General features: G+C 71.6%; 51 protein-coding genes and 1 pseudogene. 20 read left to right on the forward strand and 32 right to left on the reverse strand.

The features are described from left to right. From AB0N02_RS33090 to fdhF, 3 genes are all read left to right on the forward strand, one after another. A partial coding sequence (locus AB0N02_RS33090; RefSeq protein ID WP_363954440.1) for a GAF domain-containing sensor histidine kinase occupies positions 1-1,325 on the forward strand: 1,325 nt, incomplete at its 5' end. Between the two features lie 332 nt (positions 1,326-1,657). Further along, complete coding sequence (locus AB0N02_RS33095) at positions 1,658-3,334, forward strand: NAD(P)H-dependent oxidoreductase subunit E (RefSeq protein ID WP_363954443.1); 1,677 nt, start codon at positions 1,658-1,660, stop codon at positions 3,332-3,334. After that, positions 3,331-6,018, forward strand: coding sequence for a formate dehydrogenase subunit alpha (gene fdhF, locus AB0N02_RS33100; RefSeq protein WP_363954445.1), 2,688 nt, complete (start codon positions 3,331-3,333; stop codon positions 6,016-6,018). The genes AB0N02_RS33095 and fdhF overlap by 4 nt, the downstream gene beginning before the upstream one ends. Before the next feature lie 144 nt (positions 6,019-6,162). On the opposite strand, the gene AB0N02_RS33105 is transcribed toward fdhF, so the two are convergent. Continuing rightward, entirely contained in the window at positions 6,163-8,817 is a 2,655-nt protein-coding gene (locus AB0N02_RS33105) for a GNAT family N-acetyltransferase (protein ID WP_363954447.1), read from the reverse strand. A 271-nt stretch (positions 8,818-9,088) separates the two neighbouring features. Between AB0N02_RS33105 and mgtA (AB0N02_RS33110) the strand changes: the two genes are divergently transcribed. Continuing rightward, positions 9,089-11,845, forward strand: coding sequence for a magnesium-translocating P-type ATPase (gene mgtA / locus AB0N02_RS33110; protein WP_363954449.1), 2,757 nt, complete (start codon positions 9,089-9,091; stop codon positions 11,843-11,845). Between the two features lie 154 nt (positions 11,846-11,999). On the opposite strand, the gene AB0N02_RS33115 is transcribed toward mgtA (AB0N02_RS33110), so the two are convergent. Both AB0N02_RS33115 and AB0N02_RS33120 read right to left on the reverse strand, forming a co-directional pair. Next, entirely contained in the window at positions 12,000-14,132 is a 2,133-nt protein-coding gene (locus AB0N02_RS33115; RefSeq protein ID WP_363954451.1) for a glycoside hydrolase family 65 protein, read from the reverse strand. Further along, on the reverse strand, positions 14,107-14,865 hold the full coding sequence (locus AB0N02_RS33120) for a beta-phosphoglucomutase family hydrolase (protein WP_363954453.1): 759 nt from the start codon (positions 14,863-14,865) through the stop codon (positions 14,107-14,109). The genes AB0N02_RS33115 and AB0N02_RS33120 overlap by 26 nt, the downstream gene beginning before the upstream one ends. Before the next feature lie 189 nt (positions 14,866-15,054). On the opposite strand from AB0N02_RS33120, the gene AB0N02_RS33125 reads away from it, so the two are divergent. Next, complete coding sequence (locus AB0N02_RS33125; protein WP_363954455.1) at positions 15,055-15,900, forward strand: universal stress protein; 846 nt, start codon at positions 15,055-15,057, stop codon at positions 15,898-15,900. A 57-nt stretch (positions 15,901-15,957) separates the two neighbouring features. Here AB0N02_RS33125 and AB0N02_RS33130 read toward each other — a convergent pair whose 3' ends face one another. Further along, positions 15,958-16,632, reverse strand: coding sequence for a pyridoxamine 5'-phosphate oxidase family protein (locus tag AB0N02_RS33130; RefSeq protein WP_363954457.1), 675 nt, complete (start codon positions 16,630-16,632; stop codon positions 15,958-15,960). 322 nt (positions 16,633-16,954) lie between these two features. Here AB0N02_RS33130 and AB0N02_RS33135 point away from each other — a divergent pair, with 322 nt between their 5' ends. From AB0N02_RS33135 to AB0N02_RS33150, 4 genes are all read left to right on the forward strand, one after another. Continuing rightward, positions 16,955-17,851, forward strand: a complete 897-nt coding sequence (locus AB0N02_RS33135; RefSeq protein ID WP_363954459.1) for a universal stress protein — start codon at positions 16,955-16,957, stop codon at positions 17,849-17,851. Between the two features lie 85 nt (positions 17,852-17,936). Beyond that, positions 17,937-20,255 (forward strand): heavy metal translocating P-type ATPase, encoded by a 2,319-nt coding sequence (locus tag AB0N02_RS33140; RefSeq protein WP_363954461.1) that lies wholly within the window; start codon positions 17,937-17,939, stop codon positions 20,253-20,255. A 251-nt stretch (positions 20,256-20,506) separates the two neighbouring features. After that, positions 20,507-21,376, forward strand: coding sequence for a universal stress protein (locus AB0N02_RS33145; protein WP_363954463.1), 870 nt, complete (start codon positions 20,507-20,509; stop codon positions 21,374-21,376). 629 nt (positions 21,377-22,005) lie between these two features. Next, positions 22,006-22,437, forward strand: a complete 432-nt coding sequence (locus AB0N02_RS33150) for an Hsp20/alpha crystallin family protein (RefSeq protein WP_363954464.1) — start codon at positions 22,006-22,008, stop codon at positions 22,435-22,437. A 93-nt stretch (positions 22,438-22,530) separates the two neighbouring features. Here AB0N02_RS33150 and AB0N02_RS33155 read toward each other — a convergent pair whose 3' ends face one another. From AB0N02_RS33155 to AB0N02_RS33200, 10 genes are all read right to left on the reverse strand, one after another. Then, positions 22,531-23,175, reverse strand: a complete 645-nt coding sequence (locus AB0N02_RS33155) for a V-type ATP synthase subunit D (protein WP_363954465.1) — start codon at positions 23,173-23,175, stop codon at positions 22,531-22,533. Next, positions 23,172-24,545, reverse strand: coding sequence for a V-type ATP synthase subunit B (locus tag AB0N02_RS33160; RefSeq protein WP_363954467.1), 1,374 nt, complete (start codon positions 24,543-24,545; stop codon positions 23,172-23,174). The genes AB0N02_RS33155 and AB0N02_RS33160 overlap by 4 nt, the downstream gene beginning before the upstream one ends. Beyond that, positions 24,542-26,218, reverse strand: coding sequence for a V-type ATP synthase subunit A (locus AB0N02_RS33165; RefSeq protein ID WP_363954469.1), 1,677 nt, complete (start codon positions 26,216-26,218; stop codon positions 24,542-24,544). Before AB0N02_RS33165 ends, AB0N02_RS33160 begins: the two co-directional genes overlap by 4 nt. After that, entirely contained in the window at positions 26,206-26,718 is a 513-nt protein-coding gene (locus AB0N02_RS33170; protein ID WP_363954471.1) for a V-type ATP synthase subunit E, read from the reverse strand. The genes AB0N02_RS33165 and AB0N02_RS33170 overlap by 13 nt, the downstream gene beginning before the upstream one ends. Then, positions 26,715-26,927, reverse strand: coding sequence for a V-type ATP synthase subunit F (locus tag AB0N02_RS33175; RefSeq protein WP_363954473.1), 213 nt, complete (start codon positions 26,925-26,927; stop codon positions 26,715-26,717). Before AB0N02_RS33175 ends, AB0N02_RS33170 begins: the two co-directional genes overlap by 4 nt. A gap of 6 nt (positions 26,928-26,933) precedes the next feature. Next, on the reverse strand, positions 26,934-27,275 hold the full coding sequence (locus AB0N02_RS33180; RefSeq protein ID WP_363954475.1) for an ATP synthase subunit C: 342 nt from the start codon (positions 27,273-27,275) through the stop codon (positions 26,934-26,936). Next, positions 27,191-28,528 carry a V-type ATPase 116kDa subunit family protein gene (locus AB0N02_RS33185; RefSeq protein WP_363954477.1) on the reverse strand — a complete coding sequence of 446 codons (1,338 nt, stop codon included), beginning with the start codon at positions 28,526-28,528 and terminating at the stop codon, positions 27,191-27,193. Before AB0N02_RS33185 ends, AB0N02_RS33180 begins: the two co-directional genes overlap by 85 nt. Continuing rightward, positions 28,515-29,465 (reverse strand): hypothetical protein, encoded by a 951-nt coding sequence (locus tag AB0N02_RS33190; protein ID WP_363954479.1) that lies wholly within the window; start codon positions 29,463-29,465, stop codon positions 28,515-28,517. Before AB0N02_RS33190 ends, AB0N02_RS33185 begins: the two co-directional genes overlap by 14 nt. Next, complete coding sequence (locus AB0N02_RS33195) at positions 29,462-29,896, reverse strand: hypothetical protein (RefSeq protein ID WP_363954481.1); 435 nt, start codon at positions 29,894-29,896, stop codon at positions 29,462-29,464. The genes AB0N02_RS33190 and AB0N02_RS33195 overlap by 4 nt, the downstream gene beginning before the upstream one ends. Before the next feature lie 860 nt (positions 29,897-30,756). After that, positions 30,757-31,284 carry a hypothetical protein gene (locus AB0N02_RS33200; protein WP_363954483.1) on the reverse strand — a complete coding sequence of 176 codons (528 nt, stop codon included), beginning with the start codon at positions 31,282-31,284 and terminating at the stop codon, positions 30,757-30,759. Between the two features lie 270 nt (positions 31,285-31,554). On the opposite strand from AB0N02_RS33200, the gene AB0N02_RS33205 reads away from it, so the two are divergent. Continuing rightward, positions 31,555-32,121 carry a hypothetical protein gene (locus tag AB0N02_RS33205; RefSeq protein ID WP_363954485.1) on the forward strand — a complete coding sequence of 189 codons (567 nt, stop codon included), beginning with the start codon at positions 31,555-31,557 and terminating at the stop codon, positions 32,119-32,121. Between the two features lie 157 nt (positions 32,122-32,278). Here AB0N02_RS33205 and AB0N02_RS33210 read toward each other — a convergent pair whose 3' ends face one another. From AB0N02_RS33210 to AB0N02_RS33230, 5 genes are all read right to left on the reverse strand, one after another. Next, complete coding sequence (locus AB0N02_RS33210; protein WP_363954487.1) at positions 32,279-32,410, reverse strand: hypothetical protein; 132 nt, start codon at positions 32,408-32,410, stop codon at positions 32,279-32,281. Positions 32,411-32,646: 236 nt separating this feature from the next. Then, a complete protein-coding gene (gene mgtA, locus AB0N02_RS33215; RefSeq protein WP_363954489.1) occupies positions 32,647-35,139 on the reverse strand; it encodes a magnesium-translocating P-type ATPase in 2,493 nt (830 codons plus the stop codon). 13 nt (positions 35,140-35,152) lie between these two features. Further along, positions 35,153-35,503, reverse strand: coding sequence for a metalloregulator ArsR/SmtB family transcription factor (locus AB0N02_RS33220; protein ID WP_363954491.1), 351 nt, complete (start codon positions 35,501-35,503; stop codon positions 35,153-35,155). A gap of 196 nt (positions 35,504-35,699) precedes the next feature. Continuing rightward, on the reverse strand, positions 35,700-35,987 hold the full coding sequence (tatA, locus tag AB0N02_RS33225) for a Sec-independent protein translocase subunit TatA (protein ID WP_363954493.1): 288 nt from the start codon (positions 35,985-35,987) through the stop codon (positions 35,700-35,702). A 70-nt stretch (positions 35,988-36,057) separates the two neighbouring features. Beyond that, positions 36,058-37,428 (reverse strand): LCP family protein, encoded by a 1,371-nt coding sequence (locus tag AB0N02_RS33230; RefSeq protein ID WP_363954495.1) that lies wholly within the window; start codon positions 37,426-37,428, stop codon positions 36,058-36,060. Positions 37,429-37,881: 453 nt separating this feature from the next. On the opposite strand from AB0N02_RS33230, the gene AB0N02_RS33235 reads away from it, so the two are divergent. The 4 genes from AB0N02_RS33235 (at position 37,882) to AB0N02_RS33250 (ending at position 42,856) form a co-directional block, all read left to right on the forward strand. Next, the gene (locus AB0N02_RS33235) at positions 37,882-38,739 is read left to right on the forward strand and encodes an ion transporter (protein ID WP_363954497.1); all 858 of its coding nucleotides are present in this window, start codon (positions 37,882-37,884) and stop codon (positions 38,737-38,739) included. A gap of 350 nt (positions 38,740-39,089) precedes the next feature. After that, on the forward strand, positions 39,090-40,961 hold the full coding sequence (locus AB0N02_RS33240; protein ID WP_363954499.1) for a potassium transporter TrkA: 1,872 nt from the start codon (positions 39,090-39,092) through the stop codon (positions 40,959-40,961). A gap of 152 nt (positions 40,962-41,113) precedes the next feature. After that, complete coding sequence (locus AB0N02_RS33245) at positions 41,114-42,256, forward strand: FAD-dependent oxidoreductase (RefSeq protein WP_363954501.1); 1,143 nt, start codon at positions 41,114-41,116, stop codon at positions 42,254-42,256. Between the two features lie 102 nt (positions 42,257-42,358). Continuing rightward, positions 42,359-42,856 (forward strand): GNAT family N-acetyltransferase, encoded by a 498-nt coding sequence (locus tag AB0N02_RS33250; protein WP_363954503.1) that lies wholly within the window; start codon positions 42,359-42,361, stop codon positions 42,854-42,856. A 180-nt stretch (positions 42,857-43,036) separates the two neighbouring features. On the opposite strand, the gene AB0N02_RS33255 is transcribed toward AB0N02_RS33250, so the two are convergent. Both AB0N02_RS33255 and AB0N02_RS33260 read right to left on the reverse strand, forming a co-directional pair. Beyond that, a complete protein-coding gene (locus AB0N02_RS33255) occupies positions 43,037-43,588 on the reverse strand; it encodes a snapalysin family zinc-dependent metalloprotease (RefSeq protein ID WP_363954505.1) in 552 nt (183 codons plus the stop codon). Positions 43,589-43,670: 82 nt separating this feature from the next. Beyond that, entirely contained in the window at positions 43,671-44,792 is a 1,122-nt protein-coding gene (locus AB0N02_RS33260) for a S1 family peptidase (protein WP_363954507.1), read from the reverse strand. Positions 44,793-45,539: 747 nt separating this feature from the next. Between AB0N02_RS33260 and AB0N02_RS33265 the strand changes: the two genes are divergently transcribed. Beyond that, the gene (locus AB0N02_RS33265) at positions 45,540-45,710 is read left to right on the forward strand and encodes a hypothetical protein (RefSeq protein ID WP_363954509.1); all 171 of its coding nucleotides are present in this window, start codon (positions 45,540-45,542) and stop codon (positions 45,708-45,710) included. Positions 45,711-45,840: 130 nt separating this feature from the next. Here AB0N02_RS33265 and AB0N02_RS33270 read toward each other — a convergent pair whose 3' ends face one another. Beyond that, on the reverse strand, positions 45,841-46,290 hold the full coding sequence (locus tag AB0N02_RS33270) for a hypothetical protein (RefSeq protein WP_363954511.1): 450 nt from the start codon (positions 46,288-46,290) through the stop codon (positions 45,841-45,843). 186 nt (positions 46,291-46,476) lie between these two features. Between AB0N02_RS33270 and AB0N02_RS33275 the strand changes: the two are divergent. Beyond that, positions 46,477-46,719: pseudogene (locus tag AB0N02_RS33275) on the forward strand (LLM class flavin-dependent oxidoreductase); the annotation flags it as partial. Positions 46,720-46,724: 5 nt separating this feature from the next. Here the strand turns inward: AB0N02_RS33275 and AB0N02_RS33280 are convergent. The 4 genes from AB0N02_RS33280 to AB0N02_RS33295 all read right to left on the reverse strand — a co-directional run bounded on the left by AB0N02_RS33280 (position 46,725) and on the right by AB0N02_RS33295 (position 50,175). Beyond that, a complete protein-coding gene (locus tag AB0N02_RS33280) occupies positions 46,725-47,033 on the reverse strand; it encodes a hypothetical protein (RefSeq protein ID WP_363954740.1) in 309 nt (102 codons plus the stop codon). Positions 47,034-47,121: 88 nt separating this feature from the next. Further along, positions 47,122-48,465 (reverse strand): NADP-specific glutamate dehydrogenase, encoded by a 1,344-nt coding sequence (gene gdhA / locus AB0N02_RS33285; RefSeq protein WP_363954513.1) that lies wholly within the window; start codon positions 48,463-48,465, stop codon positions 47,122-47,124. A 217-nt stretch (positions 48,466-48,682) separates the two neighbouring features. Further along, positions 48,683-49,075 carry a hypothetical protein gene (locus AB0N02_RS33290; RefSeq protein WP_363954515.1) on the reverse strand — a complete coding sequence of 131 codons (393 nt, stop codon included), beginning with the start codon at positions 49,073-49,075 and terminating at the stop codon, positions 48,683-48,685. Positions 49,076-49,233: 158 nt separating this feature from the next. Next, entirely contained in the window at positions 49,234-50,175 is a 942-nt protein-coding gene (locus AB0N02_RS33295) for an NADPH:quinone oxidoreductase family protein (protein WP_363954517.1), read from the reverse strand. A gap of 129 nt (positions 50,176-50,304) precedes the next feature. Here AB0N02_RS33295 and AB0N02_RS33300 point away from each other — a divergent pair, with 129 nt between their 5' ends. Further along, positions 50,305-51,192 (forward strand): LysR family transcriptional regulator, encoded by an 888-nt coding sequence (locus AB0N02_RS33300; protein ID WP_363954519.1) that lies wholly within the window; start codon positions 50,305-50,307, stop codon positions 51,190-51,192. Positions 51,193-51,195: 3 nt separating this feature from the next. On the opposite strand, the gene AB0N02_RS33305 is transcribed toward AB0N02_RS33300, so the two are convergent. Beyond that, positions 51,196-51,921: a DUF3152 domain-containing protein gene (locus tag AB0N02_RS33305; protein ID WP_363954521.1), complete on the reverse strand. Its 726-nt coding sequence runs from the start codon at positions 51,919-51,921 to the stop codon at positions 51,196-51,198. Positions 51,922-52,549: 628 nt separating this feature from the next. Between AB0N02_RS33305 and AB0N02_RS33310 the strand changes: the two genes are divergently transcribed. Continuing rightward, positions 52,550-52,987, forward strand: coding sequence for a lanthionine synthetase LanC family protein (locus AB0N02_RS33310; protein ID WP_363954523.1), 438 nt, complete (start codon positions 52,550-52,552; stop codon positions 52,985-52,987). On the opposite strand, the gene AB0N02_RS33315 is transcribed toward AB0N02_RS33310, so the two are convergent. The 4 genes from AB0N02_RS33315 to AB0N02_RS33330 all read right to left on the reverse strand — a co-directional run bounded on the left by AB0N02_RS33315 (position 52,984) and on the right by AB0N02_RS33330 (position 55,450). Then, on the reverse strand, positions 52,984-53,427 hold the full coding sequence (locus AB0N02_RS33315) for a type II toxin-antitoxin system PemK/MazF family toxin (RefSeq protein WP_363954525.1): 444 nt from the start codon (positions 53,425-53,427) through the stop codon (positions 52,984-52,986). The genes AB0N02_RS33310 and AB0N02_RS33315 overlap by 4 nt on opposite strands. 43 nt (positions 53,428-53,470) lie before the next feature. Further along, entirely contained in the window at positions 53,471-54,691 is a 1,221-nt protein-coding gene (locus AB0N02_RS33320; RefSeq protein WP_363954527.1) for an exonuclease domain-containing protein, read from the reverse strand. Between the two features lie 170 nt (positions 54,692-54,861). After that, positions 54,862-55,062 carry a DUF5302 domain-containing protein gene (locus AB0N02_RS33325; protein WP_363954528.1) on the reverse strand — a complete coding sequence of 67 codons (201 nt, stop codon included), beginning with the start codon at positions 55,060-55,062 and terminating at the stop codon, positions 54,862-54,864. Between the two features lie 205 nt (positions 55,063-55,267). Further along, positions 55,268-55,450, reverse strand: coding sequence for a hypothetical protein (locus tag AB0N02_RS33330; protein ID WP_363954530.1), 183 nt, complete (start codon positions 55,448-55,450; stop codon positions 55,268-55,270). A gap of 91 nt (positions 55,451-55,541) precedes the next feature. Here AB0N02_RS33330 and AB0N02_RS33335 point away from each other — a divergent pair, with 91 nt between their 5' ends. Further along, complete coding sequence (locus AB0N02_RS33335; protein ID WP_363954532.1) at positions 55,542-55,979, forward strand: MarR family transcriptional regulator; 438 nt, start codon at positions 55,542-55,544, stop codon at positions 55,977-55,979. 22 nt (positions 55,980-56,001) lie between these two features. Continuing rightward, positions 56,002-56,226 (forward strand): HGxxPAAW family protein, encoded by a 225-nt coding sequence (locus tag AB0N02_RS33340; protein ID WP_363954534.1) that lies wholly within the window; start codon positions 56,002-56,004, stop codon positions 56,224-56,226. A gap of 12 nt (positions 56,227-56,238) precedes the next feature. Here AB0N02_RS33340 and AB0N02_RS33345 read toward each other — a convergent pair whose 3' ends face one another. Then, positions 56,239-56,583, reverse strand: a complete 345-nt coding sequence (locus AB0N02_RS33345) for an anti-sigma factor antagonist (protein WP_363954536.1) — start codon at positions 56,581-56,583, stop codon at positions 56,239-56,241. Between the last annotated feature and the right edge of the window lie 112 nt (positions 56,584-56,695).

The following is a 56,695-nucleotide window of genomic DNA, read 5'->3' on the forward strand; positions in this document are numbered from 1 at the left end:
GCCACCCCCCGATGGGGTCGTTCCTGGGCGTGCCGATCCGGGTCCGCGACGAGGTGTTCGGCAACCTCTACCTCACCGAGAAACGCGGCGGCGGCGGCACGTTCGACGAGGAGGACGAGGCGATCGTCACCGCGCTGGCCACCGCCGCGGGCGTCGCGGTCGAGAACGCCCGGCTGTACGAGGACACCCGGCGCAGGGAGATGTGGCTGCAGGCCTCCTCCGAGATCACCACCAGCCTGCTGTCGGGGGCCGAGCTGTCGGAGGTGCTCACCCTGATGGCGCGGCGGGCACGGCAGATGACAGGCGCCGACGTCGTGGCGGTGCTGATGCCCGACGATGCCCGCAAGATCCTGCAGGTGATCATCTCTGACGGGCTGGCGGCCGACCAGGTGGCACACGCCGAGGCGGAGATCTCCGGCTCGCTGGCCGGACGAGCCTTCAGCAGCGGTGAGCCGCTGATGGTCACCACCCCGGCCGAGGCCGGCGTACCGGTGACCATCGCCGGGTACGCCTCGTTGGGGCCGGTGGCCGCGGTGCCCATCGGGGCGGCGGGGACTGTGCGCGGTGTGCTGTCGCTGGGCAAACGCTCCGGCCGCATCCCGTTCAGCCAGGCGGAGCTGCACACCCTGCACTCCTTCGCCGGGCAGGCCGCCATCGCGCTGGAGCTGGCCGAGACCCGGATGGACGCCGAACGCCTCGGTCTGCTGGAGGACCGTGACCGGATCGCCCGTGACCTGCACGACGTGGTGATCCAGCGGCTGTTCGCCGTGGCGATGACGCTGATGAGCACCGTACGGCTGGTGGATCGCCCCGAGGCCTCCTCACGGCTGCAGAACGCGATCGACGAGCTCGACGGCACCATCCGGCAGATCCGCTCGACCATCTTCGCGTTGCAGACCCCCCAGCAGGACCGGGAGTCCGGTCTGCGCGCGCAGATCGTGGGGCTGGTCGAGGGGGCTCGCGGTCATCTGGGTTTCATGCCGGGCCTGGAGATGGAGGGCCGGCTGGACAGCGAGGTACCGGCCGAGGCCGGCGAGCACCTGCTGGCCGTGCTGCGGGAGGCCCTGTCCAACGTGGTACGGCACGCCAGGGCCTCCAAGGCCGAGGTGCGCGCCGAGGCGGCCGGTGGACGGCTCACGCTGGTGGTGACCGACAACGGGGTGGGACTGCCCGCCGACGGCAGGCGCAGCGGGCTGCGCAACCTCCAGGAACGGGCCGAACGACTGGGCGGCTCCTTCACACTCGACACACCGCCGCAGGGGGGCACTCAGCTGGTCTGGAGCGTCCCGCTCGCCCATCCCCGATCGGCGTCGCCCGCGCCGTGACCGCCGAAGTGCGGCCTGGAGGGACCTGCGTCCACGGAGATCTCGGAGATCCCGGAGATCCCGGTGAGAGCGGCGGATCGTGGACGGCGGGGCTGCGGGTGCCGGCCGAGAGCGGGCTGCTCGTCCGCGGGCACCTGCCGGACCTCTGGTGAAGGGGGCGCCCGGCGGCGTTCCGGTACGGAGACGATCAGGTCGTCGACGACCGGGCGTGCCCGGGTCCGATGCGCGCGTCCGGGCCGGGCAGACGGGCCGGGCAGACAGGGGCGAAGGTCCCTCCCGCGCCGGGCCCATAGCCCCTGAGAGAGGAGGCGTGAGGGAACCATGCTGGTCCTATGGGGACTTTTAGCCGCTTTGATGCTTTTCGTGCACTCGGGTGCCGAAGAGGACGTCACGGTGCCCGGCTGCTGGAGGCTCTGGCCGAAACCACCGCGGGTTCACCGGACGGTCCGCAGGCGTGGGCGCCCCAGGTGGCCGAGCGCCTTGGTCTACCGGCGGCCGCCGGGCTGGGGCCGGCCACCTTCTACGCCGACCTGGCCGCCCCGCACGGCCGTCGCCACGTACGGGTCTGCGCCGCGGCGGCCTGTTTCGCCGCCCGCGCGGGCCGTCATCTCACCGAGGTCGAGAACGCCCTGGGCGTCAGGGCCGGCGACGTCGACCGGGAAGCGGGCGTCTCGCTGCAGGCGGTCCGCTGTCTGGGCTTCTGCTACGCGAGCCCTGGGTGCCTGGACGGTGACACACCGTGCACCGGCCCCACCCTCGTCGATCAGCTGGCCGGGCGGCTGCCGTCGGTGGCTCCCGAGATCCCGGCCCATGACGCCACCGGTGATCCGGTCGTGCTCGCCGGGATCGTCGCCGGTGAGGAGTCCTGGAAGGTGTGGCCCGAGACCGTGGCCGCAGGAACCCCGGGGCGGATTCAGGCCGAGGTGGCGGCCTCCGGCCTGCGAGGGCGGGGCGGTGCCGGGTTCCCGGTGGCCGCCAAGTGGGGCGCCGCGGGCGGATCGCCGGACACGGTGCTCGTCGCCAACGGCGACGAGGGCGATCCGGGTTCCTACGCCGACCGGTTGCTGATGGAGGCCGATCCGGCACGGGTGCTGGAGGGCCTGGCGCTGGCCTGCCTGGCCTGCGGAGCCCGCCGCGCCGTGGTGCTGGTGCGCTCGGAGTATCCGCGGGCACTCGCCCGGATGCGGGCGGCGGTGCAGGACGCCTACGCCGACGGCCATCTGGGCCGGGCGGTCCACGGTGGTGACGTGCACCTGGACATCGAGGTCGTCGAGGGCGCCGGATCGTATGTGGCGGGGGAGGAGACCGCGCTGATCGCCGGTCTGGAAGGTGGTCGCGGCTGCGCGCGGCCCCGGCCGCCCTATCCCACGCGGCAGGGCCTGTGGGACGCCCCGACCGTGGTCAACAACGTCGAGACGCTGGCCGCCGTGCCGTGGATCGTACGGCGCGGCGGAGACGCCTACGCCCGCCGCGGCACCCCTGCCGAAGCCGGGACGAAACTGGTCTGTCTGTCGGAGCGCTTCGCCCGGCCGGGGTGCTACGAGGTCGAGCTGGGCACTCCGGTGATCCGTATCGTCACCGAGTCGGGCGGCGGCCTGCGCGAGGGAGCCGAACTGGGGGCCTTGCAGGTGGGCGGCCCGCTGGGCGGCTTCCTGCCCCCCGACGGACTGGACGTGCCGCTGACCGAGGCCGACCTGGCCCGCCGCGGCGCGGCGCTCGGGCACGCCGGGCTCGTCGCCTTCGACCGGCGGGTGACGGCGAGGGAGGTGCTGCGGCACGTGTGGGAGTTCGCCGCCTCGGAAAGCTGCGGAGCCTGCTCTCCGTGCCGGGTGGGATCGCGCCGGGGGCTGGAGATCGCCGCGGCGGGCGCGCCGCCCGGTGAGGAGTACGCGCGGCTGCTGCGGGTGATGGGTCAGGGCAGCCTGTGCGCCTTCGGCCGGCGGGTGCCGGCCGCGGTGCGCAGTCTCGCCCGCGCCTACGGGGACGAGCTCGGGGGGTGGGACCGGTGAGAGTCGACGTCGACGGCGTGATCGTCCACCTGGCCGAGGGCGCTTCGCTGCTGGAGGCGGCCCGTCTGGCCGGGGCCGAGCTGCCCACACTGTGCCACGACGACCGCCTGACCCCGGCGGGCTCCTGCCGTACCTGCCTGGTGAGATCCGGCGGGAACGTGGTGGCCGCGTGCGTCACCCCGGCCGCCGACGGCACCGTGGTCGAGGTCGCCGCCGACGAGCTGAGAGCACTGCGCCGCGATGCCGTGGAGCTGATCGTCTCGGCTCTGCCGCCCCGGGCCCTGGACGGCGGCGCGGAGGGCGGCGAGCTGGCCCGTGTCTGCCACGAGCTGGGGATCACGCCGGACGGCGCCCGGGGGCGGGGCGGGCGGGGCCGTGACGACTCCCACCCCTACGTTCATCTGGACCGGGACCTGTGCATCGCCTGCGGCCGGTGCGTGCGCATGTGCGCCGAGGTCCAGGGCACCTTCGCCCTCACCCTGACCGGCCGGGGCGCCGACACGGTGGTCGCGCCCGGCACGGGCGGACCGTGGGCCGATTCCGACTGTGTCTCCTGCGGCGGCTGCGTCGACACCTGCCCCACCGGGGCGCTCACCGAGCCCGGCCTGCCGGCGGGCGGCAGGGCGAGGATCTCGGGACGGACCCGCACCACGTGCGGCTACTGCGGCGTCGGCTGCTCCCTGGAGGTGCTCACCCACGACGGCGAGGTCGCCGCGATCCTGCCGGACCACGACGGCCCGGTCAACCAGGGGCACGCCTGCGTCAAGGGACGTTTCGCGCACGGCTTTCTTCACTCACCCGAACGGCTCACCCGGCCGCTGCTGCGCCGCGACGGCCGCCTGGAGCCGGTGAGCTGGTCCGAGGCCCTCGGCCACGTCGCCCGCGGCCTGCGCGCGGCCCTCGCCGAGGGCGGCCCCGACGCGGTGGCGGCGATCTCCTCGGCCAGAGCCACCAACGAGGAGAACTACCTGATCCAGAAGTTCATGCGGGTCGCCGTCGGCACCAACAACGTCGACAACTGCTCCCGCCTCTGCCACGCCCCCTCGGCGGCCGGACTGACCGCCGCCTTCGGCCTGTCCGGCGGCACCGACTCCTTCGACGACGTGGAGAGGGCCGACTGCCTGCTGCTGGTGGGCGCCAATCCGGTCGAGGCGCACCCCGTGGTCGGCGCGAGGCTGCTGCAGCGGGTTCTGCGCGGTGCGAGCCTGATCGTCGCCGACCCCAGAGCCGTCGGGCTGGCCCTTCACGCCGACGTGCACCTGCGGCCCCGCCCCGGTTCCAACGTCGCCCTGTTCAACGGCCTGGCGCACGTACTGCTCGCCGAAGGCCTGATCGACGACGACTTCCTGCGCCGCCGCGCCGCCGGGCTTCCGGAGCTCGCCACGCTGCTGGCCGGCTACCCGCCGGACCGGGTGTCCGTCCTCACCGGTGTTCCGGCCGAGGACCTGCTGGCGGCCGCTCGTCTCTACGGGCGCTCCGAGCGACCGGCGATCGTCTACGGGCTGGGCGTCACCGAGCACCTGCACGGCACCGACGGGGTCCGTGCCCTGACCAACCTGGCGATCCTGCGCGGCGCGGTCGGCACGGGACGCGGCTTCGGGGTCAACCCGCTGCGCGGCCAGAACAACGTCCAGGGCGCCTCCGACATGGGCGCGCTGCCCGACCTGCTGCCCGGCTACGCCAAGGTGGCCGACCCCGCCGCCCGGGCCAGGGCCGCCGACGTCTGGGGAACGCCGCTCCCGGACCGGCCCGGGATGCGCATCCCGGAGATGTTCGCCGCCGCACGCGCCGGAACGCTGCGGGCCCTGTGGATCGTCGGCGAGGACGTCTGCGTCACCGACCCCGACGCCACCCGGGTCGCCGAGGCCTTGGAGGCGTGCCCGATGGTCGTCTGCCAGGAGCTGTTCCTGTCCGAGACGGCCCGCCGCGCCGACGTCGTGCTGCCGGCCGCGGCCTGGCTGGAGAAGGACGGCACCTTCGTCAACTTCGACCGCCGCTTCCAGCGGGTCCGCCCCGCCCTGGACCCTCCGGGGGAGGCCAGGACCGACTTCGCGATCGTCCACGCCCTCGCCTCGGCCCTCGGCGTGGATCTCGGCTGCCGGACACCGGCCGAGACCCTGGCCGAGTGCGGCCGGGTGGCGCCGCTGTTCGCCGGAATCTCCCACGAACGCCTCGACCGTGAAGGAGCCGTCCCCTGGCCCTGCCCGGACCCCGGACGGCCGGGAGAGGCGAGTCTCTACCGGGAGCGGTTCGCCACCCCCGACGGCCTGGCCCACCTGGCCGCCTGCCCCTATCTCCCGCCGGGGGAGACACCGGACGACCGTTACCCCCTCATCCTGGTCACCGGACGGCGCTGGGCGCACTACAACTCCGGGAACATGACCCGCCGCACGGCCAACCTCGGGCTGGAGGCGGCCGACCGGCTCGATCTTCATCCCGCCGACGCCGCCCGGTACGGCCTCGGCGAGGGTGATCCGGTCACGGTGCGCAGCCGTCACGGCCGTGCCACGCTGATCACTCATCTCAGCGACGATGTGGCGCCCGGCCAGGTCTTCTGCGCCTTCCACTTCCCCGCCGCCGGGGTCAACACCCTCACCTCCGGCCACGCCGACACCGTGACGTCGTGCCCGGAGTACAAGGTCACCGCGGTACGGCTGATCCCGGGATGGGATGAAGCGATGTGAACAGGACGGACGCCGCGGCGCCGGGGGACGAAGGACGGCCTGCCGCGACAGGGTGAACGTTCCCTCCCGCTCGGAACGACCTCCTCCGGGGAGGGCGGGCGAGGCACGGTCCGGCGGATCCGGGGGCGGGGCGGGCCTGGTCGTTCATCGCAGTCTCCTGCGGAACGGCGACGGCGGCGGGGCGCTGGGAGCGAGCCGTATCCGCACGTCCACGGCCACCGCGCCGGACGCGGTGACGATCACGGGGTTCAGGTCGAGTTCGGCGACCTGGGGAAGGTCGTCCAGCAGCCGTCCCACACCGACGATCTGCTCCCGCAGCGCGGCGACGTCGACGGCGGGGCGTCCCCGGTAGCCGGTCAGCAGCGGCGCGCAGCGCAGTTCGGCGATCATCGCGGCGGGGTCCCGCTCGTCGAGCGGAGGCACCCGGAAGGAGCGGTCGGCCATGAGTTCGGCGGCGACGCCGCCCATGCCGACCATGAGCAGGGGGCCGAAGGTCTCGTGTGCGACGCCACCGATGATCATCTCGACGCCCGCCTCGGCCATCGGCTGGACGATCGCACCGGTCATGGCCGGTCCGATCGCACCGGCCATCTCCCGGTAGGCGCGCCGTACCTCCTGAACCGTCCCGAGGCCGAGGCGGACCCCGCCGACGTCGCTCTTGTGCACCAGACCGGGGCCGCTCGCCTTGAGCGCGACCGGGAACCCGATCGTCTCGGCGGCGGCCGCCGCGCCGCCGGGGCCGTCGGCCTGGACCGAGTCGATGACGCGGACGCCGTAACAGCCGAGCAGGCGGGCCGCTGTGGCGTGGTCGAGCCAGCGGCCGCCGGGATGACACGCCAGGTCCGCCTCCACGAGGCCGCGTGCGGCGACGGTGCCGGCCGTCCGCGGGTCGGCGGGCGGGGACTGCGGCACGCTTCGCCACGACGCGTACTCCACCGCGTGGTGTAGCGCCTGCACGGCCTGCTCGGGAAAGGCGTAGCAGGGCACGCGCCCGTCCAGCAGGCCGTCGTGTCCCGCGATGCACGCGAGCACGGGCTTGACCGCCGTCGCGGTCGCCGCGGTGATGGCGTGGCGGGTTCTGGCCAGCCCCGAGCCGAACGGCGGGGTGTAGACGACCAGGACGCTGTCGATCTCCGGGTCGGCCAGGACGGTCTCGACGGCGAAGGCCAGATCCCGCGCGGTGCCGTCGGCGGTGAGGTCGACGGGGTTGGCCACGGCGGCCGAGGCGGGCAGCCGGGAGCGCAGACGGCCGCGGGTGACCGGGGACAGCTCGGGAACCAGCAGGCCGTACCGCTCGCAGGCGTCGGCGGCCAGCGCCTGAGGCCCGCCGGAGTTGCCGACGACGGCCACCCGGCCGCCGCTCGGCAGCGGCTGGGCCGTCAGCAGGCGCGCGGTGTCGAGCATGTCCTGGACGCTGTCGACGCGGATGACCCCCGACGACTTCAGCAGGGCGTCCACGGCGACGTCCGGGGTGGCGGCGGCCGCAGTGTGGGAGCGGACCGCCCGCTCTCCCGAGCCGCCGCGACCGCTCTTGATCGCGATGATCGGTTTGCGTCCGCTCACCCGCCGCGCGATGCGGCCGAACCGGCGGGGATTGCCGAACGACTCCAGATACAGGGCGATGACGTCGGTCGCGGGATCGTCCTCCCAGTACTCCAGCAGGTCGTTGCCGCTGACGTCGGCCTTGTTCCCGACCGAGGCGAAACCCGACAGGCCGACCCCCAGGTCGTTGGCGCGGTCGATCAGCGCGACCGCGACGGCGCCGGACTGCGACATCAGCGCCAATCGGCCGGGGGCGGGCGGATGGGGCAGGAAGCTGGCGTTGAGGCGGGCTCCGGTGTCGGCGACGCCGAGACAGTTGGGGCCGACCAGGCGCATGCCGGAGTCGCGGCAGATCCTCAGCAGCTCGCTCTCGGCGGCGGCCTGTCCGGCCTCGGCGAACCCCGCCGTGACGACGACGAGGGTGCGCACGCCGTGCTCGGCGCAGTCACGGGCGACCTCCGGCACGACGTGGGCCGGAGTCGCGACCACCGCCAGGTCGACCGGGCCCGGCACATCCTTCACGCTCGCGTGGACGGGCAGGCCGAGAAGGGTGTCGGCGTGTGGATTGACCGGATAGACGGGGCCGGGGAAGCCCGCGTCGAGGACATTGCGCAGGATCCGGTGCCCGATTCCGCCGGGGGCGCGGCCCGCGCCGACCACCGCGACCGCCCGCGGGCGGAACAGCCTGGTCAGACAGGCGGAGGCCGCCTGGTGAGCGCGTTCCTCGATCCGCCTCAGCATGCCCGGCGTCGGCCGCGGGTCCATCCGGATCTCCACCGTTCCGTCGACGAACGCCCGCCTGGTGGCCAGTCCGAGATCGTCCAGCACCCGGAGCATGGGACGGTTCTCGGCCAGTACGTCGGCGACCAGTTCGCGCACGCCCTCGTCGGCGGCGTTCAGCGCCAGGTGCTCGATCAGCAGGGTGCCCAGGCCGCGGTGGTGCATCTCGTCGCCGATCAGGATCGCGATCTCGGCGTCGCCGGTCTCGCCGGGGATGTACTCCGCGACCGCCACCAACTCGCCGCGCACCACGGCCACCAGGGCGCGGCCCAGGTGGTCCGGTTCGGTGACGCGGTCCATGTAGACGTGGGCGCCGGCCCTTCCTCCGGTGAAGAACCGCAGGTAGGTCGAGCGTTCGGAGGATCTGTCGACCAGTTCGTGCAGGGCCGCCCTGTCGCCGGGGCGCAGCGGCCGGATACGGGCGATGCTGCCCTCACGCAGCAGGACGTCACACTCGTCGGGAACGGTTCGCCTCATACCGGCAGCCTCGGTCACCGCCCCGTCGTTCCATAGGGCCGAAGTGCCCTGGCGGGCAGGGACGGTCGTCTCTAACTCCCCGGCCACGGCGGAAGCCCCGCCCGTCCCGCGGAGTGGGCGGTGCCCTCGGGTGTTCCCCGGCCGTCCCGCAGCCCGCCCCGCCGGCACTGGATCCGCCGTCCGGCCCGCGCCTCGACGTGGAAGCGGGCCGAAAGTCCCGGCGGACGGTGTCTTTCGGCCGGGGTCCGCCGGCGCCGCCGATGGTCTGCTGATGAGTATGTGGGCTCCAGGAGGCGATGGCGGAGGGCGGCCGGTCCTGCCGGTGGCGGCCGGTCCGCGTGAGACCGGCGCGGCGGACGGGAACGGCGCGGACGTCACGGGGCTGGCCGCCGGTGAGGCGGCCGCGCTGCCCGCCGTACAGGTGCTGGGGCGGCTGGGGGGCACCGAGGCGGGCCTGTCCGCAGCCGAGGCCGCGCGGCGGCTGACGGTCTGCGGGCCGAACGCGGTGCGCGCACACCACGCCCGCGCGCTGCGGGTGCTGGGCGGGCAGCTGCGCAACGCCGTGCTGATCCTGCTGGCGGTGACCGCGGTCGTCTCGTTCTTCCTCGGAGACAGGACCGACGCCGTCATCATCGGGGTGATCCTGGCGGTCAGTGTGGGGCTGGGATTCGTCAACGAGTACCGGGCCGAGCGCGCCGCCCAGGCACTGCACTCCCAGGTCCGCCACTCCGCCGTGGCGCTGCGTGACGGCCTGCCCGCCGAGGTCGACGTCACCGCGCTGGTGCCCGGCGACGTGGTACGGCTGACGCTCGGCGGGATCGTCCCCGCCGATCTGCGGCTGCTGAGCACGAACGGCCTGGAATGCGACGAGAGCGTGCTCACCGGGGAGTCGCTGCCGGTCGGCAAGACGACCGCGCCGGTCCACCCGGGTACGGCGCTGGCCGAGCTGAGCGGCTGCGCGCTGATGGGCACGGTCGTGCGGGCGGGCGGCGGGACCGGTGTGGTGGTCGCGACCGGCGGGCGGGCGGAGTTCGGCCGCATCGCGCTGGGCCTGGGACAGCGGCAGCCCGAGACCGACTTCCAGGCGGGACTGCGCCACTTCTCGGTGCTGCTGCTCCAGGTCGCGATCGCGCTGACCTCGATGATCCTGGTGACGAACCTGCTGCTGCACCGCCCGTTGATCGAGTCGCTGCTGTTCTCCCTGGCGATCGCCGTCGGGATCACCCCCCAGCTGCTGCCCGCGGTGGTCAGCACCAGCCTCGCGGCGGGCTCCCGCAGGCTCGCCCGCCTCAAGGTGCTGGTCAAGCGGCTGGTCTGCATCGAGGACCTCGGTGACATGGACATCCTGGTCACCGACAAGACCGGCACCCTCACCGAGGGCAGGATCGACTTCCTGGCGGCCCTGGATCCTGCCGGAGACGACAGTGACCGGGTGCTGCTGCTCGGCCTGCTGGCCACCGAGGCCGCTCCGGGAGGTGGAGATCCGGGAGACGGAGGTGCGGCGGTGGCCGGGGCGGTGGCCGGGGCCAACCCGATGGACGCCGCCCTGTGGCGGGCCGCCGACGCCCAGGCGCGGCAGGCCGGCGGCTACACGCGTGTGGGGCTACTGCCGTTCGACCACGAGCGCAGGATGACCACGGCGGTGCTCTCCACTTCCGGCGGGGAGAGGCTGCTGGTCACCAAGGGCGCACCCGAGGCCGTCCTGGAACGCTGTCCGGCCCTGCCCGCCGGAGCGGCCGAGACCCTCCGGGCCCGCTTCGCCGAGGGCGGCCGGGTCGTGGCCGTCGCCACCCGGCCGGTGAGCGCGGATCTGACCGTCCCGCGGGCGACGGACGAGCGCGACCTGACCCTGGCGGGGTTCCTGGTCTTCCTGGACCGGCCCAAACAGGCCGCGGCCGCCTCGCTGCACCGGCTGGCCGAGCTCGGAGTCACCGTGAAGATCGCCACCGGGGACAATCCGCTGGTCGCCGAGAAGGTCTGCGCCGACCTCGGCCTGGCCTCGGGAGGCACCCTGACCGGTGCCGACATCGCCGCCCTCGCCGACGACGACGCGCTCGCCGAGGCCGCCGGGAACGCCACGATCTTCGCCCGGGTCTCGCCGGAGCAGAAGGCCCGGCTGGTCCGGTCGCTGCGCCGCCGGGGCCGGGCCGTCGGGTTCCTCGGCGACGGGGTCAACGACGCGCTCGCGCTGCACGCGGCCGACGTGGGGGTCTCGGTGGACAGCGCGACCGACGTCGCCAAGGACGCCGCCGACGTCGTCCTGCTGGAGAAGGATCTCGGCGTCCTGGCCGACGGGGTCGCCGAGGGGCGGCGTATCTTCGCCAACACCATCAAATATGTGCTGATGGGGACATCGAGCAACTTCGGCAACATGTTCAGCGCCGCCTCCGCCTCGGCGGTGCTGCCCTTCCTGCCGATGCTGCCCGGCCAGATCCTGCTCAACAACCTGCTCTACGACGCCGGCCAGCTCAGCATCCCCACCGACCGGGTCGACCCCGAGCAACTGCGCGCCCCCTCGCACTGGGACATCGGCTTCATCCGCAGGTTCATGCTCTTCTTCGGCCCGATCAGCTCCCTGTTCGACTTCCTCACCTTCGCGGTGATGCTCGGCGTCTTCCACGCCGGTCCCGAGCTGTTCCGCTCCGGCTGGTTCATGGAGTCTCTCGCGACCCAGACACTGATCATCTTCGTGATCCGCACCCGGCGCGTCCCCTTCCTGCGCAGCCGTCCCAGCCTGCCGTTGCTGGCCGCGACCCTCGGCGTCGTCGCCGTCGGGATCGCGCTGCCGCTGTCCCCGCTGTCGCGCACGCTGGGCTTCACCGCACCACCGCCCGCGTTCTTCCTCGCCCTGACCGGTATGGTCGCCGCCTACCTGGTCCTGGTCGAGCTGGCCAAGAAGGTGTTCTACGCGTTCCCGGAGAGCGGCCGGCCCATCGTCAGGCGCCGCGGGCACGTTCACCACGTGCAGCGCCGGGCGGCCCGCTTCAGCCACACCGGCTCCCTGCCCGGCGGTATCGCGCGGCCCTGACCGTCCTCTCCGGAGGATCGCCACAACCCGCGGGGCGGAGGAGGACCGATCACGCTGCCGTCCACCGGGACGAGCACGAGGCCCGACGGCCGGTGCGGGCCGTACGGGCCGTCGGCTTTACCGCCGACTCACCTCATCGGGCACGGGGAGCCCCTCAGGAGGTCTCGAACAGGACGGCGGCTCCGGCCATGGCGCCGAGGTGGATCCCTTCGGCGGTGGTCCCGCCCTGCAGGTCTCGTACGTCGCTGTTGAGTGCCTCGACGAGGAAGGGGTGGGACGCGCCGGGGCGCAGGCGGGCCAGGACCCCGGCGTGGACGACCGCGCTGAGTGTGGATCCGTGGCAGGTGCGGGCCAGGTAGTAGTCGACGGTGCGGGCCGTCATCGCCGGATCCCACTCGTAGCCCAGGCCGGTCAGGACCTCGGTGAGCCCGTCCTCGCCCAGCAGGTGGAACAGCATCAGCACGTCGGCCTGCTTGGATGCCTTGTACCGGTTGGGGGTGTCGCCCTCGGCCTCCAGGATGCGGTCAAGGCGCCGGATGTCTCCGTACTTCTCCCGGTAGGCGGCCCAGTCCAGTTCCCGCAGGGCCTCGTATCCCTCGAACTGGCTGATCACCCCGTCGTGGAAGTCCACCCGCATCCGCCCGGCCATGCCGGTGAAGCGGTCGATCTCCTCCCGGCTCACCCCCTCGGCACCGACCAGGGAGATCGTGTCCAGGACGCGGCGCATCAGCCAGGCGGTCATCACGTTGGTGTAGGCGTTGTTGTCCAGGCCCGGCTCGGCACGGTCCGGATAGCCGTCGTGATACTCGTCCGGGCCCATCACGCCGCGGACGGCGTATCGGTCGCCTTCCCGTACGGCGAGGGAGGCGGAGAACCGGGCGATCTCCACCAGCAGTTCGCCGCCGAACCCGGCGAGGAAGGCGGTGTCCTTGGTGGCCAGGTAGTGCTGCCAGACGTTGTGGGCGATGGCCAGCCCGACGTGGCGCTGCAGGTGGGAGTGGTCGGGCAGCCAGCGCCCCGAGCGGGGGTTCAGGTGCAGGCGGGGGGTTTCCTCCCGGCCGTCGCTGCCGCTCTGCCAGGGGAACATCGCGCCGGTGTGCCCGGCGACGCGGGCGGCCCAGCGCGCCTCGGGCAGCCGCCGCCACCGGTAGCGCAGCAGCGCCCGGGTGACCTCGGGAAAACGCGGGGCCAGGAAGGGGAAGGCGAACAGTTCGTCCCAGAACACGTGTCCCCGGTAGGCCTCGCCGTGCAGCCCGCGGGCCGGCAATCCGGCGTCGAGTTCGGCCAGGTGCGGGGAGGTGGTCTGCAGCAGGTGGAAGACGTACAGGTTGAGGATCTGCTGGACGTCGACGTCCTCGGCCGGTACGTGCGCCCGTTGCCAGAGCCGGTCCCAGGCCCGCACGTGTCGCTTCAGCAGCGCCTCGAAGGAACCGGCCCGCACCACCGCGGTCCTGGCCGCCGCCTCGCACTCGGCGATGGCCCGATCCCGGGAGGTGTAAAGGGCCACCACCTTCTCCACGACGACCTCCTCGCCCGTCGCCACCTCGACGGTTCGCTCGTCGCTCACCCACCCCTCCTCGGACGCTTCTGAGACGACCTGGCCGCGGCCCCCGGTCAGGGTGGTGCGGGCGGCCAGGGCGATCTCCACGCGGGAGGTGGCGGTCCGCGTCAGCAGTTCGATCACCCCGTGGGAGGCGTGCGAGCGGATCGGCACCAGGTGCCGGTCGGCCAGGCCCCGGTAACGGGCGACCCCGGAGTTGGTGACCCGCCTGTCCAGTGCCGAGCGGACCTGGAGCGTCCCGCTCCAGTTCTCCGGAACGATCGTCATCCTCAGGGCGGCCAGGTGCGGATCGTCCATCGAGACCAGCCGCCGCTGCTCCACCCGGGTGATCCGCCCCTGCGGGTCACGGACCCGCAGCAGGCGGGTCAGCACCCCCGCGCGCATGTCGAGGAAGCGGCGACCGGTGAGGATCTCGGTGCGTTCCGGGGCGAACCAGTCGCCGTCGCCGTCGCCGTCGTCGCCGGTGTCGACGGCGCGGAAGGTCAGTGGCAGCCAGTTCGGGACGTTGACCAGGTCCTCGTTGTCCACCGTACGGCCCGCGACCCGCGAGACGAGCCGGTCGTAGCAGCCCGCGACATAGGTGCCGGGATAGTGCACCCCGTCGGCCCGCGCCTCGGGCACGGCTCCCCGGGTCGCGAAGTAGCCGTTGCCGAGCGTCGTCAGCGACTCCCGCAGTCCTTCCTGGGCGGGATCGTAACCGTCATAGGTGAGGAGCCAGGGGTCCACTTCTTCTCCCGCCCAATCGGAGTTCCGCCAGATCGCCGACGACGACGTCGGCTCCAGCCGCCCGCAACGCGTCCCGCGGGCCGTGCCGGGCGACGCCGATGACGAGGCCGAACCCGCCCCGCCTGCCCGCCCGCACGCCCGCGAGGGAGTCCTCGACCACCGCCGTCCGCTCCGGCGCCACCCCGAGTTCCCCGGCCGCCCGCAGGAACAGCGCGGGATCGGGTTTTCCCGCCAGCCCCAGCCGGGCGGCTTCGACGCCGTCGACCCGGATGTCGAACAGGTGGTCGACCGCCGCCGTGTGAAGCACCCGCGCGCAGTTGCGGCTCGCCGAGACGGCGGCCGTGCGCACCCCGCGGAGCCGGAGCTCCCGGACGACCTCGACGGTCGAGGGGAAGGCGGCCACACCGTTCCGGCGGATCTCGGCCAGGAAGGCGGCGTCCTTGCGCGCGGCGAGAGCGGTCACGGTTTCGGGGGCCGGTGTGACGCCCCGGGAGCGGAGGAAGTCCTCGACCCCGTCGCGGCGGGATTTGCCGTCGACGTGACGCAGGTAGTCCTCGCCTGTGCCGAACGGCCGGAACCGCTCGCCGGACCGCTCGGCGTGTTCGCGCAGGAAGGGGTCGAACACCTGTTTCCAGGCGGCGGCGTGCACCCTGGCCGTGTCGGTGATGACCCCGTCGGTGTCGAAGATCACCGCGTCGATCCGGCCGAGGTCCACGGTTGCGGAGAACGACATGCCGAACCCCCTTCACCCGCACGGTACGGCGCCGCGCGCCGCAGTCGTCAGGGCTGATCGGCCCTGTGTCCCGGGACCTTCGTCGGAAGATCGTCCGATCTCCGTCAGGGGCCAAGGTCCCGGCCTCCGGGGGCGATCGCCCCTGGAGAGGTCCCTTCCGGCGCGGTCCCATGGAAGAGAGGAGGAGCCATGACCGAATCGATCGCCGTCGGAACCGATGGCTCGGCCGCCGCGGCGACGGCTCTGAGGTGGGCGGTCGACGACGCCGCCCGCAGGGGACTGTCCTTGCGGATCGTGCACGTCGTGGACCATTGGCCGCACGACCTTCTCGGATTCCCCGCGCCGGAGCGGGCGGCTCACCTGAGGCGTCTCGGAGAGACGATGCTCGCCGAGGCGGCCGCCTCGGCGGCGGAACAGGAACCGGAGATCCGCCTGTCCACCGAGCTGATCGAGGGCGCACCGCCGGAGGTCCTGCGTGAGCAGGCGGAGACGGCCGTCGAGTTGGTGGTCGGCCACCGGGGGATGGGGGGTTTCGCCGGAGCACTGCTCGGCTCGGTTCCCCTGCGCGTGGCGGGTCATGCGCGCGGCGCCGTGGTGGTCGTCAGATCGAGCGCCGCCGGGCCGTACGGCGAGGTGGTCGTGGGCGTCGACGGTTCCGCCGTGTGCGAGCCCGCCCTGGGGTTCGCCTTCGAACAGGCATGTCTGCGCGGATGCCCGCTGCACGCGGTGTACGCCTGGCGGTCGTCGCCGGGAACCGTACCCGAGAGTCACCTTGACCTGGAAGGGGTCCGCCGTGAGCGGCGCGGGGTGGCCGCCGGGCAGCTCGCCTCGTGGCGGGAGAGGTTTCCCGGGGTCGGCGTCGCCGAAGACGTGGTGTGCGCCTCTCCGGTCCCGGCACTGGTGGCGGCCTCGGCGCGAGCGGACCTGCTGGTCGTGGGGTCCCGCGGTCTCGACACGGTCGGCTGCCTCATCCTGGGGTCGGTCAGCAGGGGACTCCTCCACCACGCTCGCTGCCCTGTCGCGGTCGTCAGGTGAGCCGGGCAGGTCGCCGAGGCGCCGGTCCTCACATGATCGTGAGGCGGCCGTGCGGCCTCACAGGGTGTGCTGGATGCGCCTGCCGCTGATCTCCGTGGGGAGGATCGTGACGTACAGCTCGCGCTCGCCGCCCGCCCACGGCTGGACGCCGGAGGTCCGCGCCTCCGCCTGTTCGTCGCCGGTCGTGACATGGTGGGCGCCGCCCCGGATGAGCACGCTCCACCCCTCGCGGCTGGCGTCGTCGATCCGGTCGACCTCGAAGGCGACCTTGAACTCGACCCCCTGGACACCGGTGCGCAGGCGCTCGTCGAGCGGGCCGCCGAAGGCGGTGCGGAAGACCACCGCCCCCTCGTGCACCGCGTAGTTGACCGGCAGGACCACCGGCCCCTCCGGCTCGTTGAAGGCCACCCTGCCCACGCCACCGGGAGAGATCAGCCGCAGGCACTCGGCGGGGTCGAGTTTCTCCAGGCTTGGCCGCGCGGCGGGACGGCCGCGGCCGGGAGGCAGGTCCACCGTCCCGCCGAGCAGTTCGGCGATGCCGACGCCCAGGGCGGTGGCCAGCTTGCACACGGTCTCGACCGGCGGGGCGGCGGGGTTCTCCTCCAGGTACGCCAGGTACAGCGGGTCGAGCCCGGCCCGGCCGGCCAGCTCGTCGCGGGTCAGTCCCAGGTCCTCACGCCGCCTGGTCACCCGGCGGCCCAGGTCCCCCGGGGTCCTCATGTGTCCGGTCATCGGGATCTCCCAGCGAGAAGAGGACAGGCCTTCGCGGGCCTGCTGTCGCGCCCTCCCATTCCACCGCCGGGGAAGGGAAGGGGGGAGAGGCGGAAGTCCCTGGTGGAGGGGTCCTTCGGCCGCTGCGGAAGACACGGGGAACAGTCAGGTGAAAGAGAGATCGGGGAAGGACACATGGTGCGCGTGCGGCGACGTCCGCTGCGGCGGACCGGCGGGAAAACGGGTCCAAAGTCCCTGAACGATGGGTCCGCCGTCTCTGGGGTCTTCCGTTCCCGTGGCCGACGCTTGACCTGATGGTAGATCCGTACGTGAGGAGGACGAAATGGCGCCGAACTCCACCGGTTCGCCGGTTCCGGGGGCGCACGACGGCCTTGTGCCGGTCGTCGTCGCGGTGGACGGCTCGTCGGAGGCGGCCCGGGCGGTGGAATGGGCCGCCGACGACGCCTTCCGCAGGCGGGTGCCGCTGCGGATCGTGCACGTCGTGGAGCGCGGCCCCTACGACATCGCCCGCTTCTCCACGCCCGAGTGGCCGGGAATCCTGGTCGTGAACGGCAGGAAGGTACTGGCCGAGGCCGAGCAGGTGGCGCGCCGCCGCCGGCCGTCGGTCGAGGTGGACACCGAAGTGGTTCAGGGTGACGTGGTCCGGGCCCTGTGTGAGCAGGCCGGGGGCGCCACCGAGATCGTGCTCGGCAGCCGGGGACTGGGCGGATTCACCGGGGCCCTGCTCGGATCGGTGAGCGTCCGCGTGGCCGGGCACTCCCGCGGCCCGGTGGTCATCGTCCGCCCCGGCGGCGAGCAGACGCGCCGCGAGGTCGCCGTCGGCGTCGACGACGACCCGCGTTGTGAGCCCGCGCTGGATTTCGCCTTCGAGCAGGCGAGGCTGCGGGGTGGCGTTCTGCGTGCCGTTCACGCCTGGCAGTTGCCGGTACACGCCTTCGCCCCGGAGATCGTCTACGACATGGACGAGATCCGCCGCGCGCAGTTCCAGGTCGTCAGGGACAAGATCAGCGCGTGGCAGGAGAAGTTTCCCGAGGTGACCGTGCTGGAGGACGTCCAGAGCGCGCACCCCGTCGACGCCCTCGTCGACGCCTCGGCCATGGCGGACCTGGTCGTCGTGGGCTCGCACGGCAGGGGAGGCGTCGCCTCCGCGCTGCTGGGCTCGGTCAGTCGCGGGGTGCTGCACCACGCCCGCTGCCCGGTGGCGGTGGTCCGGTCCTGAGCCCCGCGTGCGCCGTCGGCGGGGAGGACCGATCGGCGTCACCCCGTTTCCGGGCGAGCCGGTTCGCAGCGGGAAGGCTGAGAACATGCGAAGGTTCGGTAGCACCGCGTTCGTGGTGGTCACCGTGGCCGGGCTGTCGGCCGGGGCCGCGCTTCACCTCGCCGGAACGGCCCTGGCCGGGGACGCCGTGTGGGCGGCCGTCACCGTGGTGGCCCTGGTTCCCGCGCTCTGGCAGGTGCTGTCGGCGCTGCGGGAGCGCAGGCTGGGCGTGGACGCCATCGCCGTGCTCGCCCTGGCCGGGGCGCTGGCCGTACGGGAGTATTTCGCCGGTGCGGTGATCGGGGTGATGCTGGCCACCGGCCAGGCACTGGAGGACTACTCCCTGCGCCGGGCCCGCCGTGACCTGACCGGCCTGTACGAACGCGCCCCGCGTTCGGCCCGCCGCTACGAGGACGGGACGCCCCACCTGGTGGACGTCGGTCTGGTCCGCCCCGGCGACCTGCTGCTGGTACCCGGCGGCGAGATCGTTCCGGTGGACGGGGTGGTGGCCGAGGGCCTGGCGTCGCTGGACGAGTCGGCGCTGACCGGGGAGGCGCTGCCGGTCGAGCGTCCCGCCGGGCAGGGGGTGCGCAGCGGCGTGGTGAACGCCGGTGCCGCCTTCGACCTGCGGGCCACCCGGAGCGCGGCCGAAAGCGCCTACGCGGGAGTGGTACGGCTGGCCCGCCAGGCAGAGGCCGGTAGCGCCCCCGTCGTACGGCTCGCCGACCGGTTCGCCGCCTGGTTCCTGCCCGCGACGCTGCTGCTGGCCGGTGCCGCCTGGCTGCTGTCCGGCGACCCGGTCAGGGCGGTCGCGGTCCTGGTCGTCGCCACCCCCTGCCCACTGCTGCTGGCCGCGCCGGCCGCCATCGCCTCAGGCCTGTCCCGTACGGCGCGCCACGGCGTGGTGGTCAAGGGAGGGGGAGCGCTGGAGAGACTGGGGCAGGCCCGCACGCTCGTCCTGGACAAGACCGGCACACTGACCGCGGGACGCCCCGAGGTGGTCGACGTCGTGGCCGCGCCCGGCGTCCACGCCGACGACGTGCTGCGCCTGGCGGCCGCACTGGACCAGATGTCCTCCCACGTGCTCGCCGCCGCGATCGTCGACGCCGCCCGCGCGCGTCGGCTCGGGCTGCCCCAGCCGGCCGAGGTGCGCGAGAAGCCGGGCACCGGTACCGCGGGACTGGTCGAGGGACACCGGACAGAGGTCGGCAAGGCGGCGGCCCGTTCCGACTCGGGATGGGAACGCGCCCAGCGGGCCAGGGCCATGCTGGACGGGGCCATGACCGTCTGGGTCACGGTCGACGGCCGGACGGCCGGGGTGATCCTGCTGCGCGACGCCGTACGGGCCGACGCCGCGCGGACCCTGCGGCGGCTGCGCGCCACCGGGATCGAAAAGGTGATCATGCTCACCGGAGACAGGGCCGAGGTCGCCGAGAGCGTGGGCACGGTGCTCGGCGTCGACCGGGTGCTGGCCGAGCAGACGCCGGCGGCCAAAGTGGAGGCGGTACGGCAGGAGGCGGCCGAGGCGGTGACCGTGATGGTGGGCGACGGGATCAACGACGCCCCGGCATTGGCCGCCGCCGACGTCGGGGTGGCCATGGGCGCCCGGGGATCGGCGGCCTCGGCCCAGGCCGCCGACGTGGTGCTCACCACCGACCGCCTGGACCGGCTCGCCGACGCCATGGACGTCGCCCGCCGTTCCCGCCGCATCGCCGTACAGAGCGCCGCCGCCGGAATGGGACTGTCGCTGCTGGCCATGGCGGTGGCCGCGGCCGGGGCGCTGCCCCCGGCGGCCGGAGCCCTCCTGCAGGAGGCCATCGACGTCACGGTGATCCTCAACGCGCTGCGGGCGCTGCGTCCCACCAGGGGAACCAGGACGGCGGTCGACGCGGAGACCGAGTCCCTGCTGCGCCGCTTCGAGGTGGAACACTCCACGCTGCGGCCGCCCCTGGAACTGATCCGCGAGACGGCGGACCGGCTGGGCCAGAGCCCCCCGGCGGTGGCTCTCGACCAACTGCGAGAGGTCCACGACTTTCTCACCGAGCGCCTGTTGCCCCACGAACGCGCCGAGGAGCAACGGCTGTACCCGGCGATGGGACAGGCCCTGGGCGGCCCGGAGGTCACGATGACCATGAGCAGGGCGCATGCCGAGATCGAGCGCCTCGCCCGCCGCCTGAGCGGCCACCTCACCATCGCCGGGACGGAAGGACCGCGCCCCGAGCAGCTCGACGACCTGCGTGCCTGCCTCTACGGCCTGTACGCCGTCCTGGTGCTCCACTTCGACCAGGAGGAGGAGGCCTACTTCTCCCTGACCACCGCTCCGGACTCCGTGCGCCCGGCGTTCTCCTCCTCCCGCCCACCGTGAGCCGACCCCTCGGAACCTCCCTGCCGGGTCCTCCCATCGAACCGGTCCGATGGCACCCATCGGTGTGGGCCGAGCCGCCGGTGGTCCTGGCCCGAGATCCATGACCTGGTAATTCACCGGTGAAGAGATGCTCCTTGGTCTCGCCCCAAACGGGACAGAAGTCCCACGAACGGGTGACATCAGGCCGCTGCGATCGATCGGTCCAGGGCGTGGGATGGAGGTGGGACGTGGGCCTACCGAAGGAGAGAACCATGAGTCGACAGATCGTCGCCGGTACCGACGGCTCCCCGTCCGCCAACGCGGCGGTCGACTGGGCCGCCGACGACGCCGCGCGTAAGGACGTCCCCCTGAGGATCGTGTGCGTACGCGAGCCGTGGGCGAGTGATCTCCCCTTCCGCGGCGTATCCGGCATGGAGAACGCCCTGCGCGAGCACTGTGACGAAGTGCTCGCCGCGGCGGCGCGTCGAGCCCGCGAACGAGCGCCGCAGATCGGGGTGAGAACGGCCCAAGTGATCGGTGCCGTGACCGAAAGGCTGAAGAGCGAGACCGAGAGCGCCGACACGCTCGTGCTCGGCAGCCGTGGGATGGGCGGCTTCGCCGGGCTGGTCCTCGGCTCCGTCGGCCTGGGGGTCGCCGGCCACGCGGACTGTCCCGTGGTCATCGTGCGTCAGGCGCCCCACGCCGTGTACGGCGAGATCGTCGCCGGGTACGACGGGTCCGCCCACGGCGACGCCATCTTGGAGTACGCCTTCGAACAGGCTCGGTTGCGCGGCGCACGGCTTCGCGTCGTCTACGCCTGGCAGGCCCCGACGTTCGCCTCCCACGCCGCCGGCTACACCGATCTGCTGAGCGAGACGTTCGAGGGTGAAGCCCGTACGGCCCGTCAACGCCTGGCGCCGTGGCGTGACAAGCACCCCGATGTCCACGTGGCGGAAACCATGCTCTGCGGTCACCCGGTGCCCGCCCTCGTCGACGCCTCGCGCGCCGCAGACCTCCTCGTGGTCGGCTCGCGAGGCCTGAGAGGGCTTCGCGCCGCCGCGCTGGGTTCGGTCAGCCACGGTGTCCTGCACCGTGCCCACTGCCCCGTCGCCGTCGTCCCGTCCCGCCAGGGGGTCCTGTGAGACACCGGCGCCTTCTGGAGGACGTCCTCTCGCCTTCCCGGGCGGGCGCGCCCACCCGGACCACGAATCCGCTCCTGTCCGGCCACGCACCGGACGGGAGAACCCTCTCGAGGGAGATGTCATGGCCACATCAAGTTCTCCCGCTCGCCGCGTGGGTCTCGCGGCCGCGGCCCTGGGAGTCGGCGCAGTCCTGACGGCCTGCGGCGCCCCCGGCGGTTTCCAGGACGCGCTCCAGGCAGTGGGGCCACGGATCGGGCAGGCCCGGTCGTCCGAGATCACCCGGCCGGCCGCCTGGCTGGGAAGCCGGGGAGAGACCGCTCCCACCCCGGGTCCGTGCATGATGGGTCCGCCCGGCGGGGGGAACGACGAGCGGGGTCCGTGCCACCGTGGGCCGGGCGATATGGGGCCCGGCATGGGGCGAGGCCCGCACATGATGGGCCGATCCGGCCTGGAGTCTATGGGCGGGGCATTCGGGGCCGGCTTCGACTGAGGCTCCGGACGAGCGGCCCCGGGCTCGAAGGCCGGCGGCCGAAAGATTGAGGAATCAGGGACCTATGGCCGCTGTGCCGGTTCCCCGCGAGGAGTGAGATGGGAAGGAGAGGAAGTCTCACAGAGACCGGGAGGAACTCATGAGCACGCCCATGCGCCGTGAGCAGCGAGGACTCGTCCCCGAACTGTTCGACTGGCTGGACCTTCCCTTCGCGGCCCTGCGGCCGGCAGCGGCACAACCCATCAAGTTCGAGGACTACGTAGAGGACGGTCACTACGTACTGCGGGCCGAGCTGCCGGGCATCGATCCCGAGAAGGACGTCGAGATCACCGTGTCCAACGGCATCCTGACCATTCACGCCGAACGGCAGGACGAGCACAGGGAGCAGCAGCGGACGGAGTTTCGCTACGGCGCCTTCACCCGCTCGGTCACCCTGCCCTCGGGGGTGGACGAAAGCGATATCAAGGCCGTCTACGACAAGGGGGTTCTGAAGGTCAGCGTCAGACTCGCTGAGAAAGATCAGGGCGGCAGGCGTGTCCCGATCGAATCCTCCTCGCCGTCGGAGGGCTGACGGAATACTCGGGAGGGCCCACCCGAAGTGGGTCCGTCCCGCGACTGTTCGCCCACGCCGTCCGGCGGGGCGACCGGGGCGGCCGGCGGGTCGTCAGCCGCGAGCGGGATTCGAGCGATCGCGAGTGGCCCCCTCACCGGAGCCGATCGCGCGGCGGACCCGGGCACCGTCGGAGCGCTCCATCTCGTCGAGGGACAATGCCACGGCGGCGAGTGCCTCCTCCAGACGGGGAAGCAGGTGATCCCGCAGGGAGCGAACCCTGCGGCCCGTCATCGCCGCCTCGGCCGCCACGATCCGCGCCGCCTCACTGGCGACGGCGTGCTTCAGAGCCGCGCGCAGGGCGGCGAGGTAGGCCTCCCGAGCCGGGACGAGGGCGGAGGTGACCGGGAGCGGCGCCGATCCGTCGGGCCTGGGCGGCCGGCAGGTGAAACGATCCGGATAGCTCGTTCCCATGGCGTCGACCCAATCCACGCGGACGTCGGTGAGGCGACCGTCCACGGCGAGCCGGACGGCTCGACGGCCGCCGAGCATGGTGACGCGCAGCAGCCAGGTGTCGGCTGCCCGGCATGTGGACTTCCACTCTTCGCCGGTGCGTGAAGTGAGCAGAGCCAGACGTTCCTGTTCCCGGCGCAGGATCCGTAGTTTGCGGTCGAGCAGGACCAGCCCGCGCCGTGCGGCCGCCAGGCGGCGCAGGAGCCGCATCCGCCCGGCCCGGCCGGGAGGAACCCGAGATGTCATGGCCCCTCCCGGTAGCCGGTGTCGAGTGCCTCGGAGGAGAGCATGGACAGCTCTCTGCGCGGGAGCACGGAGACGACCTGCCAGGCCCGGTCGAACGTCTCCTCCAGGGAGCGCGACTCGTCGGGCCGCTGCGCCAGCAGCCGCAGCTCGAACGCCTCCGCCAGGGTCAGGTGGCGGCGGTCGGTGGCGCTGAGCGCGCTCTCCCCGACCAGTTCGGCCAGTTCCCCGGCCTGCCGGGCACGTGCCAGGGCCGCCAGGATCTGGGCGGCCAGGTCCATGTGCTCGGGCCGTGTCCGGCCTTTGCCGGTTCCCGCCCGCATCATCCGGGACAGGGAGGAGAGCGGGTCGACGTGCGGGTAGACGGGGACGTCGCGGCTCAGCAGGATCTGCCCCTCGGTGATATAGCCGGTCAGGTCCGGCACGGGATGGGTGATGTCCCCCGCGGGCATGCTGACCACCGGCAGCACGGTGACCGAGCCGGGCAGCCCCCGCACCCGGCCGCAACGCTCGTAGAGGGAGGCGAGATCGCTGTAGAGGTAGCCGGGATAGGCACGGCGGGCGGGGATCTCGCCACGCGTGGCCGACACCTCACGCAGTGCCTCGCAGTAGCTCGTCATGTCGGCCAGCACCACCAGGACGTGGCGGCCCAGGGCGAAGGCCAGATGCTCGGCGACGGTCAGGGCCAGCCGCGGGGTGAGCAGCCGTTCGATCACGGGGTCGTCGGCGAGGTTGAGCAGGAGGGTCAGCTCACCGGCCGCGGAGCGCTCCTCCAGCGTGTCGCGTACCGTCGCCGCGTCGGCGTGGGTCACGCCCATGGCGGCGAAGACCACGCTGAACGGCGTGCCGCCGGTGTGGGCCTGAGCGGCCACCTGGGCGGCGAGTCGCAGGTGCGGCAGGCCTCCCGAGGAGAACAGGGCGATCTTCTGGCCGCGGACCAGCGTGGTCAGCGCGTCGATGACCGAGATCCCGGTCAGTACGGGCTCGGCGGGGGGCACACGTACGGTGGGGTTGAGCGGGAAGCCGTTCACCGCGGCGTCCTCCGTACCGAAGACCGGAGGGCCACCGTCGAGCGGCCTGCCGTGTCCGTCGCAGACCCGCCCCTGCCAGCCCGCCCCGACCGGAACCCGGAGCGGGCTCCCGGTGAAGGTCACCCGTGTCCCCTTGGCCCGGACGCCCGAGGTGCCCTCCAGCACCTGCACGACCGCCAGATCGCCGTCAACCTCCAGGACGAGACCGCTCCTGTGCTCACCCGACTCCAGCTCGATCGACGCGTACTCGTCCCAGCCGACGCCCCGGGTGCCCCGGACCACGATCAGCGGACCGCGCAGCTCCGCCACGTCGGTGTACTCCACGGGGGCCCAGAGTGTCACCGCAGGGTCTCCAGATCGTCCAGTACCGCGTCGCGCCGTTCCCCGATCTCCTCTTCCGGCGCCTCCTTGGCGCGCAGGATCGACGAGAAGTCGCGCTCCTCGATCGAGGCGACCGGCACCCCGTGGCCGACGAGGTTCTGACACCGCTCGAGGATCGCGAGCAGCGCGTCGGCGAGCACGGCGGTACGGCGGGGGCCGCAGAAGGCGTCGCGCGAGCTGAGGGCGCTCTGCTGGAGGAAACCCTCGCGCAGCAGGCGTCCACCGAGCAGGACGACGCGTTCGCGGGCGGGCAGGGTCTCGGCCCCGACCAGTTCGGCCATTTCGGTCAGCCGGTCGGCCTCGCCGAGGAGATCGGCCACCCGGGCCCGTCGCGCTGCGGCGTCGGGGTCGCTCTCCGTCAGGGCTCCGGCGTCACGTGAGAACGACCCGGTCCAGGAGACGGCGGGGTAGTGGCGCGCGTAGGCGAGATCGCGATCCAGCTCCCACAGGGTGCGGACGAACCGTTCGGTCTGCGTGGTGACAGGCTCCGTCATGTCGCCGCCCGGGGGCGAGACAGCGCCGATGATCGTCACCGATCCCGTGGCGCCACCGAGCGTCACGACCCGGCCGGACCTTTCGTAGAAGGCCGCGAGGGCGGAGGCGAGGTCCGCCGGGTAGCCCTCCTCGGCGGGGAGCGCCCCGCTGCGGGAGGCGAACTCGCGGCGCGCCTCCGCCCAGCGCGAGGTCGAGTCGGCGATGACCACCGCGTCGTAGCCCATGTCACGGAAGTGCTCGGCCACCGTGACGCCGGTGTAGATGCTGGCCTCGCGCGCCATCATCGGCATGTTGGAGGTGTTGGCGATCACCACGGTCCGGTCTCCGAGCCGGCCGCCGGTGCGCGGATCGGTCAGCTCGCCGAGTTCGGCGACGACGTCCGCCAGTTCGTTGCCTCGTTCCCCGCAGCCGATGTACACGACCACGTCGGCTTCGCACCACTTGGCGATCTGCTGGAGAAGGACGGTCTTCCCCGTGCCGAACCCGCCCGGCACGGCCGCCGTGCCGCCCAGGGAGACCGGCAGCAGCAGGTCGATGACCCGCTGGCCGGTGGTGAACGGCACCGCCGTCTCCAGACGGAAGGCGTACGGCAGCGGTCGCCGTACCGGTCGGTGGCACGTCGGCCGCACCTCGGTGCCGCCGACGACCGCGATCGGGGTGTCCGGTGCGCAGGCGCCCGCGGGCCGGATCGAGGACACCTCACCCCCCGGAGAGAGCACCAGGTAGGGCAGCGATCCCGCGCCCTCGATCCTCCCGATCACCGTACCCGCTCCCGCCTCACGTCCCTCCGCGGCCAGCGGGGTGAACGACCAGCCGCCGGCGGGGCGCGCGGGGGTTGGAGCGGCCGGATCCAGCCACACCCCGGCCTCGGTGAGCGGGCGGAGCAGTCCGTCGAACACCCCGCCCAGCAGATGCGGTCCGAGCAGAGCCGACAGGGCGGAGCCCTGGAGGTCGGCGGGGTGGCCCGGCGACAGTCCGCCGGTGTACTCGTACGCCTGCACCGTCGCCCGGTCGCCGCGCAGAGCGACGATCTCTCCGGGCAGCCGGTGAGGTCCGAGGGCCACCAGTTCGAACATCGCCGCCCCGGCCAGGCCCTCGGCCTCGACCAACGGTCCGTTGACCCGCGTCACGGTGCCCACAGTCGTTCCACCTTCCCGCCGAGGGCGTCCACGGCGCGGCCGGCGAGGGCGTCGAGCGTACAGTCGACCCGGTGTCCTCGCCCCTCGGCGACCACGCCGCCGCCGGGATGCTCGCGTATGACCAGGTCCTCACCCCCCGCCGCGCGGATCATCGCGCTCACACGCTCGACGAGCCGGGGGTGGAGGGGATCGTCCCGCAGCGCCCTCACCGCCGCCACCGCACGCGTGCGCAGTTCCTCCAGGACCTCTCGCCGGGCGGCGAGTTCCACGCCGCGGGCCTGGTGCCGTACCCGGGCGCGCTCGGCGTTCTCACGTTTCCGCGCCTGCGCGGCCCCACTCGCCCGTGCCTCGGCGAGCAGGGCCTGCGCCTCCCGCCTGGCGGTCTCGACCGTCTCGGCGGCCTCCTTCTCCGCGGCGGAGCCGATCGCCGCGGCGTCCGCGCGTGCCCGCCGGAGCATGCCGTCGATCAACGGCGCCAGCGGGTCGTGAACCGTGGTCATCCGGGCATCACCACCGTCAGCGGCCCACCGGACACCTCGCCGACGGCGGCGGCCGCCTCCGGGGTGAGGATCACCAGGACCACGTCGGGACCCAGGGACCGCCACGCCGCACGTGCCGCCTCCGCGTCCTCGGCCGCGAGCACGACCGCCCCCGCCAGCTGGAATCCCGCCACGCGGACGGACTCGCCGATGACCGCTACGGTCCCCATGACGGTTCAGGCCCGTCCGATGAGGATGATGCCGATGACGAGCCCGTAGATGGCGATCCCCTCGGCCAGGCCGACGATGACGATGGCGCGGCCGAACAGCTCCGGCCGTTCGCTCATCGCCGCCAGCGCCGCCGCCCCGGTGTAGGCGACGGCGACGCCCGCTCCGATCGCCGATCCGGCGACCGCGATGGCCGCCCCGAGCAGCGCCGCCCAGCCGCCGGCCGCTTCGGGACTCGCGGCGGCGCTCCGGGCGGGAACGCCGGTCAGGGCCCAGATGAGGAGGGTGAGAGCGGTGAGGACGACGGCGATGTTGACGGTGTGCAGGCATCGCCTGATCCAGACGGACATGGCGTAGTCTCCTTGACCGCGAGTGGAAGGTGCCAGGGACGGAACGGTCGCCCCTCGGTCTGGAAAACCCGGGAGAACAGCTCGTAGTACTCCAGGCGCAGAGCCTGGACGGCGACCACGAATCCCTCGATGATGAGCGCGAGCGCGTTTCCCGCGACGAAGACCACTGCGGCGGCGACCGGAGAGGAGTGCCGCCACAGCTCGCTTGCGCCTTTCCAGACGATGGAACCGATGGCGGCATGGGTGAGGCCGAACGCGGCGAGCCGGGCGAATGAGGCGAGGTTCGCGCCCAGCCGCACGACCGCGTCGAGAAGCCGGATGGCGGCCTGAACGGCACCGCCCGCGCCGCCGCCCGCCTCGGCCAGGAATCCGGCGAAGGCCAGGGCCAGACCCGCGGCCGCCACCAGGCAGCCGACTCCACCGAGCCAGGAGAGGCGGAAGTACCAGCCGGCGAGCACCAGCCCGGATCCGGTGAACAGCGCCGCGCCGGCGATTCCCGCCGGAGAGTACAGTGCGGCAGGCCGGCCGCCCTCACGCCATCGGTTCACGACGCCCAGCAGATAGGCGGCGCCGAGCAGCAGAGCGCCCACGCCGAGCGCGGCCAGGAGGAGCGGAATCGGATGGGCGAGCGGCTCCAGCCACAGCACCGGGACGAGGCCTGTCGGCCCGAAGCACTCACCGTAGAGCAGCCCGAAGACCATACTGGTCAGGCCCGCGCCGACCACGAACGGCCAGGCCCGGCGGAACCGGGCCAGCCGTCGCGGACGCCGGAAGAACAGCCCGGCCCCGGCGACGAGCAGCAGCAGCCCGTGGCCGACATCACCGAACATCATGCCGAACATCAGCACGTAGGCGCAGGCGGCCAGAGGGGTGGGGTCGACGTTCGAGTACGGCACCGTGCCGTAGGCGGTGACGAGCGGGGACAGGGAGCGGCGCACCCCCTCCGATCGGAGCAGGGAGGGGGCGTCGAAACCCCTGGGCCGGGGAAGTGGCACGACGGCACCCCCGGCGGGCGCCACCCGGGCCGACAGCTCGGAGATCGACGCGGCGGGCGTCCAGCCTGCGAGCGCCGCGACCCCGTCGCGGACCACGGCCTCTCGCGACACCGTCTCCAGCGGCGCGTCCGGCGGCGTGGCGAACTCCACCGTCCCCGCGTCGGCGACCAGGGCCATCACCTCGTCCAGTGAGTCCGCCGGAGCCGCGATCGCCACCCGCTCCATACAGACCGGCCAGAGGGAGTCACGCCAGGTCATCGCCGCCCCTGCCCGGGGGCCGGATCCATGCGGGATGACCGGCGTCACCTCCCCGTGCGGCCGACTCCAGGGCTCCTCGGACCCGCCACGCGTCCGAGGCCAGGACGGCCACCGCCCCCAGGACCGGTCCGGAGGAGAACCCCGAGCCGGCCAGCAGACCGAGCCCCTCTTCCTCCACCCGCCTCCACCACCGCTCCTCGCCCCGCCACAGCTCCCGGGGGTCGGCGATGTCGCGCAGCGCCCAGCGCGCCGCCGATGGGAGCCGACCGGCCATCTCGGTGATCGAGGGAGCACCGGACGCGTCGGCGCCCAGGAGGGGCAGGCAGCGATCACGCACTCTGGGGGGAAGATCGAGACCTTCGGCGTGACGCACGCGGGCGACCAGCAACGCCACCGCCCCCAGGATCCACGTTTTGGCGGACGGGACGGCGTCGAGCAGCCGTGCCCCCCACGCCAGGCGCATGCCCAGCTGGATCTCGCGGTGGCCGTCGCCTCCCGGATCCCCCCAAGGGGAATCGGCCAGCACCGTCTGGATTTCAGCGGGTGAGGCGCATCGCCGTAGCCGGGACCAGGCGGTGTCCATGGAACCGAGGACGAACTCCGGCTCGCCCGGCCGGCCGGTGAACCGGTACATGAGCTCGTCCACGTTGGCCAGCTCGAACCAGCGGACAAGCACCCGCATCATCCGGCCACCCTCCGGAGGAAGCCAACCGGCCAGGACGCGCAGATGCCAGAGCAAGGCGGCCAGAACCGCCCACTGGGCCGCGGACAGTCCTTGGTCCCGCCGCACGTCGTGACCGTAGGAGGTGTCGGCCAGCACGGCCACCGCCTCGGCGACGGAGCCGCAGCCGGCGACCCTGCGGGCGAGTGAGGGGCCCGCCCGCCGACGGACGAGAGCCCTGGCCCGTGTCGAACCGGCGACCCAGGCGGCGGTCACGGCGAGTCACCCGCCAGGGACCTGACCATGGTGACCACCCGTGCCACCTCCTCCGGCATACGGGCCGCGGCCCGTATGCGAACGCGGTCGGCGGCGAGGACGGCCTCCCGCATGATGGCCGCGTTCTCCCGGTCACCTCTCCGCCGGGCGGCGGCCGAGGCCCGCGCCTTCTCCGCCTCCGCCTCCAGCCGTGCCGCCAGAACCATGGCGGCGGCCTGGGCGCGGCCGCGTTCTCGTATCTCCTCCGCGCGGTGTCTCGCGCGCTCGCGTTCACGGTCGCATTCGGCCTGTGTATCGGCGATGGCCGAGAAGACCGGGGTCAGTTCGGCCGCCGGATCGGCGGTGTAGTCGGCCGGAACCCCGGTCGGCGCCGCCCCACCCGGTACCCCGGTGGGGCGGAACCGTTCGAGGAAATCACTCAACCGGGCCATCGATCACCTCCACCTTGCCGTTTCCCCTGCCCGAATCCGCCACTTGAAGTGATGCCCGAAATAGACGAAAAATCGCCATTAGATGTCAAATATCCCGAATGGGTGACATGGTGGGCGAGATGACCCGTGGCCTGTTCGGGCCCCTCCAGGCCGGATGCCGATGCCTCGGCCAATCCCGGGAGGGTGTGACGTGTTGGCCGGACCGTGTGCGTTCAACGACTGGACGGCGGGAGATCCGGGACGGGGGGAGGCGGCCGACGCGCATGGCCGGACCGTGTTCCTCCTCTCCAAGGAGGCCGAAACGCCTGCCGTGCGGGCCCTGGCTTTGCCGGCGGCCCTCTAGAACGGCAACATGCCGCTCCACACCTTCCACGCGACCTTCGACGCCCGGTCCGAGCAGCCCCTGGCTCGCCACCGCCTGTCAGAGGTCTCCGGGGGTCTCGGTGGGCTGGACGTCGTCTCTTGAAGTGGCCGCACCTGACCGATCGGCCTCATCGGCGAGGCGAGGCGAGGCGATCGCCGCCGACGCCGAGGCGATCGCCGTGGCGGTCGCAGCCCGTCCGGCCTTCGTCGCCCCCTCCGGCCGACCTCTGTTCGTTCGATCGTCTCACCGGCGGTCGGTGAATCGCTCCCACTCGTCTCATCGATCACGCCTGCCGCCACTCTTCTGATCAACCTTCCCCTCTCCCCGCCGTCGACATCCCGATCGGGCGAGCCCGTCTGGGAGCATCGGGACAGCCGGGAGGCCCACGGCGGGGGCGGAGCGTTCCCCGCCTCGTAGGGGTTCCCTGACCTCCGGAGGTGCGAGGCGAAGCACTTCCGTCCATGAAGGTCGTCCGCATTCGTTTCAACAAGTGAAATCACCCGAACAAATGCGCTCCCCCCTGTCCGTCTTTGCCGGTACACCGGCCGAAAACAGGATTGAGCCAGACCGAACCAAGACCTCCCTGTGGCTTGCCCAATATCACGCCGTCGGCAATCTCGATCAGATTTTCGTCCGTCCCCCCGCGAGGCGAAACGCGGATCCAGTCATTTTCTGGATTGTACTCTGTGAGCCGGTTTCTCCCACCCGGAACCGCGATGGAAACACCGGCATCCAGTTCGCATTCCGCGTCCAGGGGCGCAGCTCCACGGACTCTCTTGGGTACTGGCAGATCTGACCTCACCCAGGAGCCGTGAGGATGGTATCCCCAGACGTAGAGTGCGACTCCCGTGCGAACATCGACTTCGATTTGAAGTGTATCGATTACAAAACTTGTCACCCCTGCTCCGGAGCGGCGTTCGAGCTCCGCCGGGTCCAGCGGGTGGAAGCTGAAACTGTACTCATCGTGCAGATATTTTAGAATGCCGGGCAGGGGGGCACCCTGAATTTGATTGATCGTTATCATTCTTTCCCTCGGTGGTACCGGGGTTGAGGAACGGCGGGACTCGGGTGGGTCCGGCCACGCTGCGGGAGCCGTCACCAGGATCGACACGATCTGTGTATCCGATGACATGACTCTTGGCGACACCCCGGATCGCGTTCTGCGGCCGTTCCACTCCGGCGGCCGGGCATCGCCCCGGAGAGTGTGCGGGTTTCGTTGAGATTCCGTGCACTCCGCGGTTACGGCACCGCGGTGCTGTCATGATCTTGGCGACGCTCACCGATGGGATCCGCGATGCCTCCTCGCTCGCTCGTGCTGCTGGCCGCCTCGCTCTGCACGGGCGGCCTCGCGGTTCTGGTGTACTTCCACGACTCCGACCTGGTGCTCCTGAGGGAGCATCTGAACCATCCGTTCGCGCTCGGTGCGCTGGCCTGCGTCTTGATGGCGTTGGCCGCCGTCGGGCTGCGGTGGATGTGGCTACGCATCGTGATCGTCGTTCTTGCCGGGCTGGGTGCGAGTGCCGCGCTGTTCGGGGGGTGGGTCGTTCTTGGGTTCACCTCTGCCAAGGGGGTCGGCTTCGTCGATGGACCGGCCCCGTACAGGATCCGGCTCCAGCGGTCGATGGCGGGTCTCGGGCCGGACACGGTGATGTGGCTCAGCGTCCGCAGGGACGACGGGTTGCTCAGCAGGGAGTGGGATTTCGGCTGCTTCAACGATGACGTCCCCGACGACGCCTTCGACTCGGTCAAGTGGACGGGGCCGAGCTCGGTCGAGATCCGGGTGGCCGACGGGCGAACGTTCCCCGTGGCCCTGGATCCCGCCTCGGGCCGGCCCCGGACCACCGCCGCCCTCGGTTGCTGACAGTTGCTGACAGCGGCTCCACCGTTTCGGCGGTCAGATCCCCGTCCACCGGCCGGTGCCGGCGGAAGCGTTCGTCGTGGCGGGTTGAACGCAGCCGGTCTCCGGCATCCCCAACGCCGGCACCGGCCGCGGGCGGGCTGTTCGACGTCTGCTCGGTCTAAACGAGCAGCGCCCACTCGCATAGGTCGAGTGCCAGCAGCATCGTCCACAGCATGAGCGCGGCGATTCTCTGTTGCTCTCCTGCCCGCATGTCTCCGTCCTGGCGGTTCGACAGCATGATGCTTGCCATATTGCGCAACTATACAACCGGAGATGTGGAAACGCGCGTGAGAATATCCACACACCCCTGTCGGCGGAGGCGAGGTCCCGAGATCGGATCCCACTGCTGGCGCCGGTCCGCGCAGGGCCGATCGCCGGGCCCGCCGGGGGAACGGGGGAACGGGGGCGGCTCACACCCGGTTCAACACGGGCGTCGACGGTCGTCCGCGCCCCGGACCCGAGCTCCTGCTCGCCAGGCTGTGGAGATCATGCCGGTGCTCGGTCCCGACCAGGTGTCGCGTCCACTCCGATGCCTGCCTTCACCGGGAGGTCCCGATCAGCCGACGGCCCGCGGCTCCAGCCTCTCCTGTTGAGGACCAGCAGCGCCCCGCCGTACAGGACGACCACCAGCAGCAGCCACAGATAGCTCGTGGCAGGCAGCGCGACCAGCCCCAGGGCGCTCGCCGGCGGCGAGAGCGGCAACAGCAGGCCGACCGCCGCCAGCGCGCCCGTGGCCAGTAGCAGAGGGGGCGAGACCCTGGTGGTCGGGCGTAGGAGCAGCATGATCACGGACTGGGTGAGCAGGTTCTCGATGAACCAGCCCGTATGGAAGGACGACTGGCTGTCCGCGCCGACGATCCAGGTCATGACCGCGAACGTGGCCAGGTCCACGACCGCGTTGAGCGCCCCGAAGCCGACGATGAAGCGGAGGATGCCGCGGGGCCGCAGCCTGAAGGGGCGGCGCAGGACGGCAGGGCCGACCCGGTCGAAGGCGAAAGCCAGCTGGGCGGCGTCGAAGCAGAGGTTCTGCACCAGCACCTGGACCGGCAGCATCGGCAGGAACGGCAGCGCCAGCCCCGCGACGAGCATCGCGATCACATTGCCGACATTGGATGACAGGACGATGCGCAGGTAGGTGACGATGTTGCCGGTGCTACGCCGCCCGGCGACGACCGCCTGGTCGATCGCGGACAGGTCCTTGTCGGCCAGCACGATGTCGGCGGCCTCGCGGGTCACGTCCACCGCGGCGCGCGGGCAGATGCCGACGTCGGCGGCGCGCATGGCGGGCAGGTCGTTGACACCGTCGCCGAGGAAACCGACGGTGTGCCCCGCCTCGCGCAGCGCCCGCACCACGCGGGCCTTGTGCTCGGGGGTGCAGCGGGCGATCACCGTGGCCCGTTCGGCGGTCTCGGCCGTCAGCTCGGCCGCGTCGGCCACCGCCTCCACGTCGAGCCCCAGGTCCCGGCAGACCCGGGCGGCGGTCTCCGGGTGGTCGCCGGTCAGCACCTTCGGGGTGATGCCCCGGTGCGACAGTACGGACAGCGCCACGGCGGCGTCCGGGGACGGCTCGTCGACCAGGGTGACGAAACCGACCAGGGCCAGCCCGTACTCGTCACCGAGGCGACGCCGGTCGGCCCTGGCCACGGCCAGCACCCGTACTCCGTCGGCGGCCAGCCGGTCGGCCAGCCGGTAGGCCTGTTCCGGCGCGTCACAGCGCTCCAACACCGCCTCGACGGCACCCTTGACCACGACGACATCTCTTCCGCCGTCGTGGACCAGCGCGCAGGAGAGCCGTCGCGCCGGGTCGAACGGCGTGGCGTCCAGCCCCTCGACGTCACCCAGGTCGGGCGCGCCCTCGAGGATCGCCTCATCCAGGGGATCCGGGGTCGGCGGGTCGGTCAGGTGGAGCGTCCAGAAGCTGTTGATCGCCGCCCAGCGCAGCGCCTCGGGGTCCGGCTCCCCATCCGGCCCCACGGACTCTCGGAACACGGGACGGTCCCGGGTGAGCGTGCCGGTCTTGTCCATGCACAGCACGTCGATCGCGCCCAGGTCGTGCAACGCCGGCAAGCGTTTGACGATCACGCCGCCCCGGGCCAGCAGCGCCGACCCCCTGGCCAGCGCGGTGGTGACGACGACGGGAAGCATCTCCGGCGTCAAGCCGACCGCGACCGCCACCGCGAACGGCAGTGCCTCCAGCCCCCTGCCGCGCAGCACCGCGTTGGCCACCAGCGCGACCGGCGGGATGACCAGCATGAGCCGGACCAGGGTCCAGGAGATCCCGTTCACCGAACGGTCGAACGCCGACAGCCTCCGCACCGGCGCGTGATAGGCACCCGCGAACAAGGTGCCGGCTCCCGTGGCCGTCACCACGGCCAGCGCGCTGCCCGAGGCCACGCTGCTGCCCTGCCACACCAGGTGGTCGTGGCCCTCGGGCAGGTCGAGTGCCTGCTTGGGCACCGGTGCCGACTCTCCGGTCAACGACGCCTGGTGCACGGTCAGCCCGCTGGCCCGCAGCAGCCGCACGTCGGCCGGGACCAGATCGCCGGGGCCCAGCTTGATCACGTCTCCCGGCACGAGCTGGTCGACTGGGATCTCCCGCTCCCACGGCTCGGCGTCCTCCGACGGGCGCCGCCTGACCGTCGCCGTGGTGGCCACCAGCCTCCGCAGCGCCGCGGTCGAGCGGTCGGCCCGGTACTCACCGTTGGAGCGCAGCAGGCAGCTGGCCGCGACCAGGAGCACGATGACGCCCGCCGTACCCCAGGAGGCGATCAACGCGGAGACCAGGCCCAGGGCGAGCAGGACCATCGTGAACGGATCACGCAGGCTACGGCCCAGGCGGCGCGGCCACGACGGCGGCCGCCGGCGGGGAATCGTGTTCTCGCCGTGTTCGAGCAGCCGCGCCTCGGCCTCCGACTCGACCAGGCCCCGCGGGCCGCTCTCCAGATGCCGCAGCATCTGGAGCCGGCTTTCACCCCTCACCGGCAGGGACGCCTCAGGCGCCCAGACCACGGGCACGTCCCTCGGAACGGCCCATCCGCTCGGACAGCCGTCCGATCAGGACCTGAACCGTGGCCACGACGTCCTCGTTGTCGATCAGGTAGACCACCCTGCGGCCCTCGCGCCGCGAGCGGACCAGGCCCGCGAGCTTCAGCTTGGCCAGGTGCTGGCTGACCGCGGGCAGCGCGCCGCCCACCCGCTCGGCCAGCCCGGACACGTCGCATTCCCCCTGCGCCAGCGCCCACACGATGTGCAGTCGCGGAGGAGAGGACAGCAACCCGAACGCCGCCGCCGCCTCGATCAGCACCTCGGCCGACGGGTCAACGCTCTCCCCGGTCGCCACCATTAGCCCCTCCTCCTGACCGGTGACAAGTCTAGGTGCGTCCGTCGACCGTCACGGAGCAGAGAAGCCGTGTGTCCGCGGGGATGTGGGAGAACCCCGTGGGCGGCGGCGTCGGCGACGTGCTTCCGTTCGGCGGTTCGGGCGGTCGGCCGGCCTGGACGATCCGGTCTCAGGCCGCGCGCGGGGACCGTCGATCCGATCAGGACTTCGGGGTGTCCTTGGCCGGGGCGTCCTGGACGGCCGCGGCCTGCGCACGCAGGCGGGCGGCCTCCTCCTCCAACCGTCTGGCCTGCTCCTCGACGGTCACCGGAGTCGGCGTGATCTCGGACCGGCGTTCGGGCTCCTGGTTGACCTGGGAGACCTCGGCCTTGAAGATCCGCAGGGATCGGCCGACGGAACGGGCGGTGTCGGGCAGCTTCTTCGCGCCGAACAGCAAGGCCGCCGCCGCTACGACGATCAGCCAGTGCATCGGGCTGAGAGATCCCATCGGCCTTCCTCTCCTGTGTGTGACCGGAATGCTATCCCAGTTGCTTAATTGCGCAAATGATATCCCACGGTCATGTGGCACACGAGTCCTGGGTCGCGTCGAAACCCGTCAGTTCCTCGGAGTCGGTGACGCGCTTGACCTTCAGGCCGCGCCAGTCGTCGCCGATGACGAGCACCAGCCGGGACGTCCGCGCCTCCTGGACCGGCACCGAACGACTCTTGAGGAGGTCTCGTGCCAGGGTCGGGACGCGCGTCTGCCCGTTCGGGGAGTACAGGATCGTGGTCTCCGGGGCCGGCTTGCCCACCTCGCGGACCCGGGCGATGTGGTAGCCGCGCTGCTCCAGGGCCGCGGCGACCTGGGCGGCCGTGGTCGCCCTGGCCGCGGTGTGCCTGATCTCGATCTCGATGCGTGAGCGGGCCACCTTGATCTGTCCTCCACGCAGCCTGGCACCCTTGGCGTCCTTGTCACCGGCCACGAGCCGGAACAGGGCGCCGGCCTGCGGCTGCACCCATTCCACCCGGCCGGGTTGGCTGAGGGAGTAGCGCCAGGGGACGGTGATGAAGCGGATCTGGCCCGCGGTGAGCCCCTGCGCGCTCTCGGCCAGGTCCTTCATCACGCCGGGCGTTAGCTCCGGGTCGGTGGTGACGGACTTGGTGGCGGCGTCGAGGAAGCCGTAGAGCCTGGCGGGATTGGTCAGCGTCTCGCCGCTCATCACTTTCTTGATCATGGAGGCGATGAACATCTGCTGCCGCTGGATCCTGCCGATGTCCGACCCGTCTCCGAGGCTGTAGCGGGCGCGGACGTAGCCGAGGGCCTGCTCGCCCTTGAGCGTCTGGCGGCCTGCGGGCAGGTGGAGCAGGGCCTTGGTGTCGTCGATCGGCTGCGGAACGCAGACCTCGACCCCGCCGACCGCGTTGACCATGCCCTTGAAGCCGACGAAGTCGACCTTCACGAAGTGGTCGATGCGGATGCCGGTCAGTGACTCGATCGTCTTCCACGTGCACGCGATGCCGCCGGAGTTGAACGACTCGTTGATCATCCCGATGTGCGGGGTCTGGCCGGCCAGATACTTGCCCGGGTTCGCCCGGCAGGCCGGAAGCCGCACGAGCGAGTCCCGGGGAAAGCTGATGATCATGGCGTTGTCCCGGTTCGGGGAGATGTGCGCCAGCATGATCGTGTCGGTGCGCTCACCCGAGATGCGGTGGCCGTACTTGGCGTTCTTGCCGTTGCGCTCGTCGGAGCCGACGACCAACACGTTGATCGCGGTTGTCGGGGCCTTCGGCGGGCGGGTGGCGCCCAGGTCCTGCTCGGTCACCTCAATGTGCCTGACATTGCCGCTGAGCCGGGCGTAGACGGCCGTGATGCCCCCGACCGCCACCAGCACCAGGGTGAGCAGGCCTGCCGCCGGCCACCAGATCCTGCGCCGCCACGTACTGCTCACGTACCACCCCGAGGGTCCGAACCGATGATGACATGCCCCTGATCAGCGGTTAAGGCCGATCAGGGGTTGAGTGAGGCTGCGATCAGGTGGATTCCAGACCGCATGAGGGGCTTCTCCGCTTCGGGGCCGCCGGTCGTCACCGGCCCGCGCGTCGAAGGCCCCTTCGGGAGGTGTCCGCGAACCGGCGTTCACGGATGCGGGTCGCGCGCGCCGAGCCATCATCTCTACAGTTGCGCAATTGGGCAATATAAGTTGTCTCCGTGTGGTGCAAACATGCGGGGACGCCGCGCCCGAAGGTCGTGCGACGCCGGTCGGCGCGCCGCGAGTCCGCGATGAACGGATCCGGACCGCTCGCCTATCCGGCGGCGGGCACTTCCCCTGGAGTTCTCAGTGATGGGTTGTATGGAGGGATCTGTCCGAAAGCTGCTGTCACGGGTTTGCGATGATCGGCGCGTGAACTCCGACTCCCCAGGGGCCGACCCGGTATCGGTACGAGAACGTGTGCGCCGCTCCCTCGAAAGTCCTCGTCTGCAGCGGGCCGTGGTCGTGGTCATCGTGATCAACGCGATCACGATCGGCTGTGAGACCTCCCCCTACCTCGTCGATCACATCGGCGGTCTGCTCCACGTCGTCGACAGGATCGCCCTGGCGGTCTTCGCCGTCGAACTCGCCGCCCGGCTGTACGCCTATCGCGGAGCGTTCTTCCGTGACCCGTGGAACTGGTTCGACGCGGTCATCGTGAGTGTCGCGCTGATCCCCGCCTCAGGCCCGACCTCGGTGCTGCGGACCCTGCGGATCCTGCGCGCGCTACGCCTGGTGTCGACCGTCTCCAGCATGCGCAACGTCGTCGGCGCCCTGCTGACCGCCATCCCCGGCATGCTGTCGATCGTCGGCCTGCTCGTCCTGGTCATGTACGTCTCGGCGGTCCTGGCGACGCAGTTGTTCGGGAAGATCGCCCCGGAGTACTTCGCCGACCTGCCCACCTCGCTGTTCACCCTGTTCCAGGTCATGACCGGTGAGGCGTGGCCGGACATCGCCGCACAGGTGATGGAGCGCGAGCCGTGGGCGTGGGTGTTCTTCATCGGCTACATCCTGATGACGACCTTCGTGGTGCTGAACCTGTTCATCGCCGTCGTGGTCAACGCCATGGACGACCAGAACACCTCGGTCGAGGAACAGCGCACCGAGGACCAGCTGGCCGTCATCACCGCGGAACTGGCCCGCCTGCACGCCAAGATCGACGCAATGCAGTCCCCGCGGAACGGTCACCGGCACAACGACCGTCACGCGGCGACCGAACCCACCGTTTGATCGCTCCATCGCTCCGAGGGGGAACCCCGGTGGGGCGGCGTCCGATCGCCGGTTGTTCCGCGGTGGAACTCGCGGGCGACGCCGCAACCGGGTGCGGATCCGGCACGGGGCCTGTCCTCCGGAGCTCATGAGATGCCAGACGGGATCAATGCTCCACAAAAATCCCTTTTCTCATAAAAAGTCTATTTCTGTCGGAAATCGGGCGCCCCTTTTGGGGGAGGCGTGCGTTCGAGATGGGGGAAAACCTCGACGGTGGGTCAAGCGCCGGTCTGCGCGACGGATTTCCCCTGTCGGGGATGCTCGCTGATACGGTCCTTTTCGTTCTCAAGTCAATACAGGAGGGAGCAGGAGTGCGGGCGAGGTTCCGGGACCGGCTGAGATATTGGTTCGACAGCACAATGGATCGGGGCACTCCGGCTCTGATCGGCTGGCTCACCCTGGCCTCGGTGCTCCTGATCGTCACGGTCACCGCGGCGGTGCTGTTGCTGGCGAGTGACGACGCCGACGACAACAAGGGCTGGCCCGGTGTCCTCTGGATGACCCTGATGCGCGCGATCGATCCGGGGACGATGGGCGGAGACACCGGCGGGGCGACGTTCCTCGCTCTCATGCTGGTGGTCACCATCGGCGGGGTTTTCATCGTCAGCTCCCTGATCGGTGTCCTCACCACCGGCCTGGAGGGCCGGATCACCGAACTGCGCAGAGGTCGCTCCCGCCTGATCGAGCGCGGCCACACCGTGCTGCTCGGCTGGTCGGACCAGGTGTTCACGGTCGTGGCGGAGCTGGCCAAGGCGAACCAGAGCGAGCGGCGCTCGTGCGTGGTCGTCCTCGCCGACCGCGACAAGGTCGACATGGACGAGCAGATCCGCGCCCAGGTCGGCGACACCGGACGCACGAGGGTCATCTGCCGCTCCGGCAATCCCCTCAACCGAAACGACCTGGAGCTGGTGAGCCCGGAGACCGCGCGGGCGATCATGGTCCTGTCGCCCCCCGGTGACGACTCCGACATCAACGTGATCAAGGCTCTGCTGCTGCTGAGCAACCGCTCCTGGCCCAATGGGCGCCCCCACATGGTCGCCGCCGTCCACGACTCGGAGAACCTCGCGGCCGCCAAACTCGCCGCGGGCCCCGAGGCCCAGGTCATCGACGCCGACGACATCGCCGTACGGCTCGTCGTGCAGTCCCACCGGCAGGCGGGCCTGTCCACCGTGTGCACCGACCTGCTCGACTTCGCCGGCAACGAGTTCTACATCCGCGGCGAGCCCACGCTGACCGGAAAGACCTACGGCGAGGCGCTCGACGCCTACCGGCTCGGCAGCCCGGTCGGGGTCCTGCGCGGTGGCGGGGAGGTTCTGCTCAACCCGCCCATGGACACCCGGATCGGCGACCAGGACCAGGTGATCGTGATCGCCGAGGACGACCTGCTCGTCCAGCTCGCCGACACACCGGTCCCGATCGTGGAGTCCGCGATCGCCATGGTGCCCGACCGCAAACCGGTGCCCGACCGGACCCTGTTCATCGGCTGGAACGCCCGCGCCCCCAAAATCATCGACCTGCTGGACCGCCTGGTCGAGTCCGGGTCCGCCCTCGACATCGCCGCGCCCGCCCTGCCCGCCGGGCTTCTCACGGAAGGCCGTACGAACCTGACGATCGGCTACAAGCCCTGCGAGCTGACGAGCAGACGATCGCTGGAAACACTTGACCTGGGAAGCTACGAACACATCGTGGTGCTGTCGGACGACAGCACCGACCCCGGGAGCGCGGACGACCACACCCTGGTGACCCTGCTGCACCTGCGGGACATCGAGGTGCGCCTGGGAGACCCGTACTCGATCGTGACCGAGATGAACGACGACGGCAACAGGGAGGTCGCCCAGGTCACCAAGGCGGACGACTTCATCGTCAGCACCAAGCTGATCAGCTTGCTGCTCACCCAGATGGCGGAGAACAAACACCTCAACGCGGTGTTCACCCACCTCTTCGACCCCGACGGATCCGAGATCTATCTCAAGCCGGCCTCTGACTACCTAGTCTCGGACGAGGAGGCGAACTTCGCCACGGTGATCGAAGCGGCACGGCGCCGTGGCGAGACCGCGATCGGCTACCGCCTCAAGCGGCACAGTGAGGAGGCGCCCTCCTACGGGGTGTCCCTCAACCCGCCCAAGGCCGATCCCCTGACGCTCGCACAGGACGACAGCGTGATCGTCCTCGCCGAGAGCTGATACGTCCGGCCGCCGCCTCACGGGGCGGCGGTGGTTCCCCGATTTTCGAGCCGCGCCGCCGCCGGGTCGACACGGTGGGTGATATGCCTATTATTCCTATCTGTTAGATTGGTATTTTGTCCCAGGCGCCCCAGTTCGAGGATGTGGTTGACGTGGCGTACGACGTCGGGATCATCGGTGCCGGAGTCCACGGGGTCAGCGCGGCCTTCCACCTCGCCCGCAGAGGCGTCTCCACCGTCGTCTTCGACCGGGGCGCGCCGGGCTGCGGTCCGACGGGGCGCTCGGGGGCCATCTGCCGGGCCTACTACACCGACGCCTTCCTCGCCGAGGTGGCACGCGACGGCATCGCCTTCCTCGCCGACTTCGGTGAGCGGACCGGCGGGGGACAGTCGGGCTTCCGCCGTACCGGGGCGTTCTACCTGCACGGGCCCGGCGACGTCTCGACCGCGAAGGACACCGCGGTCCGCCTCGGGGGCGGCGGCGAGCTCGTCGCGGCCGACGCTCTCACCCACCTGGACACCGAGGGCGTCGCGGTGGCCGTGTGGGAGCCGGGCGCCGGTTACGCCGACCCCGTCAGCACCACGCTCGGCCTCGCCGAGGCGGCACGCCGTCACGGGGCCGAGATACAGGCCCACCGGCCCGTGGTGGCGATCGACGAGGGCCCCGGCGGGGTGGCCGTCACGACGGCCGACGGATCGGTGCACCGTCTGGGCGCGCTGCTGGTGGCCGCGGGGCCCTGGACCGCGCCGCTGCTGCGGCCACTCGGGATCGACCTGCCGCTGACCGTCGAGCGGCACGTCGTGGCGGTGCTGGAGCACGACCCGGCGGACGCGGCGGGGCTCGTTCCCCACGTGCTGATCGACGTCGCCGGGGGTTACTATTCCACGCCGCAGCCCCGTACCCAGTACCTCGTCGGCGGGGTGGTGCCCGCCTCCCCGGCCGATCCCGACGACTTCGTCCGCACCGCGGCCCCCGAGGAGACCGCCAGGCTCGCCGCGGCGGCCGCCCGACGGTCTCCGGCCCGGCGCCGCGCCCTGCCCGCCGGGGGCTGGGCCTCGCTGTACGACGTCAGCCCCGACTGGCAGCCGGTCGCGGGCCAGGTGAGCGAGCGGATCCACGTCGACGCGGGGACCAGCGGCCACGGGTTCAAGCTCGCTCCCGCCTGGGGGGATCACGTGGCGAGGCTGCTCGTCGGCGACGACGTCGATCCCCGCCTCGCGGCCTTCGCCCCGTCGAGGTTCGACGGCGGGGCGGAACTGGCCGCGGGTTTCGGGGCCGCCAGGATTCTCGGCTGACCGGAGACGGAGAATATCCTCGGGAGCCGCGAACGGAAGGGCGTCGCGGCGGAAGGGCGTCGCGGTGCGAAGACGCCGTGAACGGAAGGCGGGTAGGGCCACATGACCGCAGCCGCGGACAGGACCGGCGTCATCGAGGTCAGGCGGGTCGGCTGGGACGACGGCGCGGCCGTCGCGCTGCGCGAGGCGATGACGGAGGAGATGAGCGGCAGGTACGCCGACCGGCTCGCGGACAGGCCGGACTACCTGCCTCGGGGCATGCACGTCGAGCAGGAGAGCGTGGTCTACACCGGGGTCGCCTACGCGGGCGCGAACCTCCCGGTCGGTCATGTCGCGCTGCGGCGGCTCGGTGACGACCTGGAGCTCAAACGGATGTTCGTGGCGGCCTCGCACCGGGGTACGGGGGTGGCCCGCGCGCTGCTCGCCGCGGTGGAGGACGAGGCCCGCGCGCTCGGCGCGTCGCGGATCATCCTGCAGACCGGTGACCGTCAGCCGGACGCGGTGCGGCTGTACGAGCGGGAGGGCTACACCGCCATCCCGATCTTCCCCCCGTACGAGCGGCTGGCGGGCTCCCACTGTTTCGAGAAGCTTCTGCGCTGAATCGGGCCGTTCCCGCGCCGAACCCCGGCGCCCGCACCCCACCGGGAGAGGGCGCGAGCACCGGGGCGGTCCGGGAAGCCCGGAAACCGGGCGGGAGGTCCTCGGCGGGCAGGGAGGACGACGAGGCCGGTCCGGCCGAGCGCTCGGCCGGACCGGCCCGACGGCCGTGCGGTACGCCTCCTACGGAGCGGCGAGCTCCGGAGTGTCGACGTAGATCCGGCCGAACTCGATGGCCGGGGCGAAGCCGCCGAAGTTACGCGTCACCTGGGCCTTCTCCGCCGCGTTCGGATTGGGGTTGGTGCAGCCGGTGCCCGCGCTCGCGCCGGACATCAGGTCCGAGCACAGGCCGGTGCGCCGGTCGGGCAGTCCCAGCACGTGGCCGATCTCGTGGGCCGCGATGCGCAGCGGGTTGTGACCCTCGGAGGTGGCCTGCCGGCCCATCCACACCGTGCCCCTGCCGAGGCTGGTGGGCTGGGTACGGGGCCAGCCGTTGTCGACGTACACCACGAAGTCCGCCGGGGTGCCCGCCACCAGGCGCACGTTGCTCACACTGGAGTTCCAGATCTGCGCCGCCTGGTCGATGGCCGAGCGGAACTCGGCCGCGCGGCTGGCGTCGTACTTGAGCACCCGGACGGCGGCGGATTTACCGGCGGTCGTCCCGGTGGTCGTTCCCGCCTGGGCGGGGGAGACGATCGCCAGGAACGCGAGTCCGAGGGCGAAGGCGATGCTCAAACGAATGATTCTCAACACTTTGGGGGCCTCCTCGGCCTGGGGGGTGACTCGTCGAGACGAGCGGGTGAGGAGAGGAGAGCGGTCAGCCGGTCTTGAGCGTGAGCCCGTAGACCTGCAGGATCTCGTTGACCGGCTGGTAGTAGGTCGTGCCGCCGGAGCTGCAGTTACCGGAGCCGCCCGAGGTGACGCCCTGCGCCTGGCTGCCCGAGATGAACGATCCGCCGGAGTCGCCCGGTTCGGCGCAGACGTTGGTGCGGGTCACGCCGGACACCGTCCCCTGGGAGTAGGTGACGGAGGTGTTGTGCTGCTGGACGGTTCCGCAGCGCCAGCCGGTGGTCGAGCCGGAGCGGCAGATGGAGGCGCCGACCGAGGCCTGGGTAGACCCCTTGACGATGACGTTCGTGCTGCCCGACTTCACCCAGGGCTGGGGGGTGTGACCCGGGGTGGCGACCCAGGAGTAGTCGTTGCCGGGGAACGACGAGCCCTGGAAGGTGCCGGAGGGGTTGCTGGTGGTCTGGCCCTGCCTGCCGCAGTGTCCCGCGCTGACGAAGCCGGGGGTGCTCCCCTTGGTGACGGAGAAGCCGATGCTGCAGCGGCTGCCGCCGATGTAGTACGGGTCGCCGCCCCGGAGGTTGACGAAGGTCTGGGGCTGCTCGGCGGAGACCTGGACCCGTACGGCGTCGCCGGAGACCCCGGCGGCGGCGAGGAGGGCCTCGCCCGAGGCCTGCTGCCTGGCCTGGACCACGACGCTGTTGGCGGGGATGTCGACGTACCAGAGCGTCGCCCCGGCCTGCGCCTGCGCCGGAGCCTGGTCGAGCCGCTCCTTGAGGGCGTTGAGCTGGGCCAGGCTGCGGCCGACGACCACCGGCTGGGCGCCCTTCGCCCTGATCGCGCCGACCGAGGAGGCGTCGCTGGTGGCGACGAGGAGCTGGGAGGCGTCGGCGTTGAGCCAGGCGCCCGCGTACTTGTCGCCGAGCGTCTTGCTCAGGGCGGACTCGGTGCCGGCGGCGCGCGCCTCGTTGGCCAGCCGCGTGACCGCCTGCTCGGCGGTGATGCCGAGGTCGCGCTGGAGCGCGTCGAGCATCGAGGGGGCCGGTTGTGCCGCGGACAGGGGGGCGATCCCGGCGGAGGCGGGGGAAACGGTGGCCGCCACGCAGAGAGCCGCGATGGCGGCGCCGGCAAGGAGGGAACGTTTACTCAACATAAGCACTCCTAGTGAGGGGTGCTGTCAAGGTAGTTGCCGAGGCCCGAGTGAGGAATGTGGCAAAAAATCCCTACCGCAGTGTTATGACATCGCGGCGTTATGACCGGCGTTTTCAGTGCGCAATGGGCGCCAACCACATGCGTCTTCTGCCGTGAAAGTGATGATTTCGGGCAATGTGACCTCGTAGAGGGTAAGGCGCTGACATACCCGCTTTTGCGGGTATGCGGTTTATGGGGACGCGGCTTACCGGGATATGGAGTCTTTCCGGAAGACGCGGTGGCGGGCAGATCGTTTTCCGGCGGCCGTCCCGGACGGATGGTTTTCCGTGCGGGTCGTGTACGGTCCGTCTCTCACGCGGGCCCTGGGCGGGCCGTCCCCGAGGACGGCCCGCCCGGCCCTTACCCGTCCTCTTCGTCACCGCCCGAAGAAGCCGCCGGTCTCGTCGATCACCCCGGCGGCCACGAACCCGCCGACCTGGCCGGGGGCCCCGGCGGCGGGGGCCGCCCCGCCACCTCGGCTCGCATACTCCCTCACGCGGGTCGACTCCTGACAGCGATCAGACAGGGGAGCGTCAAATCGCCGGTCCTGGGCACTCGGAACTCACGGAGATAGATTGCTGCACTCCACATATTTCACGGATCACCTACGGCCCGCCGGGTGGCCACGGCGGTCACCCCGCGCCGGGCACCGTTCGCCGGGCATCGCTTGGAGCGTTCCGTTGAGGCCGCCACAGGAGGACGCGCGTTCATGACCCACCAGCCAGCCGCAGACGGTGGACTCGAGGACGAGGAGCGGGAGCCGCTCCCTCGCCGGACCGACGCGCCCCGCTGCCCCCACACCGAGGACGACCGCCGGTGCGTCCTTCCGTCGGACCACGAGTTGGAGCACGTCTATCCGCACCGGAAGGCCGCCGCGTGAGCCGCGGGTCCCTCCTCACCCGCCCGGATCGGTGACCCGTCAGTTCCTTCCAGGTTGACTCCCGGCAGGCCCGCCCCGGCGGTTCTGCCGTTCTGTCGTGCCCCGGCCCGCTCCGGGCGGGACGGGCGGCCTACCTGACTCGCGAGCGGCCGCTCCATCTGGGCCTGCGGAACAGGTCGCGGCGTTCCAGGAGGTAGGCGAGCTTGGCTGCGGCGATCCGCACGGGCTCCTCGTGCCGGTGCCGCTTCTCGGGGACGACGCCGCTCCAGCGGTCGAGCAGACGGGCCATCTCGTCGGCGACCTCGCCGATCACGCGATAGCGGGTGCCGAAGGCGTGGAGGTCGCCGTGGACCTCGTTCACCGTGTCCTCGTCGACACCGCGGGTCAGCGGCCTGATCTTCTTGAGGATGTCGGCGTCCATGGCCGGGGTGACCGGCGCGCGCCGGGCGTCCCCCTCCGGCACCATGATGAGCGCCCGGATCCTCGCGACGGCCAGGGCCCGTTCCGGCTGCGGGGTCGAGGGGTGCTCGGCGAGGTCGAGCAGGCGCCTGAGGGTCTCCTGAGTCTTGTCGTCGAACATGGAGGCCCGTTCCGCCTTTCCCGCCTCGCGGCACACCGTACGAATGCGACCACATGCTATTCGACGGAGCGCTTCCCGGTACGGCCGCGTCCACCGGGCCACAGGCCCGCCGTACGGCAAAGAACGCCCAGATGCCCCCCTTTACGGCGAGTTCCCGGAGAAGACGGGTAGAGGGCCGCCACGTCAGGGACCCTGACGCAGGGGCGCTTCACGCTGGGGCTGGGCGCGGGGGAGAACCTCAACGAGCACGTGATCGGGCACGGCTGGCCCCCGGTCAACACCCGGCATGAGATGTTCCGCGAGGCCATCGAGATCATCATGGAGCTGTTCGAAGGGCGGTACACGAACTACCGGGGCGAGTTCTTCGACGTCGACTCGGCCAAGGTGTTCGACCTCCCGGACGATGGGGCGGGGGAGGAACTCCCGTGAGAGGGTCAGGACGGAGGGACGTGGACCTCGACCGTGCGGCCGTCGGGGTCGTGGAACAGGTGACGGCCCGGGGTCAGCGCGGTGCCGTCCAGGACGAGGCCGGGCTCCACGGCCAGCCCCAGGCGCAGGGCGCCCGTCGTCCGCCGCGCGGACGACGGGTAGATCTCGAACACGGTCCCGTCGCCGAGCACGGCGGCGTAGTGCCGGGGGCCCGTTCCGTGCTGCTCCAGCCGGAACTCCAGGCCCAGGGAGCCGTAGAAGGCACGGCAGGCCTCCAGGGCGGGGGTGTAGATCACCAGCAGGGTGGCTCTCAGGGACACGGTCCCGCCTCCTCACGTGCCTTCCGGCGCGGGCCCCGGCCCGGCGTCTCCGGGACGGGGCCCGGCGTCCGCCGGGGGCCGGTCAGATCAGGCCGAGCGCGAGCATCGCGTCGGCGACCCGCTTGAACCCGTCGATGTTGGCGCCCGCCACGTAGTTGCCCGGCATGCCGTACTCCTCGGCGGTCCGCAGGCAGCGGCCGTGGATGTCGCGCATGATCTGCTGCAGGCGGTTCTCGGAGAACTCGAAGGTCCACGAGTCGCGGCTGGCGTTCTGCTGCATCTCCAGCGCGCTGGTCGCCACCCCGCCCGCGTTGGCGGCCTTGCCGGGCCCGAAGGCCACGCCCGCCTCCTCGAAGATCCGGATTCCCTCCGGGGTCGTGGGCATGTTCGCGCCCTCGCCGATCGCCAGGCAGCCGTTGCGGACGAGCAGCTCGGCGTCGCGGCCGGTGATCTCGTTCTGGGTGGCGGAGGGCATCGCCACCTCGCACGGCACCTCCCAGACGCTCTGGCCGGGCACGAAGGTGGCGTTCCTGCCGCGGCGCTCGGCGTAGACGTCCACCCGGCGGCGCTCGACCTGCTTGACCTGCTTGAGCAGGTCGAGGTCGATGCCCTTGTCGTCGACGACGTAGCCGGAGGAGTCGGAGCAGGCGATCACGGTCCCGCCGAGCTGCTGCACCTTCTCGATCGTGTAGACGGCGACGTTGCCCGACCCGGACACCACCACGCGCCTGCCGTCGAACGACGTGCCGCGCGCCTTGAGCATCTCGTCGACGAAGAACGCGCAGCCGTACCCGGTCGCCTCGGTGCGCACCTGCGCGCCGCCGTAGCTGAGCCCCTTGCCGGTGATCACTCCGGACTCGTAGCGGTTGGTGACGCGCTTGTACTGGCCGAACAGGTAGCCGACCTCGCGCTGCCCGACCCCGATGTCACCGGCGGGGACGTCGGTGTACTCGCCGATGTGACGGTAGAGCTCGGTCATGAAGCTCTGGCAGAACCGCATGACCTCGCGCTCGGAGCGCCCCTTCGGGTCGAAGTCGGAGCCGCCCTTGCCGCCGCCGATCGGCAGGCCGGTCAGGCTGTTCTTGAAGATCTGCTCGAAGCCGAGGAACTTGACGATGCCGAGATAGACCGACGGGTGGAAACGCAGGCCGCCCTTGTAGGGGCCGAGCGCGCTGTTGAACTCGACCCGGAAGCCCCGGTTGATGTGCACCTCGCCGCGGTCGTCCTCCCACGGGACACGAAAGATGATCTGCCGCTCCGGCTCGCAGATCCGCTCGATGATCTTCGACTCGGCGTACTCCGGATGCTTGCCCAGCACCGGCCCGATGCTCTCCAGCACCTCGCGGACGGCCTGGTGGAACTCGATCTCACCCGGGTTGCGTCGCAGTACGTTCTCGTAGATCGACGAGAGTCTTTCGTGCAGCATCGAATTATCCCTACCCCTCGGTGGCCCCTCGGCGTGCGTGCCTGAGCCCACTTTAGGGGAAGTGGTCTACACCTCCTGCGGCCCGGTACCCGCTTTACGGCGAGATGGGGGCGAGCCGGAGGGGAGCCGTGTTCCGCGGACGACCGGGGATTCACCGGCGATCCGGGGGCCGGAAGAGGGGGGAGAAATCGCGGCTTATGGTGTCCTTCCTGGGCTTCTATGCCGTGCGCGAACTTGTTCCTGTCGTGTCTGTTGTGTCTGCCGTGTCCCTCGGGGACGGCGTCCCGCCGCGCCGATCGAGCGCCTGAACCCATTTGACGGCGACGGCCGCGACCTGAATCAGCTCGGTGCGCAGGGCCTCCGGCTCGTCTTCGGCGAAGGCCTCCAGCACCTCCTCCAGCAGGATGTGCCGCCAGGTGAGGCGGCCCTCCCGGAACGCGGTCCCGACCTCCTCCTTGGCCCGGTCGGCGTCGGCGGCGCGCTCCGGGCCGGTGCCGTCGCCGATGTCCTGGATTCCCCACATGGTGTCCTGGGCGACCCGTTCCCCGGCCACGTCGGCGAGCACCCTCGCCAGCGAACCGGGAACGCCGTAGTCACCGTCGGCCGTCATGTGGTCTCCTCTCCTCGGGCGCGCACGCCGCACGTCACGGTGGCGCACGCCGTACGTTAGCCGGGACGGCCGGGGGGCCGGGGACGTACGGGCGCGTCCCCGGCCCCTCCGCCGGGAGAGCCCCGAGCCCCTCCGACGGGAGCCCGGCCGCCCTCCGCTCAGGGACGCAGGACGACCTTGCCCGTGGTACGGCGGGCCAGCACGTCCTCCAGCGCGGTCGCGGCGTCCGACAGCGCGTACTCCTTCCCGGCGATCGGCCGGATCCGGCCCGCGGCGGTGAGCTCGAGCAGCTCGCTCAGCTGAGCCTTGTAGCCGCCGGGCCGTGCGAGGAGGGGCCGGATCCAGAACCCGGCCACGGAGACGTTGGACTCCAGCAGGCGTCCCACGTCGACCGGGCTCGGGTCCCGGTGAGAGGCGGTGCCGTAGCTGATCAGGCGGCCGAACTCGGCCACCGCACCGAGCGCGGCGTCGAACACCGCGCCGCCGACCGCGTCCAGCACCACGTCGGCGCGGTTGCCCAGGTTGGCCTCGATCACCCGCTCGGCGTAGCCCTCCGCCGAGCCGTCGACGGCCGCGTCCGCGCCCAGGCTCAGGGCCAGGTCGAGCTTCTCCCGGCTGGACGCCGTGGCGATCACCCTGCTCGCTCCCAGCTCCCTGGCCAGCTGGACCGCGAGGTGCCCGACGCCGCCCGCGGCCGAGTTCACCACGACGCTCTCGCCGCGCCGCAGCCGCGCCGCCGTGCCCAGCAGGTGCCAGGCGGTCAGGCCCTGGACCAGCAGCGCCAGCGCCTCGCCCGCGCCGATGTCCTCCGGCAGCTCGACGACGTCGTCCGCCTTGACCAGGGCCTTGGAGGCGTAGGCGCTTCTGGCCAGGCCCATGATCCGCCGGCCGTCCTCGGTCCGCCCCGCGACCTCGCTGCCGGGGACGAACGGCAGGTCGGGGGAGAGGTAGGTCCCCGCCACCCGCTCGGCGTCGGCGAAGTTCACCCCGGCGGCCTCGACGTCGACGAGGACCTCGTCCGGACCTGGCACCGGGTCGGGCAGTTCGACCTCGGTCAGCGTTTCCGGGCCGCCGAGACGGGTGATCTGGATGGCACGCATGAACAGCCCCTGGATTGTCGGGTTGGTTGGTCGTGCCGGTCAGCGTAGAAAGCGCCACGACAGAGAACCAGAAGACGGAGTTCATGGGACGGCGCCTCCCATGAAGAGCGTTCATATAACGTCTGCAGGGTGACCAACGAGGATCTGACGGCGAGTGAGCTACGCGTCCTGGTCGCCGTCGAGCGCGAGCGAGGGTTCTCCGCCGCCGCGACGGAACTCGGTCTCACCCAGTCGGCGGTCTCCCACGCCGTCCGCGCCGCCGAGCGCAAGATCGGAACGGTGCTGTTCCGGCGCGGCCGCAACGGGGCCCAGCCGACGGCCGCCGGAGCCGCGGCGGTCGGGCACGCCCGGCGCATCCTGCGCCTCATGGACGTCATGAAGGCCGAGACGCACGCCGCCTCCGCCGGGGAGACCACGGGGCCCATCCGGGTCGCCGCGTTCCGCAGCGCGGCCTTCCACCTGCTGCCCACCGTGCTCGCGCGCTTCGCCCGGCGTCACCCGAAGGTCACGGTGGACGTCCGGATCGTGCAGGAGGTCGGCAGGGGCATCGCGGGGGAGGTGCTCGACGGCAGGGCCGACCTGGGCATCGCCACGCTTCCCTCCAGGGTGGGCGGCCTGGTCGAACGGGACCTGTTCGCCGAGCCGTACGTGCTGGCCTATCCGGCCGGGCACCCCGAGCCGCGCAGCCTGCCGATGATCGACTGGCACGAGAACTGCTCGGCGGAGACCAGGCTCTGGCTGGCCCGCCAGGCGTGGATCCCGCCGGGCGACATCCAGGTCGAGGACGACGGGGTCGTGGTCTCGATGGTCGGCTACGGCCTGGGCGCCGCGATCGTCCCGCGGCTCACCCTCGCCGACACGCCGCCCAAGGTCGCGATGGAGGCGCTCGACGCCGACCCGCCGATGCGGCACGTCGGTTACGTCATCACCTCCGAGATGCTGAGCTCCGCCGTCGTCCGCGACCTGGTCGGCGAGCTGCGGGCCTACTGCGCCAAGCGGTTCGCCGCGGCCGGCTGAGCCTCAGCGCCTGGGCGAGGGCCAGGGGTTGGGGCGGCAGCCGTACAGCGACTTGGTCTGCTGGAGCATGACCGGGGCGCGCCTGCCGCGCCCGGGGCACTGCTCGTGGCCGTGGCCGAGCCCGTGGCCGACCTCGTGGTTGATGACGTACTCGCGGTAGGAGGCGACGTCGCGGCCGTACCCCCGGACGCCCGCGTTCCACCGTTTGGCGTTGATGACCGCGCGTCCGTGGTTCCAGCACGACAGCGCGCCGAAGGTGACCAGCGGCCTGCAGCGCTGGTCGGTCAGCGCCGGGCTGGACAGCGAGACCCTGATCTTCACCGGCCCCCGGCTCACCCGCTGGAACCGGAAACCCCAGCTGCGCCGGTCGTTGAGGGTCCGGTGCACCTCGTCGGCGAACGCGCGCCCGTCGAACGGCAGCCCGCGCTCGACCTCGACGAGATAGCGGATCACCTTGCCGCTCCTGCGGTCGAGGGGTGGCGCCGCCTCGCCCGCGACGACGGCGTAGGCACCACTGGCCGAGGTGGGCACCGAGACCCTCTGCGGCTGCCGCCGTCCGTTGGCGAGGAGGAACGTCCGCTGCCGTCCGGTCTGCTCTCCCGTCTCCCGCGGCGGTCCGGTCGGCACGGGCGGCGGGGTCGGCGTCGCGAGGGCTTCGGGAAGTCCGGTGGCGGGAGGGGCGGGCGGTACGGGCTCGTCGGGGTCGGGCACCGGGTGACCGGTCAGCACGGCGCCGCCCCCCACCACGAGCGTGGCTGAGATACTGGCGGCAAGAAGCCACAAAAACGGCTTACGATCACTAAGCCTGATGTTCCTCGACATAGGCCGTAAACCTTATTATCTATCGCCACTGTCGATCATCCTGAGGAGGAGTCGACCGCCGGGCGGTTCCGCGGCGGCCCGGTGGCGCGCCCGCGGCCGCCTCTCGCGCCCTCCGCGAGGCGCGGGCCGAGATGAACCGGCCCCGGTTCGAGCACGCGCTCCCGGGCGCCGCCGCCGGGATCGCCGGCCGAGACGCGGTGCTGCCGAACGGTGGTTCACCGCATTTCTATTTGTTGCACTTTTAGTGCCATATGTTTCTGCATATTGGGATATGTCATTTCAGTGGGGTGGGCTTCCGTGGCCGGCGCGCGCCGGCCTTTCACCGGCCCCGGGATTTCTCCGCCGAACGAGTGATTTTCCGCGGTCCGTTCCACGCGTAATGTGTTTTCGCGGGTTCCGGATCCGGAGCGGGAGTCCCTCCCGGTTTCGCCCGTCGCGCGGCACTCCGCCGCGCTGAGGGGCGGATCTCCGCGCGCCGCCGACAGGGTGATCGAATTGACGCGGAGGCGGTGGGCGGAAGGGGATATCGGCCGCCGTGGCGTCGCGGCGGAATGCCGTTCCCCCGAAAGGTCCCCGCGATATTTCTTCCGGCGGCGTCGAGAGCCGCGCCGGCCGACCGCGGACGCTGCGCCCCCGCAGGCCCCACTGGTGCAGCGGATCGTCGGGGATCGGCTCCTTCCTGATCCGCTACTGGAAGGTCACGGGCGACCCGGAGTCGTTCTCACTCGCCGTCAAGGCCGCGACCGCGGTCCACCGCGTCCGCTGGCAGCTGGGCTCGGTGCCGTGCCACGGTCTGCCGGGAGAGGGCCGGTTCCCTCTCGACATGGCCGACTTCACCGCCGACGACCGCTATCACCGGTGGGCGCGGGACCTGGCCCGCTGCCTGGAGGCGAGAGCGGTCACCCGCTCGGGCGGGCTGCTGGTGCCCGACCCGGTGAACGCCCGGGTGAACGCCCCGGTCACGGCACGCTAGCCGCCGACGGCCCAGCCGTGGACCCTGCTCAGGGTGGCGGCGACGCGGGCGAAACGTTCGGGGTCCAGGACCGCCCCCTCACGCCTGATGTCGTCCTCGTCGAGCTCGAAGACGCGGTCCAGGCGCAGGTAGGAAACCCGGTTCTCCCGGTCCCAGCGGCCCGGGCCGAGCTCCAGCCACTCGCTCGGATCGTCGTCGTGGCCGTGGCTGGACAGCATCATCGCCAGGAGCCTGCGCCGGTGCCTGCCGACGACCAGCAGCGGCCGGTCCTTGCCCCTGGCCGGGTCCTCCTCGTAGGGGACCCAGGCCCAGACGATCTCACCGGGGTCGGCGAGCCCGTCCAGGTCGGGGGAGTAGTCGAGGGAGGCCGAGCGGCCCACATCGTGGACCTCCCGGACCGCGCCGCGGGCCGGCCGGGGGTCTTCACCGAGATCACGCACACGAGCACCCTAGCGGGCCCGGCGCCCGGCCTCGGTCGCGGCGTCAGTCCAGCATGCGGGCGAAGGCGTCCGGGGTGACGATCGGGATGCCGTAGTCGCGGGCCTTGCGGGCCTTGGTGGACAGGCTGTCCGGGTCGGCCGCGACCAGGAGCCGGACCCGCTTGGTGATGTAACCGTGCGGGACGTACCCCGCCTGCCGGGCACGCCATTCCCATTCGTCGCGGGAACCGTCCATCTCGCCGGTGAAGACGACCAGGTCACCCGCCGTCAGGCGGAAACGGGGGAAGTCCGGCGGGGCCGTGGCCGCGTCCGCCAGCGCGCCGTCGGTGGACTCCGCCGACAGGCCGAGCAGGGTGGCCACGAGATCCAGCTCGTGCCTGCCGTCCTCGGTGAGAGGACCGTCCGCCAGAGCGGCCCCGGCCAGGCAGGTGAGGTAGCCGAGATGGAGCCGGAGCACGTCCGCCCGCCCGAGCCCGAGTGCCGAGGCGAGCCCGACCAGGGCGTCCGCCTCGGCCGCCGAGACGTGGTGGTCGAGGAGTGCCTGGTCGAGCAGGGCCAGATAGGCGGACGCCCGCTCCGGCCCGGGGGGCCGGCCCGGCCGGTCGGCGATCCTGGCCAGGAAGTGCGGGTCGCGCCGGGCGGCGACGCCCCGCCGTACCGCCGCCGCGTCCGAGCCGGTGAACACCGGCCAGGAGAGCGGGCCGGTCGTCTCCAGTAACGGTTTCCAGGGCGGGCGGCGGCCGGCCAGGTCCAGGTAGTGGCGGAGCAGGCCGGCGGCGGCACGGGCGTCGACCAGGGCGTCGTGGTGCCCGTTCAGGGGGATCCCGGCCCGGGCGCAGCAGTCGGCCAGGTTTCTCGGTGCCCCGGGCAGGAACTCGGCGGACCAGGCCATCGTGCAGACCCCGGCCGTGTGGTCGAGCGGGGTCTCCACCCCCATCCGGCCGAACTCGTGGGAGACGAAGCGGACGTCGAAGGGGAGGTTGTGGGCGGCGACCACCCGTCCGTCGAGCCGTTCCGCGATGCTGCCCGCGACCTCCTCGAACAGCGGGGCGTGCCGGATGTCGGCCGCGGTGACGCCGTGGATGTGCTGCGGTCCCAGGTCGCGCTCGGGGTTGATCAGGGTGCTCCACTCGCCGGTGACCTCACCGGCGAGGTCGAGGTGGACGATCCCGATCTCGATCACGCGGTCGTTCCACGAGGGCCGCAGGCCGGTCGTCTCGACGTCGATGACCGCGTATCCGTGCGGCCGGCCCGTTCCGGGCATCGCCCTCCTTCGGACTGGAGCCGTTCCGGAACAGGGGATACCACACTACGGGTCTGGACCCGGCGTTTCACCATGGTGTCCGGCCGCGGGGCCGGATGCCGGGGCGCCGGGGGAGCCGGGGGAGTCGCCCGGGGTCCGGATCCGAGCCCGAGCTCGGATCCGGACTCGGGTCAGCCGCTCTTGCGGCGGAAGGAACGCTTGCCCCCGACCGGACCGTGGGAGCCGTGGATCTTCGCGGAGCCCCTTCCGGGGCCACCGGCGGCCGAGTCCGTCTGGGCGAGTTTCTTGCGTTCCAGCGCCTCGCGGAACTTGCGCTTCAGTTCGTCGTCGGAGTTCTCGGAACTCTCGGGTTCCGGCGTGACGTCGGACATGCGGACCTCCTGAGTCTGGACGGGCAGTTCAGTTTCGGCCAACCGGATCATCATCCTCTCATGTCTCAAATGAGGGGTGGTTGGCGGCGAACGTGAAAGACCCTTGTTCAGGCAGGGTATCTCCGCCACGGGAGCGCCGGGCGGGACCGGGCGCACGGGGTGGGACGGGAGAGCGGCGGGCCGCCCCCGCTCCGGGGGCGGCCGGTCAGTGCAGTCCCAGGGCCATCAACACCAGCAGGCCCGCCAGGTGACCGATCACGACGAACACGATGACGAAGATGAAGATGAACTTCGCGGGCCCGTGCTCGAAGTACTTGCCCTCGCGGAGCGAGGGACGCTGGGCCTGGCGTTCGGCGATCCGCTCCTCGATCGGCTTGCCGTGAAACATGGGACTCCTTATTGCCGGCCGATTGCTTGGCGCCACAATAGTTTGTGTACCAAATATCGTACTATGGCGGTCGGGAGGTGCTGTGAGTGACATGACCGATGCCCTGAGCCTGGACCGGCAGGTGTGTTTCGCCCTGGCTGTCGCCGCGCGCGGTGTCATCGGCGTCTACCGGCCGCTGCTGCAGCCGATGGGGCTGACCCACCCCCAGTACCTGGTGATGCTCGTCCTGTGGGAGCGGGCGCCGCGGTCGGTGAAGGAGCTGAGCAAGCTACTGAGACTCGACCCCGGTACGCTGTCACCGCTCCTCAAGCGTCTTGAGGCGATCGGCTACATCCGGCGGCAGCGGGACAGCCAGGACGAGCGCGTCCTGGCGGTGACGCTCAGCCGGGAGGGCCGGGAGCTGAGGAGCGAAGCTGAGAGGATTCCGTCATCCGTGGTCGAACACCTGGGTATGGACCTGGAGGAGCTGCAGGAGCTTCACCGGTCGCTGACCCGCGTGATCGCCGCGGCGGACGGAGCACATCACTGACCGAAGAGAACAGGAAAGGCTCATGGCTGGAAGCCACGGAGGAAGCCCCAAGTCTTGGCTTGCGGTGATCATCATTCTGATCGGGTTCGCCATCGGCGGCGTGGCCCTGTGCATCGGCCCCAACTGGGCGCTGTTCTGGGGCGGGGCCGGAGTCATCGCGGTCGGCGGTGTGGTCGCCCTGGTGGTCGACATCTTCTCCGACGTGATCGTGGACGCCCCCCGGGTGCCGCTGGACCAGGGCAACTGACCGCGTCGCCGATCACTGCTCCGGCAGGGCTTCCTCGACGGAGGGGAAGAGCTCGAAGGCGGCACGCAGGCCCGTGATGGCCAGGATGCGCTCCAGCGTGCCGTGGACCCCGACGAGCACCAGGCGGCTGCCCAGGGCACTGCTCCTCCGGAGATTCGCGACCAGTTCCGAGACCCCGGTCGAGTCGCAGAACGTGAGCGCCGTGACATCGATGACCACGGTCGGCGGGGGGCCGGTTTCCCAGATCTTGGTCATCTCGTCGCGGAGGACGGGAGCGTGACAGTAGTCGAGCTCCCCGCTCACCTCGACGACGCATGCCGTACCGAGCCTGCTCGATGAGACCGTGAAAAAAGCCATGATCCGCTCCTCCGCCCGCGGGTCGCAGGGCGGGCTGCCTCTGTCCTACCAGTTCTGGAACGCCGATGAGACGCCGATGGGCGCGGAGGGCGGGCTGAGCCGATCACGGTCC

It is taken from the genome of Streptosporangium sp. NPDC051022, assembly GCF_040683035.1.
Taxonomy (GTDB): Bacteria; Actinomycetota; Actinomycetes; order Streptosporangiales; family Streptosporangiaceae; genus Streptosporangium.

What these genes read in the sequence shown, in the direction of transcription:
- AB0N02_RS33335 (WP_363954532.1), top strand. Translation starts at nt 55,542, where the DNA reads ATGACCGATGCCCTGAGCCTGGACCGGCAGGTGTGTTTCGCCCTGGCT.
- AB0N02_RS33185 (WP_363954477.1), bottom strand. Translation starts at nt 28,528, where the DNA reads ATGACCTGGCGTGACTCCCTCTGGCCGGTCTGTATGGAGCGGGTGGCG.
- AB0N02_RS33260 (WP_363954507.1), bottom strand. Translation starts at nt 44,792, where the DNA reads ATGTTGAGTAAACGTTCCCTCCTTGCCGGCGCCGCCATCGCGGCTCTC.
- AB0N02_RS33270 (WP_363954511.1), bottom strand. Translation starts at nt 46,290, where the DNA reads ATGTTCGACGACAAGACTCAGGAGACCCTCAGGCGCCTGCTCGACCTC.
- AB0N02_RS33345 (WP_363954536.1), bottom strand. Translation starts at nt 56,583, where the DNA reads ATGGCTTTTTTCACGGTCTCATCGAGCAGGCTCGGTACGGCATGCGTC.
- AB0N02_RS33290 (WP_363954515.1), bottom strand. Translation starts at nt 49,075, where the DNA reads ATGACGGCCGACGGTGACTACGGCGTTCCCGGTTCGCTGGCGAGGGTG.
- AB0N02_RS33265 (WP_363954509.1), top strand. Translation starts at nt 45,540, where the DNA reads ATGACCCACCAGCCAGCCGCAGACGGTGGACTCGAGGACGAGGAGCGG.
- AB0N02_RS33155 (WP_363954465.1), bottom strand. Translation starts at nt 23,175, where the DNA reads ATGACATCTCGGGTTCCTCCCGGCCGGGCCGGGCGGATGCGGCTCCTG.
- AB0N02_RS33105 (WP_363954447.1), bottom strand. Translation starts at nt 8,817, where the DNA reads ATGAGGCGAACCGTTCCCGACGAGTGTGACGTCCTGCTGCGTGAGGGC.
- AB0N02_RS33330 (WP_363954530.1), bottom strand. Translation starts at nt 55,450, where the DNA reads ATGTTTCACGGCAAGCCGATCGAGGAGCGGATCGCCGAACGCCAGGCC.
- AB0N02_RS33140 (WP_363954461.1), top strand. Translation starts at nt 17,937, where the DNA reads ATGCGAAGGTTCGGTAGCACCGCGTTCGTGGTGGTCACCGTGGCCGGG.
- AB0N02_RS33195 (WP_363954481.1), bottom strand. Translation starts at nt 29,896, where the DNA reads ATGGCCCGGTTGAGTGATTTCCTCGAACGGTTCCGCCCCACCGGGGTA.
- AB0N02_RS33340 (WP_363954534.1), top strand. Translation starts at nt 56,002, where the DNA reads ATGGCTGGAAGCCACGGAGGAAGCCCCAAGTCTTGGCTTGCGGTGATC.
- AB0N02_RS33325 (WP_363954528.1), bottom strand. Translation starts at nt 55,062, where the DNA reads ATGTCCGACGTCACGCCGGAACCCGAGAGTTCCGAGAACTCCGACGAC.
- AB0N02_RS33250 (WP_363954503.1), top strand. Translation starts at nt 42,359, where the DNA reads ATGACCGCAGCCGCGGACAGGACCGGCGTCATCGAGGTCAGGCGGGTC.
- tatA (WP_363954493.1), bottom strand. Translation starts at nt 35,987, where the DNA reads ATGGGATCTCTCAGCCCGATGCACTGGCTGATCGTCGTAGCGGCGGCG.
- AB0N02_RS33125 (WP_363954455.1), top strand. Translation starts at nt 15,055, where the DNA reads ATGACCGAATCGATCGCCGTCGGAACCGATGGCTCGGCCGCCGCGGCG.
- AB0N02_RS33205 (WP_363954485.1), top strand. Translation starts at nt 31,555, where the DNA reads ATGCCTCCTCGCTCGCTCGTGCTGCTGGCCGCCTCGCTCTGCACGGGC.
- AB0N02_RS33130 (WP_363954457.1), bottom strand. Translation starts at nt 16,632, where the DNA reads ATGACCGGACACATGAGGACCCCGGGGGACCTGGGCCGCCGGGTGACC.
- gdhA (WP_363954513.1), bottom strand. Translation starts at nt 48,465, where the DNA reads ATGCTGCACGAAAGACTCTCGTCGATCTACGAGAACGTACTGCGACGC.
- AB0N02_RS33295 (WP_363954517.1), bottom strand. Translation starts at nt 50,175, where the DNA reads ATGCGTGCCATCCAGATCACCCGTCTCGGCGGCCCGGAAACGCTGACC.
- AB0N02_RS33145 (WP_363954463.1), top strand. Translation starts at nt 20,507, where the DNA reads ATGAGTCGACAGATCGTCGCCGGTACCGACGGCTCCCCGTCCGCCAAC.
- mgtA (WP_363954449.1), top strand. Translation starts at nt 9,089, where the DNA reads ATGAGTATGTGGGCTCCAGGAGGCGATGGCGGAGGGCGGCCGGTCCTG.
- AB0N02_RS33320 (WP_363954527.1), bottom strand. Translation starts at nt 54,691, where the DNA reads ATGCCCGGAACGGGCCGGCCGCACGGATACGCGGTCATCGACGTCGAG.
- AB0N02_RS33120 (WP_363954453.1), bottom strand. Translation starts at nt 14,865, where the DNA reads ATGTCGTTCTCCGCAACCGTGGACCTCGGCCGGATCGACGCGGTGATC.
- AB0N02_RS33210 (WP_363954487.1), bottom strand. Translation starts at nt 32,410, where the DNA reads ATGGCAAGCATCATGCTGTCGAACCGCCAGGACGGAGACATGCGGGCA.
- AB0N02_RS33175 (WP_363954473.1), bottom strand. Translation starts at nt 26,927, where the DNA reads ATGGGGACCGTAGCGGTCATCGGCGAGTCCGTCCGCGTGGCGGGATTC.
- AB0N02_RS33180 (WP_363954475.1), bottom strand. Translation starts at nt 27,275, where the DNA reads ATGTCCGTCTGGATCAGGCGATGCCTGCACACCGTCAACATCGCCGTC.
- AB0N02_RS33150 (WP_363954464.1), top strand. Translation starts at nt 22,006, where the DNA reads ATGAGCACGCCCATGCGCCGTGAGCAGCGAGGACTCGTCCCCGAACTG.
- AB0N02_RS33170 (WP_363954471.1), bottom strand. Translation starts at nt 26,718, where the DNA reads ATGACCACGGTTCACGACCCGCTGGCGCCGTTGATCGACGGCATGCTC.
- AB0N02_RS33200 (WP_363954483.1), bottom strand. Translation starts at nt 31,284, where the DNA reads ATGATAACGATCAATCAAATTCAGGGTGCCCCCCTGCCCGGCATTCTA.
- AB0N02_RS33135 (WP_363954459.1), top strand. Translation starts at nt 16,955, where the DNA reads ATGGCGCCGAACTCCACCGGTTCGCCGGTTCCGGGGGCGCACGACGGC.
- AB0N02_RS33220 (WP_363954491.1), bottom strand. Translation starts at nt 35,503, where the DNA reads ATGGTGGCGACCGGGGAGAGCGTTGACCCGTCGGCCGAGGTGCTGATC.
- AB0N02_RS33095 (WP_363954443.1), top strand. Translation starts at nt 1,658, where the DNA reads ATGGGGACTTTTAGCCGCTTTGATGCTTTTCGTGCACTCGGGTGCCGA.